The sequence below is a fragment of the Pseudomonas sp. UV AK001 genome, from assembly GCF_046097675.1.
Taxonomy (GTDB): domain Bacteria; phylum Pseudomonadota; class Gammaproteobacteria; order Pseudomonadales; family Pseudomonadaceae; genus Aquipseudomonas; species Aquipseudomonas kribbensis.
The window spans coordinates 1-55,590 of the sequence record NZ_JBJUVZ010000010.1 but is presented as its reverse complement, the minus strand read 5'-3'; the positions used below and the strand labels follow the sequence as shown (position 1 = coordinate 55,590).

At 60.5% G+C, this 55,590-nt stretch carries 51 protein-coding genes and 4 tRNA genes (1 of these 55 only partly in view); 25 read left to right on the top strand and 30 right to left on the bottom strand.

From position 1 onward, the window contains the following. From clpB to ACKLNA_RS23755, 6 genes are all read left to right on the top strand, one after another. A protein-coding gene (gene clpB, locus ACKLNA_RS23780; RefSeq protein WP_114885605.1) for an ATP-dependent chaperone ClpB crosses the window boundary here: on the top strand, window positions 1–2,444 show its 3' portion. It extends 121 nt beyond the left edge of the window; only the last 2,444 of its 2,565 coding nucleotides appear in the window; the start codon falls outside the window, past its left edge; it ends in the stop codon at window positions 2,442–2,444. A 298-nt stretch (window positions 2,445–2,742) separates the two neighbouring features. After that, window positions 2,743–2,818 (top strand) — tRNA-Asn (locus ACKLNA_RS23775). Between the two features lie 9 nt (window positions 2,819–2,827). Continuing rightward, a tRNA-Pro gene (locus ACKLNA_RS23770) sits at window positions 2,828–2,904 on the top strand. Between the two features lie 5 nt (window positions 2,905–2,909). Next, window positions 2,910–2,985: transfer RNA gene (locus ACKLNA_RS23765), tRNA-Lys, on the top strand. Between the two features lie 97 nt (window positions 2,986–3,082). Further along, window positions 3,083–3,159: transfer RNA gene (locus tag ACKLNA_RS23760), tRNA-Pro, on the top strand. 148 nt (window positions 3,160–3,307) lie between these two features. Then, complete coding sequence (locus ACKLNA_RS23755; protein ID WP_408987279.1) at window positions 3,308–4,933, top strand: methyl-accepting chemotaxis protein; 1,626 nt, start codon at window positions 3,308–3,310, stop codon at window positions 4,931–4,933. Between the two features lie 77 nt (window positions 4,934–5,010). Here ACKLNA_RS23755 and ACKLNA_RS23750 read toward each other — a convergent pair whose 3' ends face one another. The 4 genes from ACKLNA_RS23750 to ACKLNA_RS23735 all read right to left on the bottom strand — a co-directional run bounded on the left by ACKLNA_RS23750 (window position 5,011) and on the right by ACKLNA_RS23735 (window position 7,940). Continuing rightward, entirely contained in the window at window positions 5,011–5,418 is a 408-nt protein-coding gene (locus ACKLNA_RS23750) for an EF-hand domain-containing protein (RefSeq protein WP_265813209.1), read from the bottom strand. A gap of 212 nt (window positions 5,419–5,630) precedes the next feature. Next, window positions 5,631–6,929: an NAD(P)/FAD-dependent oxidoreductase gene (locus ACKLNA_RS23745; protein WP_064599500.1), complete on the bottom strand. Its 1,299-nt coding sequence runs from the start codon at window positions 6,927–6,929 to the stop codon at window positions 5,631–5,633. Between the two features lie 66 nt (window positions 6,930–6,995). Then, window positions 6,996–7,169, bottom strand: a complete 174-nt coding sequence (locus ACKLNA_RS23740; RefSeq protein ID WP_065261571.1) for a DUF3094 domain-containing protein — start codon at window positions 7,167–7,169, stop codon at window positions 6,996–6,998. Window positions 7,170–7,313: 144 nt separating this feature from the next. After that, window positions 7,314–7,940, bottom strand: a complete 627-nt coding sequence (locus ACKLNA_RS23735) for a DUF1780 domain-containing protein (protein ID WP_065261573.1) — start codon at window positions 7,938–7,940, stop codon at window positions 7,314–7,316. A 133-nt stretch (window positions 7,941–8,073) separates the two neighbouring features. On the opposite strand from ACKLNA_RS23735, the gene ACKLNA_RS23730 reads away from it, so the two are divergent. Continuing rightward, window positions 8,074–8,763 (top strand): energy-coupling factor ABC transporter permease, encoded by a 690-nt coding sequence (locus ACKLNA_RS23730; protein WP_408987278.1) that lies wholly within the window; start codon window positions 8,074–8,076, stop codon window positions 8,761–8,763. A 65-nt stretch (window positions 8,764–8,828) separates the two neighbouring features. Next, entirely contained in the window at window positions 8,829–9,044 is a 216-nt protein-coding gene (locus ACKLNA_RS23725) for a hypothetical protein (RefSeq protein WP_208939726.1), read from the top strand. 6 nt (window positions 9,045–9,050) lie between these two features. Here ACKLNA_RS23725 and yacG read toward each other — a convergent pair whose 3' ends face one another. Genes yacG through pilB form a run of 5 tightly spaced genes read right to left on the bottom strand, consistent with a single transcriptional unit; the run spans window position 9,051 to window position 13,662 of the window. Beyond that, window positions 9,051–9,251 (bottom strand): DNA gyrase inhibitor YacG, encoded by a 201-nt coding sequence (gene yacG / locus ACKLNA_RS23720; RefSeq protein WP_408987277.1) that lies wholly within the window; start codon window positions 9,249–9,251, stop codon window positions 9,051–9,053. Beyond that, the gene (gene coaE / locus ACKLNA_RS23715) at window positions 9,248–9,871 is read right to left on the bottom strand and encodes a dephospho-CoA kinase (protein ID WP_102621090.1); all 624 of its coding nucleotides are present in this window, start codon (window positions 9,869–9,871) and stop codon (window positions 9,248–9,250) included. Before coaE ends, yacG begins: the two co-directional genes overlap by 4 nt. Next, entirely contained in the window at window positions 9,868–10,740 is an 873-nt protein-coding gene (locus ACKLNA_RS23710) for a prepilin peptidase (protein WP_408987276.1), read from the bottom strand. The genes coaE and ACKLNA_RS23710 overlap by 4 nt, the downstream gene beginning before the upstream one ends. A 1-nt stretch (window position 10,741) precedes the next feature. After that, window positions 10,742–11,959, bottom strand: a complete 1,218-nt coding sequence (locus ACKLNA_RS23705) for a type II secretion system F family protein (protein ID WP_408987275.1) — start codon at window positions 11,957–11,959, stop codon at window positions 10,742–10,744. Window positions 11,960–11,961: 2 nt separating this feature from the next. After that, window positions 11,962–13,662, bottom strand: a complete 1,701-nt coding sequence (pilB, locus tag ACKLNA_RS23700) for a type IV-A pilus assembly ATPase PilB (RefSeq protein ID WP_408987274.1) — start codon at window positions 13,660–13,662, stop codon at window positions 11,962–11,964. Between the two features lie 226 nt (window positions 13,663–13,888). Between pilB and ACKLNA_RS23695 the strand changes: the two genes are divergently transcribed. Beyond that, entirely contained in the window at window positions 13,889–14,332 is a 444-nt protein-coding gene (locus ACKLNA_RS23695) for a pilin (protein ID WP_408987273.1), read from the top strand. A gap of 298 nt (window positions 14,333–14,630) precedes the next feature. After that, complete coding sequence (locus ACKLNA_RS23690; protein WP_065261581.1) at window positions 14,631–14,987, top strand: BON domain-containing protein; 357 nt, start codon at window positions 14,631–14,633, stop codon at window positions 14,985–14,987. Between the two features lie 168 nt (window positions 14,988–15,155). Here the strand turns inward: ACKLNA_RS23690 and ACKLNA_RS23685 are convergent, their stop codons facing one another. From ACKLNA_RS23685 to dksA, 15 genes are all read right to left on the bottom strand, one after another. After that, entirely contained in the window at window positions 15,156–15,452 is a 297-nt protein-coding gene (locus ACKLNA_RS23685) for a DUF2845 domain-containing protein (protein ID WP_408987272.1), read from the bottom strand. Then, the gene (locus ACKLNA_RS23680; protein ID WP_408987271.1) at window positions 15,452–18,403 is read right to left on the bottom strand and encodes a DUF748 domain-containing protein; all 2,952 of its coding nucleotides are present in this window, start codon (window positions 18,401–18,403) and stop codon (window positions 15,452–15,454) included. The genes ACKLNA_RS23685 and ACKLNA_RS23680 overlap by 1 nt, the downstream gene beginning before the upstream one ends. Before the next feature lie 129 nt (window positions 18,404–18,532). Continuing rightward, a complete protein-coding gene (locus ACKLNA_RS23675; RefSeq protein WP_408987270.1) occupies window positions 18,533–19,549 on the bottom strand; it encodes a class I SAM-dependent rRNA methyltransferase in 1,017 nt (338 codons plus the stop codon). Window positions 19,550–19,603: 54 nt separating this feature from the next. Further along, window positions 19,604–20,473: an oxygenase MpaB family protein gene (locus ACKLNA_RS23670; protein ID WP_408987269.1), complete on the bottom strand. Its 870-nt coding sequence runs from the start codon at window positions 20,471–20,473 to the stop codon at window positions 19,604–19,606. A 50-nt stretch (window positions 20,474–20,523) separates the two neighbouring features. Continuing rightward, window positions 20,524–22,461 (bottom strand): acetate--CoA ligase, encoded by a 1,938-nt coding sequence (gene acs / locus ACKLNA_RS23665; RefSeq protein WP_408987268.1) that lies wholly within the window; start codon window positions 22,459–22,461, stop codon window positions 20,524–20,526. A 192-nt stretch (window positions 22,462–22,653) separates the two neighbouring features. Further along, window positions 22,654–24,318 carry a glucose-6-phosphate isomerase gene (pgi, locus tag ACKLNA_RS23660; protein WP_085712156.1) on the bottom strand — a complete coding sequence of 555 codons (1,665 nt, stop codon included), beginning with the start codon at window positions 24,316–24,318 and terminating at the stop codon, window positions 22,654–22,656. A gap of 358 nt (window positions 24,319–24,676) precedes the next feature. Then, the gene (gene panC, locus ACKLNA_RS23655) at window positions 24,677–25,537 is read right to left on the bottom strand and encodes a pantoate--beta-alanine ligase (protein ID WP_408987267.1); all 861 of its coding nucleotides are present in this window, start codon (window positions 25,535–25,537) and stop codon (window positions 24,677–24,679) included. Further along, the gene (panB, locus tag ACKLNA_RS23650; RefSeq protein ID WP_408987266.1) at window positions 25,534–26,334 is read right to left on the bottom strand and encodes a 3-methyl-2-oxobutanoate hydroxymethyltransferase; all 801 of its coding nucleotides are present in this window, start codon (window positions 26,332–26,334) and stop codon (window positions 25,534–25,536) included. Before panB ends, panC begins: the two co-directional genes overlap by 4 nt. Window positions 26,335–26,654: 320 nt before the next feature. Beyond that, a complete protein-coding gene (gene folK / locus ACKLNA_RS23645) occupies window positions 26,655–27,140 on the bottom strand; it encodes a 2-amino-4-hydroxy-6-hydroxymethyldihydropteridine diphosphokinase (RefSeq protein WP_248743742.1) in 486 nt (161 codons plus the stop codon). A 3-nt stretch (window positions 27,141–27,143) separates the two neighbouring features. Beyond that, on the bottom strand, window positions 27,144–28,544 hold the full coding sequence (locus tag ACKLNA_RS23640; protein ID WP_085712152.1) for a polynucleotide adenylyltransferase PcnB: 1,401 nt from the start codon (window positions 28,542–28,544) through the stop codon (window positions 27,144–27,146). Between the two features lie 734 nt (window positions 28,545–29,278). Beyond that, on the bottom strand, window positions 29,279–30,715 hold the full coding sequence (locus tag ACKLNA_RS23635) for a sigma-54 dependent transcriptional regulator (RefSeq protein WP_248740427.1): 1,437 nt from the start codon (window positions 30,713–30,715) through the stop codon (window positions 29,279–29,281). Between the two features lie 22 nt (window positions 30,716–30,737). Continuing rightward, on the bottom strand, window positions 30,738–33,692 hold the full coding sequence (locus ACKLNA_RS23630) for a sensor histidine kinase (RefSeq protein ID WP_248740426.1): 2,955 nt from the start codon (window positions 33,690–33,692) through the stop codon (window positions 30,738–30,740). Further along, window positions 33,676–33,852, bottom strand: a complete 177-nt coding sequence (locus ACKLNA_RS23625) for a hypothetical protein (RefSeq protein ID WP_003176118.1) — start codon at window positions 33,850–33,852, stop codon at window positions 33,676–33,678. The genes ACKLNA_RS23630 and ACKLNA_RS23625 overlap by 17 nt, the downstream gene beginning before the upstream one ends. Window positions 33,853–33,929: 77 nt before the next feature. Continuing rightward, window positions 33,930–34,826 (bottom strand): tRNA glutamyl-Q(34) synthetase GluQRS, encoded by an 897-nt coding sequence (gene gluQRS, locus ACKLNA_RS23620; protein ID WP_408987265.1) that lies wholly within the window; start codon window positions 34,824–34,826, stop codon window positions 33,930–33,932. Window positions 34,827–34,909: 83 nt separating this feature from the next. Continuing rightward, entirely contained in the window at window positions 34,910–35,353 is a 444-nt protein-coding gene (gene dksA / locus ACKLNA_RS23615) for an RNA polymerase-binding protein DksA (RefSeq protein ID WP_085712147.1), read from the bottom strand. 333 nt (window positions 35,354–35,686) lie between these two features. On the opposite strand from dksA, the gene ACKLNA_RS23610 reads away from it, so the two are divergent. Continuing rightward, on the top strand, window positions 35,687–36,859 hold the full coding sequence (locus ACKLNA_RS23610) for a pyridoxal phosphate-dependent aminotransferase (RefSeq protein WP_408987264.1): 1,173 nt from the start codon (window positions 35,687–35,689) through the stop codon (window positions 36,857–36,859). Next, a complete protein-coding gene (sfsA, locus tag ACKLNA_RS23605) occupies window positions 36,859–37,572 on the top strand; it encodes a DNA/RNA nuclease SfsA (protein ID WP_408987263.1) in 714 nt (237 codons plus the stop codon). Before ACKLNA_RS23610 ends, sfsA begins: the two co-directional genes overlap by 1 nt. On the opposite strand, the gene ACKLNA_RS23600 is transcribed toward sfsA, so the two are convergent. Continuing rightward, window positions 37,569–37,886, bottom strand: a complete 318-nt coding sequence (locus ACKLNA_RS23600; RefSeq protein ID WP_408987262.1) for a Rieske (2Fe-2S) protein — start codon at window positions 37,884–37,886, stop codon at window positions 37,569–37,571. The two genes, sfsA and ACKLNA_RS23600, sit on opposite strands and share 4 nt — an antisense overlap. Window positions 37,887–38,049: 163 nt before the next feature. Between ACKLNA_RS23600 and ACKLNA_RS23595 the strand changes: the two genes are divergently transcribed. Genes ACKLNA_RS23595 through ACKLNA_RS23580 form a run of 4 tightly spaced genes read left to right on the top strand, consistent with a single transcriptional unit; the run spans window position 38,050 to window position 41,593 of the window. Then, window positions 38,050–38,922, top strand: a complete 873-nt coding sequence (locus ACKLNA_RS23595; protein ID WP_408987261.1) for a hemin ABC transporter substrate-binding protein — start codon at window positions 38,050–38,052, stop codon at window positions 38,920–38,922. A 50-nt stretch (window positions 38,923–38,972) separates the two neighbouring features. Beyond that, window positions 38,973–39,956, top strand: coding sequence for an iron ABC transporter permease (locus tag ACKLNA_RS23590; RefSeq protein ID WP_170931651.1), 984 nt, complete (start codon window positions 38,973–38,975; stop codon window positions 39,954–39,956). Beyond that, window positions 39,956–40,723, top strand: a complete 768-nt coding sequence (locus ACKLNA_RS23585; RefSeq protein WP_408987260.1) for a heme ABC transporter ATP-binding protein — start codon at window positions 39,956–39,958, stop codon at window positions 40,721–40,723. Before ACKLNA_RS23590 ends, ACKLNA_RS23585 begins: the two co-directional genes overlap by 1 nt. A 21-nt stretch (window positions 40,724–40,744) precedes the next feature. Then, a complete protein-coding gene (locus tag ACKLNA_RS23580; protein ID WP_408987259.1) occupies window positions 40,745–41,593 on the top strand; it encodes a ChaN family lipoprotein in 849 nt (282 codons plus the stop codon). A gap of 226 nt (window positions 41,594–41,819) precedes the next feature. Here the strand turns inward: ACKLNA_RS23580 and ACKLNA_RS23575 are convergent, their stop codons facing one another. The 4 genes from ACKLNA_RS23575 to ACKLNA_RS23560 all read right to left on the bottom strand — a co-directional run bounded on the left by ACKLNA_RS23575 (window position 41,820) and on the right by ACKLNA_RS23560 (window position 45,110). Then, window positions 41,820–42,611 carry a Crp/Fnr family transcriptional regulator gene (locus ACKLNA_RS23575; protein ID WP_408987258.1) on the bottom strand — a complete coding sequence of 264 codons (792 nt, stop codon included), beginning with the start codon at window positions 42,609–42,611 and terminating at the stop codon, window positions 41,820–41,822. Between the two features lie 15 nt (window positions 42,612–42,626). Further along, window positions 42,627–42,899, bottom strand: a complete 273-nt coding sequence (locus tag ACKLNA_RS23570) for a TfoX/Sxy family protein (RefSeq protein ID WP_003228231.1) — start codon at window positions 42,897–42,899, stop codon at window positions 42,627–42,629. Window positions 42,900–43,117: 218 nt separating this feature from the next. Next, window positions 43,118–43,462, bottom strand: a complete 345-nt coding sequence (locus ACKLNA_RS23565) for a pentapeptide repeat-containing protein (protein ID WP_085712138.1) — start codon at window positions 43,460–43,462, stop codon at window positions 43,118–43,120. A 91-nt stretch (window positions 43,463–43,553) separates the two neighbouring features. After that, window positions 43,554–45,110, bottom strand: coding sequence for an AAA family ATPase (locus ACKLNA_RS23560; RefSeq protein ID WP_408987257.1), 1,557 nt, complete (start codon window positions 45,108–45,110; stop codon window positions 43,554–43,556). Window positions 45,111–45,227: 117 nt separating this feature from the next. Here ACKLNA_RS23560 and mrcB point away from each other — a divergent pair, with 117 nt between their 5' ends. Genes mrcB through ACKLNA_RS23545 form a run of 3 tightly spaced genes read left to right on the top strand, consistent with a single transcriptional unit; the run spans window position 45,228 to window position 48,659 of the window. After that, the gene (gene mrcB / locus ACKLNA_RS23555; RefSeq protein ID WP_248743751.1) at window positions 45,228–47,552 is read left to right on the top strand and encodes a penicillin-binding protein 1B; all 2,325 of its coding nucleotides are present in this window, start codon (window positions 45,228–45,230) and stop codon (window positions 47,550–47,552) included. Window positions 47,553–47,568: 16 nt separating this feature from the next. After that, on the top strand, window positions 47,569–48,324 hold the full coding sequence (locus ACKLNA_RS23550) for a tetratricopeptide repeat protein (protein WP_408987256.1): 756 nt from the start codon (window positions 47,569–47,571) through the stop codon (window positions 48,322–48,324). Further along, window positions 48,324–48,659, top strand: coding sequence for a YqcC family protein (locus ACKLNA_RS23545; RefSeq protein ID WP_114885549.1), 336 nt, complete (start codon window positions 48,324–48,326; stop codon window positions 48,657–48,659). The genes ACKLNA_RS23550 and ACKLNA_RS23545 overlap by 1 nt, the downstream gene beginning before the upstream one ends. Window positions 48,660–48,677: 18 nt before the next feature. Here the strand turns inward: ACKLNA_RS23545 and ACKLNA_RS23540 are convergent, their stop codons facing one another. Beyond that, a complete protein-coding gene (locus ACKLNA_RS23540) occupies window positions 48,678–49,094 on the bottom strand; it encodes a DUF4124 domain-containing protein (protein WP_408987255.1) in 417 nt (138 codons plus the stop codon). Window positions 49,095–49,494: 400 nt separating this feature from the next. Between ACKLNA_RS23540 and ACKLNA_RS23535 the strand changes: the two genes are divergently transcribed. From ACKLNA_RS23535 to msrQ, 6 genes are all read left to right on the top strand, one after another. Then, the gene (locus tag ACKLNA_RS23535; protein WP_134828122.1) at window positions 49,495–51,219 is read left to right on the top strand and encodes an acetolactate synthase 3 large subunit; all 1,725 of its coding nucleotides are present in this window, start codon (window positions 49,495–49,497) and stop codon (window positions 51,217–51,219) included. Between the two features lie 2 nt (window positions 51,220–51,221). After that, the gene (gene ilvN, locus ACKLNA_RS23530) at window positions 51,222–51,713 is read left to right on the top strand and encodes an acetolactate synthase small subunit (protein ID WP_003205610.1); all 492 of its coding nucleotides are present in this window, start codon (window positions 51,222–51,224) and stop codon (window positions 51,711–51,713) included. Between the two features lie 48 nt (window positions 51,714–51,761). After that, the gene (gene ilvC, locus ACKLNA_RS23525; protein ID WP_007959661.1) at window positions 51,762–52,778 is read left to right on the top strand and encodes a ketol-acid reductoisomerase; all 1,017 of its coding nucleotides are present in this window, start codon (window positions 51,762–51,764) and stop codon (window positions 52,776–52,778) included. Window positions 52,779–52,925: 147 nt separating this feature from the next. Then, the gene (gene pssA / locus ACKLNA_RS23520) at window positions 52,926–53,783 is read left to right on the top strand and encodes a CDP-diacylglycerol--serine O-phosphatidyltransferase (protein WP_085712132.1); all 858 of its coding nucleotides are present in this window, start codon (window positions 52,926–52,928) and stop codon (window positions 53,781–53,783) included. A 63-nt stretch (window positions 53,784–53,846) separates the two neighbouring features. Continuing rightward, the gene (gene msrP, locus ACKLNA_RS23515; protein ID WP_408987254.1) at window positions 53,847–54,860 is read left to right on the top strand and encodes a protein-methionine-sulfoxide reductase catalytic subunit MsrP; all 1,014 of its coding nucleotides are present in this window, start codon (window positions 53,847–53,849) and stop codon (window positions 54,858–54,860) included. Then, on the top strand, window positions 54,860–55,483 hold the full coding sequence (gene msrQ / locus ACKLNA_RS23510; RefSeq protein ID WP_408987253.1) for a protein-methionine-sulfoxide reductase heme-binding subunit MsrQ: 624 nt from the start codon (window positions 54,860–54,862) through the stop codon (window positions 55,481–55,483). Before msrP ends, msrQ begins: the two co-directional genes overlap by 1 nt. Window positions 55,484–55,590 lie beyond the last annotated feature (107 nt).

The window sequence follows — 55,590 nt, the reverse complement described above, 5'->3', positions numbered from 1 at the left end:
AGCAGGGTGGTTCGATCAAACCCCTGTTGATGCAGGTGGGCTTCGACGTCAACAGCCTGCGCAAAGAGCTGACCAAAGAGCTCGATCAATTACCGAAAATCCAGAACCCGACCGGCGACGTCAACATGTCGCAGGATCTGGCGCGTCTGCTCAACCAGGCCGACCGTCTGGCCCAGCAGAAGGGCGACCAGTTCATTTCCAGCGAGCTGGTACTGCTCGCGGCGATGGACGAGAACAGCAAGCTTGGCAAGTTGCTGCTCGGCCAGGGCGTGAGCAAGAAGGCGCTGGAAAACGCCATCAACAACCTGCGCGGCGGCGAGGCCGTCAACGACGCCAACCACGAAGAGTCGCGTCAGGCGCTGGATAAATACACCGTCGACCTGACCAAGCGCGCCGAAGACGGCAAGCTCGACCCGGTGATCGGCCGTGACGATGAAATCCGTCGCACCATTCAGGTCCTGCAGCGCCGGACCAAGAACAACCCGGTGCTGATCGGCGAGCCTGGCGTGGGTAAAACCGCGATTGCCGAAGGTCTGGCCCAGCGCATCATCAACGGCGAAGTGCCGGATGGCCTGCGTGGCAAGCGTCTGCTGTCCCTCGATATGGGTGCGCTGATTGCCGGTGCCAAGTATCGCGGCGAGTTCGAAGAACGCCTGAAAGCGCTGCTCAACGAGCTGTCGAAGCAGGAAGGGCAGATCATTCTGTTCATCGACGAACTGCACACCATGGTCGGCGCCGGCAAGGGCGAAGGCTCGATGGACGCCGGCAACATGCTCAAACCGGCCCTGGCCCGTGGCGAGCTGCATTGCGTCGGTGCGACCACGCTCAACGAGTACCGCCAATATATAGAGAAGGATGCGGCCCTCGAGCGGCGCTTCCAGAAGGTGTTGGTGGACGAGCCGAGCGAAGAAGACACCATCGCGATCCTGCGTGGCCTCAAGGAGCGTTACGAGGTTCACCACAAAGTGGCGATCACCGACGGCGCGATCATCGCGGCGGCCAAGCTCAGCCATCGCTATATCACTGACCGGCAGTTGCCGGACAAGGCGATCGACCTGATCGACGAAGCCGCCAGCCGCATCCGCATGGAGATCGACTCCAAGCCGGAAGTGCTGGATCGTCTGGAGCGGCGCCTGATTCAGTTGAAGGTGGAATCCCAGGCACTGAAGAAAGAAAGCGACGACGCGGCGAAGAAACGCCTGGAGAAACTCCAGGAGGAAATCGACCGCCACGAGCGTGAGTACTCGGATCTGGAAGAAATCTGGAACTCGGAAAAAGCCGAGGTGCAGGGTTCTGCACAGATTCAACAGAAGATCGAACAGTCCCGTCAGGAACTGGAAGCCGCGCGCCGCAAAGGCGACCTGAACCGCATGGCCGAGTTGCAGTACGGGGTGATCCCGGATCTGGAACGCAGCCTGCAAATGGTCGACCAGCACGGCAAGAGCGAGAACCAGTTGCTGCGCAGCAAGGTGACCGAAGAGGAAATCGCCGAAGTCGTTTCGAAGTGGACCGGCATTCCCGTGTCGAAAATGCTCGAAGGCGAGCGCGACAAGCTGATGAAGATGGAAAGCCTGTTGCACCAGCGTGTGATCGGCCAGGACGAAGCGGTGGTGGCGGTAGCCAACGCGGTGCGGCGTTCCCGTGCCGGGTTGTCCGATCCAAACCGCCCGAGCGGCTCGTTCATGTTCCTCGGCCCGACCGGTGTCGGTAAAACCGAGCTGTGCAAGGCACTGGCCGAATTCCTCTTTGACACTGAAGAGGCGATGGTGCGGATCGACATGTCCGAGTTCATGGAGAAACACTCCGTGGCGCGGTTGATCGGTGCACCACCAGGCTATGTCGGTTATGAAGAGGGCGGTTATCTGACCGAAGCGGTACGGCGCAAGCCTTACTCGGTGATCCTGCTGGACGAAGTCGAGAAGGCCCACCCGGACGTGTTCAACATCCTGCTGCAAGTGCTGGAGGATGGTCGTCTGACCGACAGCCACGGTCGTACGGTGGATTTCCGCAACACCGTGATCGTCATGACCTCCAACCTCGGTTCGATGCAGATCCAGGAACTGGTGGGTGACCGTGAAGCGCAACGGGCAGCGGTGATGGATGCGATTTCCACCCACTTCCGTCCGGAGTTCATCAACCGGGTCGACGAAGTGGTGATCTTCGAGCCTCTGGCGCGGGATCAGATCGCGGGCATTACCGAGATCCAGCTGGGTCGTCTGCGCAGTCGTCTGGCCGAGCGCGAGCTGAAGCTGGAACTGAGTCCGGAGGCGATGGACAAGCTGATTGCCGTCGGTTACGACCCGGTCTACGGTGCACGGCCGCTGAAACGGGCGATCCAGCGCTGGATCGAGAACCCGTTGGCGCAGTTGATCCTGTCGGGACGCTTCCTGCCGGGCGAGACTGCGACCGGCGTCGTGGAGAACGACGAGATCACGTTCAACTGACAGCTTTGGTTGGTGAAGTAAGCAAGGCCTCGCAATGCGAGGCCTTTTTTTTCGTTAGGCTGTTGAACTCAAAGGAAAAGGCTTGTAAAGTGCGCCCCGCAGTCAGTCACCAACACGGTTTCAGCTCACTGGGCAGAAATCTGAAATAAGTTGCAAATCATTAACTTGAAAGCAATTTAGGGGGTTGACAGAGGTGTTCTAGGTTGTAGAATAGCGCGCCTCAGACACACGAACGCAGCGATGCGAAAACGATGTCGAGAAGCTGCAAGTTTCACCGTAGTAAATTGAAATATGTAGTTCCGTGATAGCTCAGTCGGTAGAGCAAATGACTGTTAATCATTGGGTCCCAGGTTCGAGTCCTGGTCACGGAGCCAATTTCAAGCCGGGGTATAGCGCAGTCCGGTAGCGCGCCTGCTTTGGGAGCAGGATGTCAGGAGTTCGAATCCCCTTACCCCGACCATTTTTGGGTCGTTAGCTCAGTTGGTAGAGCAGTTGGCTTTTAACCAATTGGTCGTAGGTTCGAATCCCACACGACCCACCATTTTTGAAACCAGTTAACGCTGGGATCGAATCTTAAGATCAGAGGCCAAAAGCGCTGATCGAAGAAGGCGATCTTTGAAAGGTCGCCTTTTTTTTACCGGGGTATAGCGCAGTCCGGTAGCGCGCCTGCTTTGGGAGCAGGATGTCAGGAGTTCGAATCCCCTTACCCCGACCATATTAAAAATCCTCGTATCGAAAGATACGGGGATTTTTTTTGCCCTTCGCTCAAGTCATCGTACAACTTGCCGATAGCCCGCTAACGAAAGGGGCCTGCCATCGATCGCCCCTTGAATCCGGCCAATACAAGAAAAAGGGCGTTCGTCATGTTGCTTCGTCAGTTGAATATTGCTCCCCGTGCCGCCCTGGGCTTTGCCCTGATCGCGGTGCTGGTGGCGTTGCTTGGCGTGTTTGCCCTGGGGCAGATGTCGAGCATCCGCGAGAGCGAGGTCGCGGTGGAGAACCAGTGGCTGCCGAGCATTCGTGGCGGCGACGAGATTCGCGAGATCATGCTGCGCATCCGCACCATTTCTCTGCGCATGGCGCTGGATCCTGATCCGAACAACGTTGCGACTTACCGCAGCCAGATGGACACCCGCGACAAAGAGCTGAGCGAGAAGATCGCCGCTTACGACCGACTGGTGACCACTCCGGAAGGCCAGCAGTTGTACGATCAGTTCAAGAAAACCTTCGCGGCCTACCGCGCCGGCATCGCGCAATCTTTCGTCCTTGCCCAGCAAGGCAAGCGCGACGAGCTGACCAAACTGCTGCTGGTCGACATGAAAACCGTGGTCGATGGCTCCGGCAAGCAACTCAATGACCTGGCGGATCTGTTCGCCAAGCAGGTCGCGGCAGAAAGCAGTAACTCCGCCGCCCATTACGAAACCTCGCGCACCATCGTCAGCCTGTTCATCGCACTGGCGGCATTGGCGACCGTAGCCCTGGCGATGTTGCTCACCCGCAGTATCGTTCGCCCGTTGAGCACCGCTGTCAGCGCCGCAGAAAGTGTTGCGAAAGGGGATTTGACCCGACCGATCGAGACCCAGGGCAACGACGAAGTCAGCCGTTTGCTCAAGGCGCTGGCGACAATGCAACAGAACCTGCGCGAAACCCTGCAAGGCATCAACGGTTCTGCCACGCAACTGGCGACCGCCGCCGACGAGCTCAATGCGGTCACGCTCGACAGCACCCAGGGTCTGCAACAGCAGAACAACGAAATCGAACAGGCCGCCACCGCCGTCAACGAGATGACCACGGCGGTCGAGGAAGTCGCACGCAACGCGGTGTCGACCTCCGACGCGACGCGCCAGTCCAGCGAGTCGGCGCATCTGGGGCAAGAACGGGTTAGTGAAACCGCCAGCGCCATCAACGCCCTGGCCAGTGAGGTCCAGCACACCGGAGAGCTTGTGCAATCACTGGCCAACCAGTCCCAAGACATCGGCAAAGTGCTGGACGTGATCCGCGCGATTGCCGAACAGACCAACTTGCTGGCGCTCAATGCCGCCATCGAAGCGGCGCGGGCCGGGGAGAGTGGTCGCGGGTTTGCCGTGGTCGCCGACGAAGTCCGGGCGCTGGCTTATCGCACGCAGCAATCGACCCAGGAAATCGAGCAGATGGTGCAGGGCATGCGCAACGGTTCGAGCCTGGCGCTGGAGTCGATGCAGGCCAGTGCTTCGCGTGCGACCACCACGCTGGTGCTGGCCGAGCGGGCCGGCGAGGCGCTGCAAACCATCACCGCGTCGGTGCATGAGATTCATGAACGCAATCTGGTGATCGCCAGCGCCGCCGAAGAGCAGGCGCAAGTGGCGCGGGAAGTGGATCGTAATCTGGTGAACATTCGCGACCTGTCGGTACGTTCGGCGGCCGGCGCCGACCAGACCAGCGCTTCCAGCCATGAGCTGTCGAAACTCGCCAACGCATTGCAGAGCATGGTGCGGCGCTTCCAGCTGTAATTTCTCAGGCCGCAAAAAAAAGCCGCGCTTCTCCTCAGAGAATGCGCGGCTTTGTTTTTGCCGGGACGGACTGAATATCAGGCACCGTCACGCTCTTTCAGGTGTTCGAACAAGCCTTTGGGCATTTTCTTGCCGTTGGCTTCGTAGTTGGCTTTGACGTTGTCGTAAGCCTCTTGCTCGTCGATGAAACCATCGTGGTTGGTGTCGATCTTGTCGAAGTCTGAGTGCGGCGCGACCTTCAGGAATTCGGCGCGGGAGACTTTGCCATCACCATCGGTGTCGGTTTTGGCCATCGACGCATCGCCGCATTTGCCTTCACCGCATTTGCCTTCCGGGGTTTTCACCGAGGTCTCGGCCGAGGCAACCATGTAGCCCTGGGCCAGCGGTTGTGCGGCGAACACCGAGCCGGACAGCATCAGGCCGCCGGCCAGTACGGCACCGACCAGGCCAAGGGAGGTTTTGCCAGTTTTCGAAGTGCGGGTCATTTCATTCTCCTTCGGTTGCACTGCGCAACCACACGTTAAGGGCGATCAATCCGGAGCAGGTGCGCTCGGGTGTGGCCATTAAGCGGTGGCGGTGTATCGCGTCTGTGTCGAGGAGCGGGGCGTTTGTAAGCGAAGATGGGGAAAGCGGGGGCAGATACAGTAGAAGACAAAACGCCGTGGGGGCGAGCCAGCCTGCCCCCACGGTTTTTACATCAGTGCAGCTTCAGGCGCGGCTCGGTGCCGCGTCCGATCTTGCTGCCCAGCATCAGCATGGCGGTGCGGAACGGGCCGTACAGCGCCATCTGGTGCATGCGGTACAACGAAACGTAGAACATCCGCGCCAGCCAGCCTTCGAGCATCACGCTGCCGGTCAGATTGCCCATCAAGTTACCCACAGCCGAAAAACGCGACAGCGAAATCAGCGAGCCGTAGTCGGTGTACTTGTACTCCGGCAGGGTCTTGCCTTCGATCCGCAGTTTCAGCGACTTGGCCAGCAGCGACGCCTGCTGGTGCGCAGCCTGGGCCCGTGGCGGCACGTTGCGATCCGAACCCGGTTGCGGGCAGGCGGCGCAATCTCCGAAGGCGAAAATGTTTTCGTCGCGGGTGGTCTGCAGCGTCGGCAGCACTTGCAGCTGGTTGATGCGGTTGGTTTCCAGGCCATCGATGTCCTTGAGGAAACCCGGTGCGCGGATCCCGGCGGCCCAGACTTTCAGGCTGGCCTTGATCTCGTTGCCATCGGCGGTGATCAGGCTGTCGGCAGTGACCTGGCTGACCGAGGCGTTGGTCATCACGTTGACCCCGAGTTTCTCCAGGGTCTTGTGCACCGGCCCGCTGATGCGTTCCGGCAGCGCCGGCAGCACCCGTGGCCCGGCTTCGATCAGGGTGATGTGCATGTTTTCCGGTTTGATCCGGTCCAGACCATAGGCCGCCAGTTCATGGGCGGCGTTGTGCAGCTCGGCCGCCAGTTCAACGCCAGTGGCGCCGGCGCCGACGATGGCCACGCTGATCTGCTGAACCACATCGGTTTGCCCGGCGTGAGCACGCAAGTAGTGATTGAGCAATTGCTGATGGAAACGCTCGGCCTGTTTGCGGGTGTCGAGGAACAGGCAGTGCTGTGCTGCGCCCTGGGTGCCGAAGTCGTTGGTGGTGCTGCCGACCGCGATCACCAGCGAGTCGTAGGGCACTTCCCGTGCTGGCACCAGCTCCACGCCGTTTTCGTCGTAGGTGGCGGCGAGCTGGATCTTCTTCTGCTCACGGTCGAGCCCGCTCATGCGCCCCAGCTGGAACTCGAAGTGGTTCCATTTGGCCTGGGCGACATAGTTGAGTTCGTCTTCGGAAGAGTTCAGCGATCCGGCGGCCACTTCGTGCAACAGCGGTTTCCAGATGTGCGTAAGGTTCGCGTCGACCAGCATGATGCTGGCGGTGCCGCGCTTGCCCAGAGTCTTACCCAGACGGGTAGCCAGCTCCAGACCGCCGGCGCCGCCGCCGACAATGACAATACGATGGGACATGGTGATAGCTCGCAAGGTTTTTAAAGGAAATCGTTGTCGTCGTAACCCAAGCGAGCGCGATGCAGCTCATAGCGTCAGGTAACTGATAAATCGGCTCAACAGGCCCAGACCGATGGTCGCTGCCAGTACCACCACCAGGAGCATCCACGGCCGGAATGGCCGGCGCTCGACACGGTGCTGGGACAACTGCAGGTACTCTTCGACATGCTTCTGGTCTTCAGGGTTCAGGCGGCTGGTCATATGAGGCCTCGTCAGGGATAGACGTTGCTGAATGCGCAGACGTTACAGCGGTTTGTCTGCGAGCGTTGAACGGCGCATGTCATCCGGGCGAATAATTGCGCTTTTGTAACATCCGGCCAGTGTTTGCGCCATCCTGCTTAGGGCTTACAGGCTGATCCCGACATCGAACAGAATGCTGCGGCCCAGGTTGCTGCGCAGGAAATCCGGTGCATCGGGGTGGGCGAACAGCACTCGGGCGAACGTCGGCCCGACCAGTGACAGCGAACGCCAGCCCTGACGCAAATATTCGGTGGGCGGTGGAAAGTGGCTGTTGAGGTCGAGCACCTCTCGCTTGAGGCTGGCGAAGGCGATGATGTCCAGCTCGCCCAGGTCCATGCCGCGTTCCTTGTAGTTGTGTGCTTTCTTGCGCAGGGTCGGCGCCAGCCTCAGCAGAAATTCGTTGGCCGGAATCCGCCGTGGCTTGGCCTCGCGGCGTACCAGTTGGCTCAGGGAAAACGCACTGCGTCGACGTTGCAGCTCGTCGCGCCATTCATCGTTGAGCCGGCGGCCTTCGTCGAGGACGAAAAACACCTCGAAGTTGGCATCGCGAAACAATACGTCCGGCGGCTCACCGGCCGGGGCGAATTCGTCGGCGCGATAGGGGATATTCAAGCCTTGCAGCAGGCGCTGGCAGACCCAACGCTCACGCTCCCATTTGCGGGCATTGGACAGGAACGCGTTGGCCTGCTCGGCCGCGATGGTCAGCAGGCGTAAATAATCTGAGTCATCCATAGGCCCAAGCTTAGCGTTCAATTGCGACAAGCAGAAAGCTTTGCATCGGCAGATTCACACGGGTGGCGGTGTAGACTTCGACACAGGAGCGCCAATCAAGGGAGTCTGCGGTGCGAATGAAGGTGATGGAATCATGATCGGTGCAGAACTGCTGTCATCGACGAGTCTGACCCTCGGCTGGCTGATTTACCTGCCGGTGCTGCTCTGGGCGATCTGCCGGGCGCCGTGGGTTGAATTGTTCAGCGACAGCCGTCGTCAGCACTTGCTGTTCGGCACTGTGTTCGCACTGTTTCTGTTGTGGATGGTGCGCAGGGACTTCGACACGGGCGTGTCGTATCACTTCATCGGCATGACTGCCGTGACCTTGCTGCTCGACTGGCCGTTGGCGATTGTCGGCGGACTGGTGGCGCAGATCGGGCTGGTTCTGCTGGGACGCCAGGATCTGGCAGCGGTCGGGGTCAACGGCGCGTTGTTGATCCTGCTGCCGGTGCTGATCACCGAGGGGGTGGCGATCCTGGTCGAGCGAGCGCAACCGCGTAATCCGTTTGTGTATATCTTCTGCTCGGGTTTCTTCGCGGCGGCCTTGTCGGCGCTGTCATGTCTGATTCTGAGCCTGACCTTGCTCTGGTACGACGGCCTGTTCGCCATGCCCGAATGGCTGGAAGATTTCATCGGTTACCTGTGGCTGCTGATTTTTCCGGAAGCGTTCATCAACGGCATGGTGATCAGCGCGCTGGTGGTGTTCTGCCCGGAATGGCTGGAGACCTTCAACCGCACCCGCTACCTTTCGGCGCCCTGGAATGACGACGATCCCAAGTCTTGATCCACATCAAATCCACACCGCGTGCGGCATTTCATGCTCGGCCAAATCCCTTCAGGAGCAGCGGCATGAGCGTTTACGAGTGGGCGAGGCAGGAAACCCGGCAGAGTCTGGAGATGGCGCAGGAGGTGGGATTCGATCCGGGTCTGAGCCTGCGGGCCTTGCTCAGTGCGGTGGTGCAGCAGAGCAAGGCGGTGCGCAACGCCGAAGACCTGGCCGACGAGTTGCGCTTTCTGGCGGAAAACCTCGACGACGAGCAGGACTACGGCTTCATGCGGCCCTGAGCGGGATCAGTGGAGCGGGTCGAAGTCACCGGAAAACAGTTCGTCCTCGGCATCAGGGGGCACCGGGATCTTGTGTTCTTCCGACGCCCAGGCGCCGAGGTCGATCAGTTTGCAGCGGTCCGAGCAGAACGGCCGGAATTCGTTTGCGGGGGTGAATTCCACCGGGGCGCCGCAGGTCGGGCATTCAACGGTTGGGATCGGGCTCATGACTGGCCTCCGGATAAAGTCAGGTAAAAGTGATGCAGGCGCTCGACTTCGCTGTGCAGCCAGGCGAGGTCGCGGTCGTTGACCACCACATCGTCGGCACGGCTCACGCGGTCTTCGCGGCTGGATTGGGCCTTGAGGATCGCCTGGACCTGCTGTTCGCTGGTCTGGTCACGCTGCAGGGTACGTTCGATCTGCAGTTGCTGCGGCGCATCGATCACCAGGATTCGCTGGGTCATCGCGTACTGTCCGGACTCGATCAACAACGGTGAAACCAGAATCGCATAAGGCGATTTTGCCAGCGCCAGGTGATGGGCGATTTCCTCGGCGATCAGCGGATGCAGCAGCGCTTCGAGCCAGCGGCGTTGCTCCGGCACTTCGAAGATCAGCTTGCGTAGCGCCGCGCGATCCAGCGTGCCGTCGGCCTGCAGGACATCGGGACCGAAGTGCTCGGCAATTTTCGCCAGCGCCGGGCGTCCCGGCTCAACCACCCAGCGCGCTGCATGATCGGCGTCCACCACATGGATGCCGAGGTCGATGAAGTGCTGGGCGGCCGCGCTTTTGCCGCTGCCGATGCCGCCGGTCAGGCCGAGAATCCAGGGTTTTTCCACAGGGGTATTCATTTCAAACCGACAAACTGCCAATAGAAGTCGGTTATTTGACCACCCCAGAGCAAGGCAATCCAGCCGGCAATTGCCAGATAGGGCCCGAAGGGGATCGGCGTCGAGGTTTTCCGGTCGCGCAGCTTGAGCAGAATCACCCCGAGCACGGCGCCCACCAGCGAAGATAACAGGATGGTCAGCGGCAGAATCTGCCAGCCGCCCCAGGCCCCCAGCAGCGCCAGCAGCTTGAAATCGCCGTGGCCGATGCCGTCCTTGCCGGTGAGCAGCTTGAACAGCCAGAACACCGACCACAGTGCCATGTAACCGGCCACCGCGCCCCACATCGCATCGTGCAGTGAAACGAACTGCCCGAAGCTGTTGACGATCAAGCCCAGCCACAGCAGCGGCAGCACCAGCACGTCGGGCAACAGCTGATGTTCGGTGTCGATCAGGCTCATCGCCAGCAAGCCCCAGGTCAGCACGATCAACAGGCATGCCGGCCAGCCGAAGCCCAGGTGCCAGGCGATGAACGCCGAGAGCAGGCCGCAGGCCAGTTCGGTCAACGGATAACGCTTGCTGATCGGCGCCGCGCAGGACGAGCAGCGGCCGCGCAAAAACAGGTAACTTAGCAGCGGGATGTTTTCCCACGCACGAATGCGGTGGGCGCAATGCGGGCACTGCGAATGCGGCAGCATCAGGTTGTAGACCGGCAGCGGCGTTTCGACGGGCAGCCCGAGCACGTCGTGGGCCTGCTGGCGCCATTCGCGCTCGAGCATCTTCGGCAGACGCCAGATCACCACATTGAGGAAGCTGCCGACCACCAGCCCGAGTATCAGAGCGGTAAAGACAAAGGCCAGCGGATAGAGGGCGAAGAGTTCGTCGATGGGCATGTCAGATCGCTGAGCCGAGTTGGAAGATCGGCAGGTACATGGCCACGACCAGCCCGCCGACGATCACCCCGAGTACCACCATGACGAAAGGCTCCATCAGGCTGGTGAGGTTGTCGACCATGTTATCCACTTCTTCCTCGTAGAACCCGGCCACCTTGTCGAGCATGTCGTCCAGGGCGCCGGATTCTTCGCCGATGGCGGTCATCTGGACGGCCATGTTCGGAAAGATTCCGCTGGTGCGCATCGAGAAATTAAGCTGCATACCGGTGGCCACGTCCTGGCGAATGCGCAGCACCGCGCGCTTGAACACCACGTTGCCGGTGGCTCCGGCGACCGAGTCCAGCGCTTCGACCAGCGGCACGCCGGCGGCAAATGTGGTCGACAGAGTCCGGGCAAAACGGGCAACGGCGGACTTGTACATCATGGTGCCCACCAGCGGCAGTTTCAGCAGCCAGGCATCTCGGCGGTCACGCAGGGCCTGTGATTTCTTCAGGGCGTGTCGGGTGCCGAAAATCGCCACGATCAGCACACCCAGAATCGCCCACCACCATTGCTGCATGAACTCCGACAGGCCGATGACCATCAAGGTAAACGCCGGCAGTTCGGCACCGAAACCGGAAAACACCGACTGGAACTGCGGCACCACTTTCACCAGCAGAATGCCGGTGACGACCGCCGCCACCAGAATCACGGCGGTGGGGTAGGTCATGGCTTTCTTGATCTTGGCCTTGAGGCTTTCGCTCTTCTCCTTGTAGGTCGCCACGCGTTCGAGCAGGGTGTCGAGGGCACCGGACTGCTCGCCGGCATCGACCAGGTTGCAGTACAACTCGTCGAAGTATTGCGGCTTCTTGCGCAGGGCTGCGGCGAAGCTGTTACCGGCGGCGACTTCCTGTTTCACCTCGTCCACCAGTTTGCGCATCGCTGGGTTTTCAAAGCCTTCGCCGATGATGTCGAACGACTGCAACAGCGGTACGCCAGCCTTCATCATGGTCGCCATCTGCCGGGTGAACAGGGCGATGTCCAGCGGCTTGATGCGCTTGCCGAAGTTCAGCAACGACGCGGACTTCTTGCGCACCTTGCCGGGGTTGATGCCCTGCTTGCGCAACTGGGCCTTGATCAACGCGGGGTTTTGCCCGCTCAGTTCGCCGCTGATCCGGCTGCCTTTCTTGTCGGTGCCTTCCCAGGCGTAGACGCTGATTTTCGCTGCCTTGACGGCCATGTTCAGTCCTTGGTGACCCGGTTGATTTCTTCAAGGCTGGTGATGCCTTGCATGGCCTTGATCAGTCCCGAAGTGCGCAGGTCGTTGAAGCCGTCCAGGCGCATCTGGCTGTCGATTTCCAGTGAGTTGCCCTCGGCCATGATCAGCCGCTGCAGTTCGGGCGTGTTCCTGACCACTTCATAGATGCCGGTGCGGCCCTTGTAGCCGCCGTTGCATTGATCGCAACCGACGGGCTCATAGATCGTGAAACTGCCGATGCGTTCCTCGGGGAAGCCTTCCTTGAGCAGGGTTTCGCGGGGAATCTCGATGGGCTTCTTGCAGTGGCTGCAGAGCTTTCGCGCCAGACGCTGGGCGATGATCAGGCTGACCGACGTGGCGATGTTGAAGCCGGGGATGCCCATGTTGTGCAAACGGGTCAGCGTTTCTGCGGCGCTGTTGGTGTGCAGCGTGGACAGTACAAGGTGACCGGTCTGTGCAGCCTTGATCGCAATCTCCGCCGTCTCCAGATCGCGGATCTCGCCGACCATGATCACGTCCGGGTCCTGACGCAGGAACGAGCGCAGGGCCTGGGCGAAATCCAGCCCCTGCTTCGGATTGACGTTGACCTGGTTGATGCCTTCCATGTTGATCTCCACCGGGTCTTCGGCGGTGGAGATGTTGATGTCGACGGTATTGAGGATGTTCAGCCCGGTGTACAGCGAAACGGTCTTGCCGGAACCGGTGGGGCCGGTGACCAGAATCATGCCTTGCGGCTGCTTCAGGGCGGCCAGGTACAGCTCTTTCTGCTCCAGCTCGTAGCCGAGGGCGTCGATGCCGATCTGCGCGCTGGACGGGTCGAGGATCCGGATCACCACTTTTTCGCCCCACAGGGTCGGCAGGGTGTTGACCCGGAAGTCGATCGACTTGGTTTTCGACAGGCGCATCTTCAGGCGTCCGTCCTGAGGTTTTCGGCGCTCCGAGATGTCGAGGCTGGCCATGACCTTCAGCCGGGCGGCGATGCGTCCGGCCAGTTGAATCGGCGGTTTGGCCACTTCACGCAGGATGCCGTCGGTACGCACCCGCACCCGGTAGTTTTTCTCGTAAGGCTCGAAGTGCAGGTCGGAAGAGCCGCTTTTGATCGCATCCAGCAGCATCTTGTGGACGAAGCGCACCACCGGCGCGTCGTCGGCGTCCATTCCACCGATGGCGTCCTGTTTGCTGTCATCGACGGATTCAACGTCCAGCCCGTCGAGGTCGACATCGGCCATGTCTTCCAGGCCGGAGGCGTGGGTGTCGAAGAATTTCTCGATGGCGTCGGTGAGCTTGTCGTCCTCCACCAGGATGGCTTCGGTGGTCAGCCCGGTGCTGAACTGAATGTCGTTGATCGCCTGGTGATTGCTCGGGTCGGAGATCCCCACGAACAGTTTGTTGCCGCGTCGCCACAGGGGCAGGGCATGGTGCTGGCGAACCAGTTTTTCGCTGACCAGGCCCTTGGGCTGGGTTTCCTTGTCCAGGCAGTTGAGGTCGAGGAACGCCATGCCGAAGTGCTCCGAGGCGATTTCGGCAACCTGTGCGCTCTTTACCAGTTTGTTCTGTACCAGATAGCTGACCAGCGACAGGCGATTGCGCTGGGCTTGCTGCCAGGCTTGTTGGGCGCTTTTTTCCGTGAGCAGTTCGGCCTGTACCAATTGCTTGGCCAGACCGCTCAGAGCGATGTCATTCATGGGAATCCCGGATGCAGACAGTTCATGACTTATAGCCTAGTCAAGTGACAGCGCCAAACCGCCTCGGTGCAGGTGACAAAAAGTGTCAGATAGTGCGGTTACAGGTTGTAGGAAACACCGCGACAGCGTGATCGCGCCCAGCCTGCGCGGGTGCGGGCGCCTTGGCACGGGCTGTGCTGAGTCCTGTTCAGATCATGAGATTCCGACTCATGCATGGAGCGTGTCTATGAAGAAACAACAAGGTTTCACTCTGATCGAGCTGCTGATCGTCGTGGCGATCATCGGTATCCTGGCCACCATTGCGCTGCCGCAATACACGAAATATCAGGCACGGTCCAAGGTGACGGCGGGGCTGGCGGAAATCAGCGCGCTGAAAGTGCCGTTCGAGGACACCATCAATCAAGGTACCGATCCAACACTGACGAACGTCACGGGTAGCGCGACTTACGTAACAACCAACTGCGGCACAGTGACCGCATCCGGCACCGCGTCTTCGGGCGCAGGCACGATCGTCTGCACCATCGCGAATGCGCCGGCGCCTGTCTTGGGCAAAACCATCACGCTGACCCGCACCGGCGGGGCGACCGGCAACACTGCCGGCGTCTGGAGCTGCGCTTCGACCGTCAACGCCGACTACGCCCCTAAAGGTTGCCCAGGCAGCGGTACTTGATCGGCTCTGCAGCCCACTGAAATGCCCCGCCTCGCGGGGCATTTTCTTTTGCGCAGTGCTTCACAAAAAGCTTCAGTCTTTTCAGCGTGTTAGGAACTTTCCCAAAAGCCGCAACTTGCATGTAGATAATTCGGGGGTCATGCAATTTGCATGATTCCGAGAATTTTCAATTTTATTAACTTATTGATTTATAAGGATTTATTGTATTTTTAAAAGTTGGCACAGCGTTCGCAATATCTCCGGTAACCCTGCTGACAAGACACGCAGCAGACTTTCCAGAAAAACAGGAGTTACTCGTATGAAGAAGTTCGCTATCACTGCCGCTGCTGCTACCGCGCTGACCCTGACCATGGCCACCGGCGCATTCGCACAATCCACCCAGGCGACCCAGGCTCCAATGACTCTGGCTGCCGGTGAAATGACCAAGGCGAAAGAAGCCACTTCCGACACCTGGATCACCACCAAAGTCAAAAGCGACTTGGTGACCGAAAAAGGCATTCCAGGCACTGACATCAAAGTAGAAACCAACAAAGGCGTCGTGTCTCTGTCCTCCACTGTTGCAGTGACAGAAGCACAGAAAAAGATGGCCGTAGACATCACCAAGAAAATCAAAGGCGTCAAAGCGGTCTCCGCTGACGGCCTGAAAGCCGAGTAAGGCAAGACTTCTCGCCTGGACCGGGAGAAGACGCGACAGGCGGGCCGAGCAATACGTCTGCCGCCCTTTAGAGTTCATGCGAACGGCCACACGGAATGTGGCCATTACAGGCCCCGGCATTCATGTCGGGGCCTGTTCTATTTCAGGGACTGGAAAAGTGCAGAGAAGTCAGTCGCCGCGCTTGCTGTTGATCTGCCGCAGGCGATTGCCTTCGAAGCGCAAGTATTGATACATGCCGTTGCTCGGGCCGTAGGTCCATTCCTCGACCTGAAACTCTTCACGACGATTGGCGCTGCGCTTGTAGCCCAGCACGTCGCGGCTGACCGGTTCACCGCATTTCTGCAGCACCTCGCTGGCGCGATCACCGAGGCTGACCAACTGGCTGCCACAGCGCAGGGTATCGGATGCCGAAGCCTGGCTGGAGACGAGCGCCAGCGCCATTGCGGCCAGCCACTGACTGTTCATCATTCGGCGTCCAGATGCATTTGTGTCACCACGCGGCCGTCGCTTTCCGCTTCACCAAGATTGGCGTCGATGAAGTACACGCGGTCGTCGGCCAGTTGGCCCTTGTCCACCAGGTAATCCTTGATGCTGCTGGCACGGTCCTGACCGAGCTGGCGCAGCAGCACATCGCTGGTGCTCCAGAACTTGATCACGTCGGCGCGCATTTTCGCCGTGCGTTCCTCTTTGCCCAGATCTTTCCATTCAGCTGGTGGCTGGGTTTTCAGACGGGTGCGGTAGATACCTTCGAGCAGCGGACCTTTTTCATTGTCCGGTACCTGGATCAGCGAGGCCTGGGCCGGCACCTTGTCGCCACGGCGCTGGAGCATCTTGTAGTAGTTGTACTGGTATTCGCGTTCAAGACGCTGCTCGGCAAGCAACGGGCCGTCGCTGCTTTGTGCAGCAGTGCCTTCGATTTCCAGACGCAGGGCCGGACGCTCCTTCAGGGCCTGGGACAATTTGACCAGCGCCGCTTCGGCATCCTTGTTCAGTTCGCTGGAGCCCGGCGCGAAGGACACAGTGCCCAGATCTTCCGAGCCGCCACCACTGACCAGACCGCCAATCAGCTTGAACGGTGCGGCGGCGGCTTTGACGATCAGGTTGCGCAGGGTCTGCCAGACAATCGGCATCACGCTGAATTGCGGGTTGTTGAGGTCGCCGGTGACCGGCAGCTCAATGGAAATCTTGCCGTCCACGTCCTTGAGCAGCGCAATCGCCAGTTTCAGCGGCAGGCTCACGGCATCCGGGCTGTCGACTTTCTCGCCAAGTTGCAGTTGCTCGACCACCACTTTGTTCTCGGCCTTGAGCTGGCCCTTGGTGATCAGGTAGTGCAGGTCGAGATTGAGCCGGCCCTTGCGGATCCGGTAACCGGCGAACTTGCCGGAGTAGGGGGTCAGGGTGGTCAGTTCGACCCGTTTGAAACTGGTGGCGATGTCGAGGCTGGCCATCGGGTCGAACGGGTTGACCGCGCCTTTGATGGTCACCGGCGCATAACGATCGACCTTGCCCTTGACGTCGACGCTGGCCGGTTTCGCCTGACGACTGTCGATGGTGCCGATCTGGCCGTTGAGCTGCTGGATCGCCGTGGCGAAATTCGGCGTCAGGCTGAAGTCGGCGAAGTTGGCCGAGCCGTCATTGATCACGATGCCGCCGATGTGAATGCCCAACGGTTTCGAGTTACTGGCTGGTTTGGCCGCTGCGGTTTTCGCCCCGGAGTCGGCAGGTTGCGGGATCAGCAGGTCGTCGATGTTGGTGGTGCGGTCATCGTTGATCATGAAGCGCGCATAGGGCTGGAACAGGTTGATCCTGTCGATCGACAGGCTGTCACCGTGCTGATAATTCAGGCCTTCGACCACCACTTGCTGCCACTTGAGGACGTCGCGGGTCTTCAGGGTGTCGAGGGTGTGCAACTGATCGACCTGAGCGCGACCGGTGACGCTGAGTGCCAGCGGCTCGGTACTTTTCAGGTTCACTTTCAGGTCGCTGCCGAGCATGCCGCTGCGCAGTTCCAGACGAATGAACGGGTTGATGTAGGACTGGGCGACGCGCAGGTCGATGTCCTGGGTTTTCACGTTGAGCTGGGCGGTGACCGGCGCCAGGTTGACCACGCCGTCGGCGTTGATCTTGCCTTGCTTGCCCAGGCCTGCGTCGAGTTTGACGTTGAAGGGCGAGCCGTTGAGGCTGTCGAAATTCTGCAGATCGACATTAAGTGGCGTGACATCCAGCGTGACCTCAGGCTTCGCCGAGCGGTCGGCCAGGTGCACTTTGTAGTCACGCAGTTGCACGTCCTTGAGCAGCACTTGCCATGGCTTGCCCGGCGCGGTCGGTTCCGTTTTCGGCGAGTCGGCGGCGGCCGGAGTGCTTTTCGGTTCAGCCGCTGCTTTGGCGGCAGGTTTGGACGGCTGGCTGGCGAACAGTTTTTGCCAGTCCAGTTGCCCGTCCGCTTCGAGGGCGGCCCAGGTTTCGAGCTTCTGGCTGCGGACCTTGCCGACCACCACTTGCTGCTTGGCCAGGTCCACGGTGGTTTCGCTGACGTCGAGGCGGTCGAGTTTCGCCAGCGGACGTCCGTCCGGTGCCTTGATCGCAAACGGCGCAACACTGACCGAGACGTTGCTCAACAGCAGTTCGGTTTCCTTGGACAGGTTGAGTTTGTAGTCGGTACTGAGGCTGACCACGCCGTTTTCCAGCACCAGCGGCACCGCGTCGCGCACGTAGGGCCAGAACGCTTTCATCTGGCCGTCGGTGACTTTGAGCGTGCCTTCGGAGGCAATCGGGATCAGGCTGAAATTGCCTTTCCAGTCGATCTGCCCACCGGCCGGGCCGATGGCGACCAGAGTCATGTCGGCGTTGTCTTCAGGCAGGGTGCTTAGGTTGTTCAGTTCGAAATCGAGTTTGTCGTAGAGGAATTCGATCGGCTCGCTCGGGCGTGCATCCTCGAAATGCACGTTGCCGCCAGCCAGTTTGATCCGGTCGATACGCAGCGGAAACGGCTTGGCATTCGGATCGGCCGGCGTCGGTTCGCTGGCCGGCAGTTTGAACAGACCGAGCAGATTGAGTTTGCCGTCCTTGGCGAACAGGATTTCGGTCTTGGGTTTGTCCAGTTCGATGTCGGACAGGTGCAGGGCTTTTGTCCACAGGCTGTCGAGTTGCAGGTTGGCGTACAGGCGTTCGAAACCGACCTGTTCCTTGCCCGGCTCGCCGATGACCAGGCCCCACAGTGTGACTTCGAGGCTGAACGGATTGAGTTCGATACGCTGGATGTGCGCAGGCACCGTGGCGTAGTTGGCCAGTTGCTGGTTGGCCACGCGGAGCGCGATGCCCGGCAGAATCAGAAACCCCAGCAGGCTGTAGAGGGCCAGAGCAGTCAACAGGGCGCCAATCGCGCGAATCAATCCTTTGGGCATGTGCGGCTTCATCTGTCTGAATCGGAGTGCCTTGGAGTATGGCACGCGATTCCGGTTCCGAAGTACATCGCACGAGACAGGATTGTTCAGATTTGTCTGCAATGTCTGTAGGAGCAGCCTTCGACAGCTTCTGCAGATGGGTCAGAGCTGGAGGATCAGGGTCTTCAGCGGCGGTTGCCCGTCCAGTGAAGGGAAATCCCGGCCCGGGGTCATCACACTCCACTCGCGCACCGGACGCCCGGCTTTCTCGGCGCAACGCAGCACCTGTTCGCGCCAGTCGTCCATGCTGACTTTTGCCAGGTTGTTGCAGCAGATCAGCACGCCGTTTTCAGCGGTGGTCAGCAGGGCTGGCTTGAGCAGGCTCTGATAATCGCGCAGCAGGTCGACGGTGCCGAATGCACTTTTGGCCCACGCCGGTGGGTCGAGCAATACCAGATCATATTGGCGCTGTTCGAGACGTTGATAGCTCGGCAGTTTCTGCCCGCGACGCTGACTGATCGGCAGGCCGGCCAGCTGGCGAATCGCCGGGAAGTAGTCTGACTGAATGAATTCCATGGTCGGCAGCTGCGGATTGAGCAAACCGTTCTCGCGTCCGACCGCCAGATTGCCTTCGGCGAAGTCCAGGTTGCACACCTCGCGTGCACCGCCGGCAGCCGCGCTGAGGCCGACGCCGCAGGTGTAGGCGAACAGGTTGAGCACGCTTTTGCCCTTGGCGTGATCCTTGACCCAGCCGCGGGTGTTGCGCAGGTCGAGGAACAGCAGCGGATCCTGGCCGGCGTGGCGTCCGCGGACGCGGTAGTTCAGGCCCCACTCGTGGCCGACCAGATCGACCAGTGCTGCATCTTCGGCGCGGTAGACGCTGTCTTCACGATCAATCCGCGAGTTGCCACGTGAGCGGTCGTTGTAGACCAGCAGGGTTTGCAAGCCCAGCGTTTCGTTCACCGTGGCGTGCAGTTGCAGCAGGTCGGCGAGTTCCAGCGTCTGGTGGAAGCTCTGCACCATCAGCTGCGGGCCGTAGCGGTCGACGGTCAGGCCGCCGGCGCCTTCCTGGCTGCCGTGGAACAGGCGATAGCAGTCGGTGCCCTGGCGGTGCAGCTCGGCGAGCAGATCCTGGCGTTGATCGAGGGCGGCGCGCAGCGCCTGATTCAGGGAAGACATGCTTGCGCCTTGCTGGAGGGAATCGGGGCGCGGGAGTTTAGCAGCTACTGAGCTTCATCTCAGCCCCATCCGCCGTTGGGCCCGTTGCACGGAACCATTGCGCATCGCCCAGCGCAGCATCGGTGCGCTGCGCTTGACGCTGGCGCGGATCAGCTGACGTTGCAGCGGATTCTGCCGGGCATCCAGCATGTCGCTGGCCCAGTCCGGCAGCAGGTCGATGCCGGCCTTCATCATCAGGTCGCCAAACGGCCGCGCCAGCACGCTGGGCGCCGGGGCATCGAGCAACAGGCGCAGGACTTCGCGGCTACGATCGTCGCACACCAGCTGCGGGCGCATGCGATGCAGGTAATCGGCCACGGCCTGGCGCGATTTCGGCACATCGCGGGCACCCAGGCGTTCAGCGACCACGGCGATTTCCGCGTAGTAACGGTCCTGATCCTGCGGTGACAATTGCGGGTTGCGGTAACGCAAATGGGCGGCGAGAAAGTTGCTGACCTCGGCCACGTGCACCCAGGTCAGCAGGTCCGGATCACTGGCCGCATAGGCTCGGCCATCCGGCGCGGTGCCGACGACTTGCAGGTGAATGGTGCGGACTTTCTCGATCAGCCATTCGGCGTCCCGTTTGGAGCCGAACGTAGTGCCGGAGACGAACTGGCTGGTACGACGCAAGCGGCCGAGCATGTCCTGGCGAAAGTTCGAGTGATCCCAGACGCCGGCCAGCGCCAGTGGGTGCAGGGCTTGCAGCAACAAGGCGCTGATGCCGCCGATCAACATGCTGCTGAAGTCGCCGTGCACTTGCCAACTGATCGAGTCCGGGCCGAACAGGCCGGGATCGCCCTTGGGGTTTTCCAGATCGAGCTGGCCGAGGGACAGACCGGTCAGGCTCATGAGCTGGTTTTCGATACGGCTGCGGATGAATTCCATGGCAACTCAGTGGTGAAGGGCGGCGCGGCCGGTTGACCGCGCCTGTGATTCTACTGGTTAAGGCGCTTGTCGATCAGCCCCTGCACCACGCTCGGGTCGGCCAGGGTCGAGGTATCGCCAAGGCTGTCGAGCTCGTTGCAGGCGATCTTGCGCAGGATCCGCCGCATGATCTTGCCCGAGCGGGTTTTCGGCAGGGCCGGGGCCCACTGGATCAGGTCCGGTTTGGCAAAGCTGCCGATTTCCTTGCTGACGTGGGCCAGCAATTCCTTCTTCAGCTCATCGTTGGGTTCGGCGCCGTTCATGGGCGTGACGAAGGCGTAGATGCCCTGGCCTTTGACGTCGTGGGGGTAACCGACCACGGCGGCTTCGGCGATGCTGTCGTGCAGCACCAGCGCGCTTTCGACTTCTGCGGTGCCGATGCGGTGGCCGGAGACATTGATCACGTCATCAATGCGACCGGTGATCCAGTAATCGCCATCCTCGTCGCGACGGGCGCCGTCGCCGGTGAAGTAGTAACCGGGGTAGGGCTTGAAGTAGGTGTCGACCATGCGCTGCGGATCACCGTAGACGCTGCGGATCTGCGCCGGCCAGCTCGACTTGATCGCCAGCACGCCGCTGCCGGCGCCCTTGATTTCCTTGCCGTGCTCGTCGAGCAGTACCGGTTGCACGCCGAACATCGGCTGGGTGGCGCAGCCCGGTTTGATCCGCTGGGCGCTGACCAGCGGGCTGAGCATGATGCCGCCGGTCTCGGTCTGCCACCAGGTATCGACAATCGGGCAGCGCTGTTCGCCGACCACGTTGAAATACCATTCCCACGCTTCCGGGTTGATCGGCTCACCGACGCTGCCGAGCAATCTGAGGCTCTCGCGGGATGTTTCCTGCAAGGGGCCGGCACCTTCACGCATCAGTGCGCGCAGTGCGGTCGGCGCGGTGTAGAAGATGTTGACCTTGTGTTTGTCGATCACCTGCCAGAACCGCGAAGTGCTCGGGTAGCTCGGCACGCCTTCGAAGATCAGGGTGGTCGCGCCGTTGGCCAGCGGGCCGTAGACGATGTAGCTGTGGCCGGTGACCCAGCCGACGTCGGCGGTGCACCAGAACACTTCGCCGTCGCGGTAGTCGAGGACGTACTTGAAGGTCATCGCCGCTTGCAGCAGATAACCGCCGGTGGTGTGCAGCACGCCTTTGGGTTTGCCGGTGCTGCCGGAGGTGTAGAGGATGAACAGCGGGTCTTCGGCGTCCATCGGTTCCGGCGGGCAATCGTCGCTGACATCGCGCACGGCCTGGTGATACCAGAGGTCACGGCCTTCGGCCCAGTCGACTTTGGTCTGAGTGCGCTCGACCACCACGACGGTGCTGACATTCGGGCAACTCTGCAGGGCCTTGTCGACGTTCTGTTTCAGCGGCACGAACTTGCCACTGCGCACGCCTTCGTCGGCGGTGATCACGGTGCGGCAGTCGGCATCGAGAATGCGGTCGCGCAAGGAGTCCGGGGAGAATCCGCCAAACACCACCGAGTGAATCGCGCCGATCCGCGCGCAGGCGAGCATGGCGTAGGCCGCTTCGGGGATCATCGGCATGTAGATGCACACCCGGTCGCCTTTTTTCACGCCGCGGCTTTTCAGCACGTTGGCCAGGCGGCAGACGTGGTGATGGAGTTTGTTGTAGGTGATTTGCGTGGATTCGGCGGGATCGTCGCCTTCCCAGACAATCGCGGTCTGGTCGCCGCGTTTTTCCAGGTGGCGATCGATGCAGTTGTAGCTGACATTCAGTTTCGCCCCGGCGAACCAGGAAGCCTCGCCGGTCTTCAGGTCATAGCGCTGGACGGTCTGCCACGGCGTGCTCCAGTCGAGGAAGCGGGTGGCCTGTTCGGCCCAGAAGGTGCTGGGGTGTTCAATGGATTCGCGGTACAGGCGATGGTAGTCGTCCTGACTCAACTGGGCTGCCCGGCGGACGGCATCGGCTTTGGGGAACGTGCTGATATCGAACATGACGGTTCCTTATTCTTGTTGTGCGACAAGGATAAAGATGCGCCGAGAGGTCAACAGGTTCAAGTCACGTGCAAAACAACTGTGGGAGCGAGCTTGCTCGCGATAGCGGAGTTTCAGTCAACGTCGATGTTGAATGAATAACCGAAATCACGAGCAAGCTCGCTCCCACAGGGTTACAGCAACGCGATCAAATCAGCCGCGGTGACGGCCGCGGAAATAGTTGATCAGGCCTTGAGTAGACGCATCTTCGGCCGCGGTTTCCTCGCTGCCGACCAGGCGGTTGTAGACGCCCTTGCCCAGTTCCTTGCCCAGTTCCACGCCCCACTGGTCGAAGGCGTTGATGCCCCAGACCACGCTCTGCACGAAGACTTTGTGTTCGTACATCGCCACCAGTGCGCCGAGACGACGCGGGCTGATGCGCTCGACCACCAGGGTGTTGCTCGGACGGTTGCCCGGGATCACCTTGTGCGGTGCGAGTTTCTGCACCTGTTCTTCGCTCATGCCCTTGTCGCGCAGTTCGGCTTCGGCTTCCGGCAGGGTCTTGCCGAGCATCAGTGCCTGGCTCTGGGACAGGCAGTTGGCGTACAGCCACTGATGGTGGTCGGACACCGGGTTGAAGCTGACGATCGGCACGATGAAGTCGGCCGGAATCAGTTGGGTGCCCTGGTGCAGCAACTGGTGGTAAGCGTGCTGGCCGTTGCAGCCGACGCCGCCCCAGATTACCGGGCCGGTATCGGTCGACACCGGAGTGCCGTCCTGACGCACGCTCTTGCCGTTGGATTCCATGTCCAGCTGCTGCAAGTGCTTGGTGATGTTACGCAGGTAGTGGTCGTACGGCAGGATCGCGTGGCTTTGCGCGCCCCAGAAGTTGCCGTACCACACGCCGAGCAGGGCCAGCAGCACCGGCATGTTCTGTTCGAACGGCGCGCTCTGGAAGTGCTGGTCCATGGTGTAGGCACCGGACAGCAGTTCCTTGAAGTTGGACATGCCGATGGCCAGGGCAATCGGCAGACCGATGGCCGACCACAGCGAATAACGACCGCCGACCCAGTCCCACATCGGGAAGATGTTCTCTTCGCGGATACCGAAGGCCACGGCCGCCGCGTTGTTGCTCGATACGGCGATGAAGTGACGATACAGTTCGGCTTCCGAACCACCCTGGGCCAGATACCAGGCACGGGCGGCCTGGGCGTTTTTCAGGGTTTCGAGGGTGTTGAACGATTTCGACGAAACGATGAACAGCGTGGTCTCGGCGCGCAGCTTTTGCGTCAGCTCGTGGAATTCGCTGCCGTCGATGTTCGCCAGGTAATGGCAGCGCACGCCTTTCTGGGCGTAGGACAGCAGGGCTTCGGAGACCAGCTCCGGGCCGAGGAACGAACCACCGATACCGATGTTGACCACGTCAGTGATCGGCTTTTCGGTGTAACCGCGCCACAGGCCGTCATGGATCTTGCCGACCAGATCGGTGATCTGGTTCAACACCTTGTGTACTTCAGGCATCACGTTGACGCCATTGACCGACAGCTTGTCGCCCACCGGGCGACGCAGGGCGGTGTGCAGCGCCGGGCGGCCTTCGGAGGAGTTGACGATTTCGCCGTCGAACAGCGCCTTGATCGCGCCCTTGAGATCGACTTCGTTGGCCAGACCCACCAACAGGTTGCGGGTCTCGGCGTTGATCAGATTCTTCGAATAATCGAGAAACAGTCCGCAACTGCTGAGGGTGAATTGAGTGAAGCGCTGCGGATCGGCGTTGAAGGCTTCGCGCATGCTGAAATCCTGCATGGCTTGGCGGTGGTCTTTCAACGCCTGCCAGGCAGGCAGAGCGGTAACGTCATGAGGAGTGCGGTAGTACGCCATCGCTGCGGTTTTCCTTTTTACTTGAACGGCCTTTTGAACACTGAAAAGACCTCCCCGCCATGTTTGGGCGAGGGGGCAACTGCGTCGACACGATTACTTTGGCGCAGGGCGAATACAGTAAACCCAGCGCCGCGATCTGTCTTGGCTTCTTCTGACCTGTTACCTGTACTTTTTTAACATCGATAACAGGAACGGTCGACAGACGGCGACAACGCGAGGATGTCCCTGCTGATCGCGCGGGTTGGACGGCGGGCAGTTTGCCCGATGGGCAGGTGGGCAGCAATACGATCCGGGAGGGGGGGATTTAACACGAATGTGGGAGCGAACGGCTCGCTCCCACATTCTCCTGTTGCTGTGTTCAGGCGGGGGTATCGAGGTTCAGGTGCAGGTTGTCGATCAACCGGGTGGTGCCGAGGAACGCTGCAACCAGAATCACCAGATCACGATCTTCCGCCGTGGCCGGACGCAGGGTCAGGGCGTGGCGGATTTCCAGGTAATCCGGGCGCAGGCCGGCGGCTTCCAGCTGTTGCCGCTGTGCCTGGATCAAGGCCGGGAAGTCGCGCTCGCCCTGCTTGATCGACTCGGCAATGCTGCTCAGGGCGCGGTAAACGACGGGCGCCACGGCGCGTTGTTCCTCGCTGAGGAAACCGTTGCGCGAGGACAGCGCAAGGCCATCGGCAGCACGTACGGTCGGCTCGCCGATGATCTGGATCGGCATGTTCAGGTCATGCACCAGCGCACGGATCACGGCCAGTTGCTGGTAGTCCTTCTGACCGAAGATCGCGAGATCCGGCTGGACCATGTTGAACAGCTTGCTGACCACGGTCGCCACGCCTTCGAAGTGTCCTGGACGGCTGGCGCCGCACAGGCCTTCGGAAAGCTGCGGCACGCTGACCCGGGTCTGCCCGGCCATGCCGTCGGGGTACATTTCTTCGACGGTCGGGGCGAACAACAGGGAGCAACCGGCTTCCAGCAGTTTTTCCTGATCCGCCGCCAGGGTGCGCGGGTATTTGTCGAGGTCTTCGCCGGCGCCGAACTGCAGCGGGTTGACGAAAATGCTCGCGACCACGAAGTCCACTCGCTGCTTGGCTTTAGTGATCAACGCGATGTGGCCGCTGTGCAGGTTGCCCATGGTCGGCACGAAGCCGATGCGCTTGCCTTCACCGCGGGCGCGCGCCACGGCAGCGCGGAGTTCACGTACGGTTTTGACGGTGTTCATGCAGAGAATCCGTGTTCGATTCCAGGGAAGGTGGCGGCTTTGACTTCGTTCACATAAGCCTTCAGTGCGGACTGGATGCTGTCCTGGCCCTGCATGAAGTTCTTGACGAATTTCGGTACGCGGCCGCTGATCGACAGGCCGAGCATGTCGTGCAGCACCAGGACCTGACCGTCAGTGTCGGCACCGGCGCCGATGCCGATCACCGGGATTTTCACCGCCTGGCTGATTTCGGCCGCCAGTTCGCTCGGCACGCATTCCAGCAGGAGCATGGCCGCGCCGGCCTGCTCCAGAGAGATCGCGTCGGCGCGCATCTGGCGCGCCTGGTTTTCGTTGCGACCCTGCACTTTATAGCCGCCGAGAATGTTCACGGCTTGCGGGGTCAGGCCCATGTGGGCGCAGACCGGCACACCGCGTTCGGCCAGAAGACGGATCGACTCCGCCAGCCACAGCGCACCTTCGACCTTGACCATGTGCGCGCCGGCCTGCATCAGCATGGCGCTGTTGGTCATGGTTTGTTCGAGGGTGGCGTTGGCCATGAACGGCAGGTCGGCCAGGATCAGGGCGTCGGTGTTGCCGCGCTTGACGCAGGCGGTGTGGTAGGCCATTTCCGCAATGGTCACCGGCAGGGTGCTGTCGTGACCTTGCAGGACCATGCCGAGGGAGTCGCCCACCAGCAGCACTTCGACACCGGCCTCGTTGCAGGCGTGCGCGAAGGTCGCGTCATAGCAGGTCAGCATGGTGATCTTTTCACCTTTCTGCTTGAGGCTCTGGAGCGTGGTCAGGGTGATGGCTGGCATGTAAGAAATCCTCGTTCAGGCGCTTTGGAAACTACTGCGAGTAACGCGCGTGATTCGTCATCTATTCAGGCGCACGCTCTTTTGTCGTGCTTATAAGGCCTGGATTGCGCCCTTGTATGCCGGGTTGGCGGCAGCGGGACGCCTATAGTCGTGATGAGGCCTCAGGAAGTCAATTGCATGTGTTACCGCATTGTTACGACGGGAGTGTTACCGGCGTTACTGATGCGATTCAGCGGGCCGGCGGGCCGGATTTGCGGAGTTTTTGTCCTACAAGAACGCAAAATACGGGAGCCGGTTTGCTCCCGCATCGGCGATTTGGATCAGGCGTGGGAGAGGCGTTCGAGGCCGACGAACGGGCAGGCTGCGAGCAGATCGGCAAGGGTGCGGCCGTCGGCCAGGCGCAGATCTTCGGGGGCCAGTTCGGCCAGGGGATAAAGTACGAACGCGCGTTCCTGCATGTGGTAATGCGGGACTTTGAGGCGCGGTTCATCGATCAGACGGTCACCGAACAGCAGGATGTCGAGGTCCAGCGTGCGCGGGCCCCAGCGTTCCAGGCGCTCGCGGCCCTGGCCGTTTTCGATGGCTTGCAGGGCATCGAGCAGTTCCAGCGGGGCAAGCGTGCTGTCGAGTGCCGCGACCGCGTTGGTGTAACGCGGCTGACCCGGCAGCAGCGAGTCGCTCTGGTAAAAGGCAGACACACCGACCAGTGCTGTACTCGGCAGCTGCGCCAATGAGTCGACCGCGCTGCGCAGTTGTTCGGCCGGGTCAGCCAGATTGCTGCCCATGCCGATGTAGATGCGTTCCATGCCTTATTCGCCCGTAGCGCTCGGTGCGCCGGCGCGTTTGCGCTTGGAACCGCTGCTGCGGCGACGCTTGCGCGGAGCACCGCTGGCGCCGTCTTCCTTGCCGCTGAGGTCGCGGATCATGTCGCGGCGCTCGCTGTCGTTGGCGTCCTGATAGTCGGTCCACCATTCGCCCAGGCCATCGGTCTGCTCGCCGGCGCTTTCACGCAGCAGCAGGAAGTCGTAGCCGGCGCGGAAGCGCGGATTGTCCAGCAACAGGTCGGCGCGTTTGCCGCTGCGGCGTGGCAGACGTTCCTGCATGTCCCAGATCTCGCGGATCGGCATGGTGAAGCGTTTTGGAATCGCAATGCGCTGGCACTGTTCGGCGATCAGCTCGTGGGCGGCTTCCTGCATCGCCGGAATCGGCGGCATGCCACGTTCCTGCAGACGCAACACGCGAGCCGGCAAGGCTGGCCACAACAGGGCGGCAAACAGGAACGCCGGGGTCACCGGTTTGTTCTGCTTGATCCGCAGATCGGTGTTGGTCAGTGCTTCGCTGATCAGCGTGTGGGTGTATTCCGGGTTGTATTCCAGCGCATCGGCGCTGGCCGGGAACAACGGCGCGAACAGTTGCAGGTCGACCAGCATCTCGAAGGTGATGGCGCCATGGCCGGAGAGGAACAGCTTGAGCACTTCCTCGAACAGGCGGGCCGACGGGATCTCGCGCAGCATCGGGGCCAGGTCGCGGATCGGCTGGACGGTGTGCTTTTCGATGCCGAAGTTGAGCTTGGCGGCGAAACGCACGGCCCGCAGCATCCGTACCGGGTCTTCCTGGTAGCGCTGTTTCGGGTCGCCGATCAGGCGGATCAGATGGTTGCGGATGTCGTGTACGCCGTTGGCGTAATCGAGGATGCGCTCGCTGACCGGATCGTAATACAGGGCGTTGATGGTGAAGTCGCGACGTTGCGCGTCCTCTTCCAGGGTGCCGTAGACGTTGTCGCGCAGAATGCGCCCGCTCTCGTTGCGCGAGGATTGGTTGCTGTCTTCGTCGTCTTCGTTTTGCGGGTGGTTGGCGCGGAAGGTCGCGACCTCGATGATTTCGCGACCGAAATGGATGTGTACCAGCTTGAAGCGGCGGCCGATGATCCGCGCATTGCGGAATTCGGCGCGAACCTGCTCGGGGGTGGCGCTGGTGGCGACGTCGAAGTCTTTGGGCGTGATGCCCAGCAGCATGTCTCGCACGCAGCCGCCAACCAGGTAGGCCTGGTAGCCGGCGCCCTGCAGACGTTCGACGATGTTGACCGCGTATCGGCTGAATTGCGCCTTTTGCAGCGAATGTTGGCCGCTGTTGAGGACTTCAGGCGTGCTACGGATGTGTTGCGTACGACGCAGGGGAGTTCGGAATGACTGGAACAGCTTCTTCAGCATGGGATGCACTGTTTGAAGGAATGTTCGGCCATACCAGAGAATGACCGCATGATGGGCGGGGATTCTAGCATTTAGTCGAGGGATGGTGTAGGACGCTGCCGATTTGCGCTGCAGGCCGCAGGCTAGAGGGGTGAAGATGCGTCAGGAGGGGAGATTTTCCCGGGAGGGAGAAACTACAAGGGGAGCCGAAGCTCCCCAAGAAGTAGTTGCGTGCTCTTTTTATTATTGATTCGGGCTTCTTGTTTTTGTTGAGTGCCCTCGCCATGAAGTTTTTCCTTCATGACCCTCCCAATCGGGAGCCAAGAGCAAACGGATTGCTTTGGTCGCTGAATTGCAGTGATCTCTCGATCCAACCAGTACAGGCTCTGTCTTAGGACAGTTTTTGTTGTTCTCGGCCTGGTCGTGGGGCAAGCCCCAAATACAACGCCTCTCCAAAAGAATCAGTTAGCTGCGCCTCTCGCCGTCTTGTTTTTATTGTGCGTGAGTCGATTCGTCTTATTTTTATTGTCTTGTGCATTGCTTGTTATTGTTCTTGTACCAAACATATAGCAGGGGGCGTGCCAACTTTTGCGAACCCCAATAAAACAAGGGGTTAGGTCGATATAACCGTTTTCTCGGGGCGAAAAAAAGCCGGGGTTTCGTTACCGATAACCCCGGCTTCTGTTACGTGAAAAGACTGAGGTAACAGTTTTTTCACACATTCAACGGTTACCCGCACACTCGACAGGTAACGTTCAGCTCTCGCTGGCAACCCCGGTCTTGCGCCGTGGAATGCCCAGGCGCTGACGGCGTTCCCACAGGCATTTGCGGCTGACGCCCAGTTTGCGCGCCAGTTCGGTCTCGGTCATGTGGTCCTGGTGCTCAAGCACGAAATGCTGGAAGTAGTCTTCCAGCGACAGGTCTTCGGTCGGCTCGTGGCTGCTGTTGCTGGCGTTACCGGCCGGTTGTGCCGGCAGACCGATGAACTCGTCGTCCTCCAGATCCCCCAGCTCGATGTCGATGCCCAGCAGGTCGGCAGAAATTTCCGGGCTCTCGCTCAGAATCACGGCGCGCTCGACGGCGTTTTCCAGCTCCCGCACGTTGCCCGGCCAGGAATAGTGCCGGATCGCCTGTTCGGCATCGGCGGCAAATTTCAGGTCGGTGCGGTTGATGCGCGCGCTCTGGCGAGCGAGGAACGCATTGGCGATTTCGTTGACGTCGGCGCCACGCTCGCGCAGGGCCGGCAGTTTCAGCGCGATCACATGGAGGCGGTAATACAAGTCTTCGCGGAACTGGCCGATTTTCGCCAGGCTCTTGAGGTCACGGTGGGTCGCGGCGATCAGTCGTACATCGACCTTCTGCGACTGCACCGAGCCGACCCGGCGAATCTCGCCTTCCTGCAATACACGCAGCAGGCGAGCCTGTGCTTCCAGTGGCAATTCGCCGATTTCGTCGAGGAACAGCGTGCCGCCGTCCGCCGCTTCCACCAGGCCGGCGCGACCGGCGCTGGCACCGGTGAATGCACCTTTCTCGTGACCGAACAGTTCGGACTCGATCAGGCTTTCCGGAATGGCGGCGCAGTTCACCGAAATCATCGGTGCCTTGGCACGTTTCGACAGATTGTGCAGGGCCCGGGCCACCAGTTCTTTACCGGTGCCGGATTCGCCCTGGATCAGGACATTGGAATCGGTCGGGGCGACTTTACGGATCTTGCCGTAAAGGTCCTGCATCGGTGGGCAGGAGCCGATGATGCCGATCTCGCCGTTGCTGTTGTCTGTGGCGGATTTGCCGTTGCCGTTGGCAGTTTTGCCGGCAACGACTTCACCGGCAGCCGGCGCTGACTGGCGATCACGCAGGATCCGCGCGACGGCCTGAAGCATTTCATCGTGGTCGAAAGGCTTGGCGATGTAATCCACCGCGCCCATCTTCATCGAGTCGACCGCCGAACGCAGGCTGGCGTAGCTGGTCATGATCAGCACCGGCGTGCCCTGGCCGAGCTTGATCAGCTCGGTGCCCGGAGCACCCGGCAGACGCAGGTCGCTGACGATCAGATCGAATGTGGGAATACTGAAGCGTTCTTGTGCTTCCTGCACTGAACCGGCTTCGCTGACCTGGTACTGGTTGCGTTCCAGCAGGCGGCGCAAGGCGGAGCGGATAATGGTTTCGTCTTCGACGATCAAAATGTGCGGCATTGATTCGATACTCTCGACGGTCTCAGTTCACAGCGGACGTCGCTTCGACATGACGCGGCAATGTCACCCGAATACGGGTGCCGCGCTGGCTCTGAACATCAGCCGGGCTGTCGATGGTGATTTGTCCATAATGCTCTTCAACGATGGAATAGACCAGTGCAAGGCCCAGACCGGTGCCTTCGCCAGGATCCTTGGTGGTAAAGAAAGGTTCGAACAAGCGGTCCATGATGCTCGACGGAATGCCGCTGCCTTCGTCCTCCACGATCAGATCGACCGTGTGTTCGCCGGCTTCGCTCTTGACCCGCACCGCACTACCGGCAGGCGAGGCGTCACGGGCGTTGGAGAGCAGATTGATCAGCACCTGGGCGAGCCGCTGCGGGTCGCCTTCGACCCAGTGATCGGGGTCGCACAGGTTGTAGAACTGGACTTCGAAATTGCGCCGGTTCAGGGCCAGCAGACCAATGGCATCCTGAGCCACCTCCGCCAGACAGACGGGCTCGTCACTGTGTTGATGGCTGCCGGCGTGGGCGAAACTCATCAGCGACTGGACGATGCGTGACACGCGTTTGGTCTGCTCGAGGATCTGGCCGCTGATTTCCGTCAGTTCGCCGTCTTCTTCGCGTTCTTCCCGAAGGTTTTGCGCAAGGCAGGCAATGCCGGTGATCGGGTTGCCGATTTCATGGGCCACGCCAGCTGCGAGTCGGCCGATGCTGGCCAGGCGCTCGGAGTGCACCAGTTTGTCTTCGAGCATTTGGGTTTCGGTCAGGTCTTCCACCAGCAATACAAGGCCGCTGTTGCCTGGCGCGAGAGGCTCGTCGATGGCCGCTTTGTGCAGGTTCAGCCAGCGGGTCTGGCCGTCGAGGGCCAGGTGCTGTTTGTGCAAATGTTCGTCGGGCAAGTTGATGAAGCCTTGCAGCAATTCTTTCCACGGATTGGCGATGGTGCTCAGGCGCGATCCTACCACCCGTTGCGCGGCGATCCCGGTCAGCTCTTCCATGGCCTTGTTCCACATCAGGATCTCCTGATCCTTGGCCAGCGAGCAGACGCCCATCGGCAGTTCCTGCAGGGTCTGGCGGTGGTAGCGGCGCAGGGCGTCGAGTTCGGCAGCCAGACCGGTGAGGCGCGAGTGATAGTCCTCGAGGCGGCTTTCGATGAAGTGGATGTCTTCGGTGACGTAGTTTTCGCCGCCGGCCTTGTACGGCAGGAAGGTTTCCACCATGTCCTGGGCGACGCTCGGGCCCATCAGACCGGACAGGTTGGCTTCGATCCGGTCGCGCAGTCGACGCAGGGCGTAAGGGCGGCGTTCATCGAACGGCAGATAGAGGTCGCGCAGAGCCTGCTCGACTTCCTTTTGCGCAGCCTTGGCGCCCAGCGGCTTGGCCAGTTGTGTGGCGAATTCCTGCGGCGAGGCGGCGTGCAGTTCCCGGCGTTGCGGGCGACGCACGTTATCCACAGCGCAGGCTTCGGCGGCGCTGGCCTCTTCCGGGCTGGCATTGGTGAACAGCGAAATCAAAGTGAACATCAGGACGTTGGCCGCCAGCGACGCAATAGCCGCCATGTGCCAACTGGTGTCGTCCAGCACGTAGATCATGTTCAGCAGCGGGATATAGAAACCCTGCAGATTGCCGACCAGCGGCAGCAGCATGGTCACCACCCATACCAGAATCCCCGCCAGCAGCCCGGCGATGAAGCCACGGCGGTTGGCGGTCGGCCAGTACAGTACCGACAGCACGCCAGGCAGGAATTGCAGGGTCGCGACGAAGGCGACGATGCCGAGGTTGGCCAGATCCTGTTCAGCGCCGAGCATCAGGTAGAAGCAGAAACCGGCCATGATGATCGCAACGATCAGCGCCCGGCGGGTCCATTTCAGCCAGCGGTAGATGTTGCCTTCGGCCGGTGGCTGGTAGAGCGGCAGCACCAGATGGTTCAGGGCCATGCCCGACAACGCCAGCGTGGTGACGATGATCAGGCCGCTGGCCGCCGAAAGGCCGCCGACATACGCCAGCAACGCCAGCGACTTGCTGTTGGCGGCAATGCCGATACCGAGGGTGAAGTATTCCGGATTGGTGGTGGCGCCGAGTTTCAGGCCGGCCCAGAGAATCAGCGGCACCGCCAGGCTCATCAGTAGCAGGAACAGCGGCAGGCCCCAGCTCGCACTCACTAGTGAACGCGGGTTGAGGTTTTCAGTGAAGGTCATGTGATACATGTGCGGCATCACGATCGCCGAGGCGAAAAACACCAGCAGCAACGTGCGCCACGGGCCCTCCTGCAGCGGCGTGTGCAGGGCGGCGAGGGCGGTCTGGTTCTGCAACAGCCACAGTTCAAGTTGTTGCGGGCCGTCGAACACACCGTACAGGGCATAGAGGCCGACGCCGCCGAGAGCGGCCAGTTTGATCACCGATTCGAAGGCAATCGCGAACACCAGACCTTCATGCTTTTCACGGGTGGCGATATGGCGCGAGCCGAAGAAGATGGTGAACAGGATGATCAGCGCGCAGAACGCCAGGGCCACGCGATTCTGCACCGGTTCGCCGGTGAGGATGCCGATGGAATCGGCCACGGCCTGGATCTGCAGGGCCAGCAACGGCAGTACGCCGATCAGCATGAAAATCGTGGTCAGCGCACCGGCCCAGGTGCTGCGGAAGCGGAAGGCGAACAAGTCTGCCAGCGACGACAGTTGATAGGTACGGGTGATCTTCAGGATCGGATACAGCAGCACCGGCGCCAGCAGAAACGCACCGGACACCCCGAGATAACTGGACAGAAAGCCGTAGCCGTACTGATAGGCCAGACCAACCGTTCCGTAGAACGCCCACGCACTGGCGTAAACCCCCAGCGACAGGGTGTAGGTCAGCGGGTGGCGAATGATCGCCCGCGGGATCATGCCCCGTTCACTGATCCATGCCACGCCGAACAACGCGGCCAGGTAGGCGGCGCTGATCAGCAGCATCTGGGTCAGGCTAAAGCTCATCGGCATCTTTTTGGCTCTGCAGGATGAAGGTCACGACAATCAGGATCAGCCAGAGCAGATAAGGGCGATACCAGGCGCCCGTAGCGTCGATCCACCAATCCATGATGGCGGGAGAAAACAGGTAGATCCCCACGACCAGAAGCAGGACCAAGCGATAGATGTACATCCCGGCCTCTCTTTTTTATGCGCGTGCCCGAAAACGTGCGGCGATGGTAACGGATGGGCGCGCCACTGCAAGTGTCGTCACAGCAGTTGCGCTTCGGGCAGGGTCAGTGTGCGCGGGATTTTCGTCGCATCCCAGTGGGCGCTGCCCCATTTCAGCAGCTCCTGCGGCGAGGCGTGGGCCAGCTCAGGTCCCGGCTCCTGCCCCAGCGCACGCAAGGCTCTCAGCAACAATGGCGTGGCCTGATCGGCCTCCAGCGGTGGCGAGCGGTAGGACTTGCCGAGCTTGTTGCCGTCCGGCTGGGTAATCAGCGGCAGGTGCAGGTAGCGCGGCTGGCGCAGGCCCAGCAGTTCTTGCAGATAGAGCTGGCGCGGCGTCGAGTCGAGCAGATCGGCGCCGCGCACGATGTCGGTGATGCACTGCCAGGCATCGTCCAGCACCACCGCCAGTTGATAAGCGTAGAGGCCGTCGCGGCGGCGGATCACGAAATCACCCACGTCGCGGCCCAGGTGCTGGCGGTATTCGCCCTGCACCCGGTCGATGAAGTGATATTCCAGCTCCGGCACACGCAGGCGGATCGCGGCGTCTTCCTGGCCATGGCCGGCATTGCGGCACAGTCCCGGATAAATGCCGTGGTACGGCTCCAGTTGTTTGCGCGAGCAGGTGCAGGCGTAGGCCAGACCGTAATTGAACAGGCTGTCGAGCACTTGCGCGTAGGCTTCATGCCGCTCGCTCTGGCGGACCATTTCGCCATCCCATTCGAAGCCATAGCTTTCCAGGGCCTTGAGAATCGCGGCTTGCGCCCCCGGCTCTTCCCGGGGCGGATCGAGATCTTCCATGCGCACCAGCCAGCGGCCGTTCACCGAGCGGGCATCCAGGTAAGAAGCCAGCGCAGCCACCAGTGAGCCGAAGTGCAGATGTCCACTGGGAGTCGGGGCGAAGCGGCCGATGTAGGCGGGGGAGGTGTTGGCAGTCATGAGGGCGATGTTACTTGAAGAGTAAAAAACGGCAGAAACAAAAACGGAGCGTTCGCACGCTCCGTTTCTCGTTCAGGTCGGGATTACTTGCCGACCTGCTTTTCCTTGATTTCCGCAAGGTTCTTGCAGTCGACGCACATGTCGGCGGTCGGGCGGGCCTCGAGGCGCTTGACGCCGATCTCGATGCCGCAGGAATCACACCAGCCGTACTCTTCGTCTTCGATCAACTGCAGCGTCTTGTCGATCTTCTTGATCAGTTTGCGCTCGCGGTCGCGGGCACGCAGCTCAAGGGCGAATTCTTCTTCCTGGCTGGCACGGTCGGCCGGATCAGGGAAGTTGGCTGCTTCGTCTTTCATGTGATCAACAGTGCGGTCGACTTCCTGCATCAAGTCCAGTTTCCACTTGGTCAGGATCTTGGTGAAGTGCGCGCGCATGGGCTTGCCCATGTACTCTTCGCCTTCGGCCGGAACGTAAGGTTCGAAACCGCTGATCGCCTGTTGCTGCTGTTGCTTTGCTTGGGTGGGCATGAAATGGACCGCCTCTACTCTTGTAATCCATTGCGCAGGATTGCTCCATCACCGACACCTGCCGGCCCTGCGGCTGCAAGCGGGCGAACTTACCAGATCAATTCGGCCCGCGCTACTCCCGGATGTCGAGCCCGCGGCCGGTGGTGCCTGCAAATGTTTGCCAAGCCATGTCTGGTGGTGCTGGAGACCTGACAATCACTGATTTTAGTCAATCCTGGAGCGTACGTTTGCCTTGTTACAGTCCAGCGTTCTTGAGGCTGTGACCGCTGCGGGTTCTCGCTCGTTCCGGCAGATGGGTAGAATCGTTTCTTTTCACTCGTTGAAGGAAGGCCAATGGCTCAGCCCTACAGTGCGCGCAGTCGTGCGATCGAACCGTTCCATGTGATGGCGTTGCTGGCGCGGGCCAATGAATTGCAGGCCGCCGGTCACGACGTGATCCACCTGGAAATCGGCGAACCGGACTTCACGACCGCCGAGCCGATCATCCGCGCCGGCCAGGCTGCGCTGACGGCGGGGAAAACCCGTTACACCGCCGCCCGGGGCATTCCCGAGCTGCGGGAGGCGATTTCCGGCTTCTACCAGACCCGTTATGGTCTGAATATCGATCCGCGGCGGATTCTGATTACCCCGGGCGGCTCCGGGGCGCTGCTGCTGGCCAGCGCGTTGCTGGTGGACCCGGGTAAACACTGGCTGCTGGCCGACCCCGGCTATCCGTGCAACCGGCACTTTCTGCGACTGGTCGAGGGAGCGGCGCAGCTCGTTCCTGTCGGGCCGGATGTGCGCTATCAACTGACGCCTGATCTGGTGGAGCGCCACTGGGATCACGACAGTGTCGGTGCGCTGGTCGCTTCACCGGCCAACCCGACCGGCACGATTCTGACCCGCGATGAGCTGGCGGGGTTATCCACAGCCATCAAGGCGCGGCACGGGCATCTGGTGGTGGACGAGATCTACCACGGCCTGACTTACGGCACCGATGCCGCCAGCGTGCTGGAAGTCGACGACAGCGCGTTTGTCCTCAACAGTTTCTCCAAATATTTCGGCATGACCGGTTGGCGCCTCGGCTGGCTGGTGGCGCCGGATGCGGCGGTCAGCGAGCTGGAAAAGCTCGCGCAGAACCTCTACATCAGCGCACCGAGCATGGCCCAGCATGCGGCGCTGGCCTGTTTCGAGCCGGACACTATCGCGATCCTCGAGGAGCGCCGCGCCGAATTCGGCCGTCGCCGTGATTTCCTGCTGCCAGCACTGCGGGAGCTGGGCTTCAATATCGCCGTAGAGCCGGAAGGGGCGTTCTACTTGTATGCCGATATCAGCCGGTTCGGCGGTGATGCCTTCGCGTTCTGCCGTCACTTCCTCGAAACAGAACACGTAGCGTTTACCCCGGGGCTGGATTTCGGTCGCTATCAGGCCAGTCACCATGTGCGCTTCGCCTACACGCAAAACCTCCCTCGCCTACAGGAAGCGGTAGAGCGGATCGCCCGTGGCTTGAAGAGCTGGCAAGGCTGATGCGCTTTTTTCCTCCTCTTGAAGAAGGCCGGTTGATCCGCCGTTACAAGCGCTTTCTCGCTGACATCGAAACCGTTGGCGGCGAGTTACTGACGATTCATTGCCCGAACACTGGCTCGATGCTCAATTGTCAGGTTGAAGGCGGCCAGGTCTGGTTCAGCCGCTCCAACGACCCCAAGCGCAAGCTGCCGGGTACCTGGGAAATCGGCGAAACCCCGCAGGGGCGGTTGTTCTGCGTGAACACCGGGCGCGCCAATGCGCTGGTCGAAGAAGCCTTGCAAGCCGGTGTCATCAGCGAGTTGAACGGTTTTACCGCGCTGAAACGCGAAGTAGCCTACGGACAGGAAAAAAGCCGCATCGACTTTCGCCTCGAATACCCGACAGGGCCGGCGTACGTGGAAGTGAAGAGCGTCACGCTGGGCTTTGACGGTACGGCGGTGGCGGCCTTTCCCGATGCGGTGACTGAGCGGGGCGCCAAGCATTTGCGTGAGCTGGCGCATTTGGCGCGCGACGGGATTCGGGCGGTGCAGTTGTACTGCGTGAATCTGACCGGTATCGAAGCAGTACGCCCGGCCGTGGAAATCGACGCTGCCTACGCCGCTGCCTTGCGTGAGGCGGTGGCGTCCGGCGTCGAGGTGTTGGCTTATGGCGTGCGGTTGAGCCATGAGGAAATGTTGATCGATCGCCGACTGGATGTATTGCTCGACGGTTAAACGTCGACCCACAGCCCTTGGGCATCTTCACGGCAATCGATGGCCATCAGCGATTGCCCGGCGCAAGGGCCCGCCACGCATTCACCGTCTTCGATCAAAAACAGTGCGCCGTGAGTAGCGCACTGAATCAGACTGTTGCTCGGGTCGAGAAACTGGTCGGGTTGCCATTCCAGCCCCACGCCTCGGTGCGGGCAACGGTTGAGGTAGACGTACGCCTTGCCGGCCCGGCGCACGGCGAACAGTTTGTTGCCGTCGATCTCGAACCCGCGGCTGGTGGCTTCGAGCAAATCGGCGCCCGTGCACAGAAACTTCATGGCTATCCTCAAGTGTCAGCTCGTGTCCGGATATGTCCGAGCTTGACGTTTAAATGCAAACAATTATCAAATGGCCGCCTTCGTCCGCCGCGCGGTGGCCGCTGCCGAGGATACTTGGCCTGCCGCCCCGATGCCCGGGAAAATCCTATAAAGGAAGCTGTCTATGCGCCTGAGTACCCGCGTTGCCGTGCTGTGTGTCGGACTTTTGGTCAGCCACCAGGCTGCAGCGGCCCAATTGCCGCAACGCTGGGTCAGTGCCGGTGGTGCATTGTCGGAATGGGTGAGTGCGTTGGGCGGCGAGGCGAAACTGGTGGGCGTAGACACTACCAGCCAGCATCCCGAGGCCCTCAAGTCGCTGCCGAGCATCGGTTATCAGCGCAGTCTGTCGGCGGAAGGCATCCTCAGCCTGCGACCGGACATCCTGATCGGCACCGAAGAAATGGGTCCGCCACCGGTGATCTCACAGGTTCGCAGTGCCAAGGTGCAGGTGGAGTTGTTCTCCGCTCAGCCAGACCTGCCGACGCTGGAAAAGAACGTCACCCATCTGGGCCGGTTGCTGGGCGCCGAGTCTCAGGCGACTCAGTTGCTGCAAAGTTATCAACAACAACTCGACGCACAGAAGGCACGCGTGGTGGCGGTGCAGTCGAAACAGAAAGCACCAGGTGTGCTGTTGCTGCTCGGACATGCCGGCGGCAAACCATTGATTGCCGGCAAGGACACCGCTGCCGACTGGATGCTGCGACAGGCGGGCGGACACAACCTGGCCACTCACACCGGCTACAAGCCGTTTTCCGTGGAGTCCCTGGCCGGGCTCGATCCTGAGGTGCTGGTGTTTGCTGACCGCGCACTGACCGGCGAGGCGGCGAAAGCGGCATTGTTCAAGGAAAACCCGATCCTCAATTCCAGCCGTGCGGCCAAGTCCGGCCGCGTGCTGGAGCTGGACCCGACGCTGCTGGTCGGCGGGCTCGGGCCGCGTTTGCCTGCTGCGTTGAAAACCCTGTCTGACGGTTTCTACCCGATCCAGAGCGGCCAATGACCACGCTGGTCAAACCCCGTGGCTTGTTCATCGGCCTGATTCTGCTGTGTCTGTTGGCGATCTGGTTGTCGCTGGCATTGGGGCCGGTCAGCCTGCCGCTGTTCGATACCTTGCGCGCGGCATTGCGCATGATCGGCGTGCCGCTGGCGCCGGACGGGCTGGAGCAGGCTGAGCTGATTCTCGGGCAGATTCGCCTGCCGCGGACCTTGCTCGGGCTGGCGGTCGGCGGCGTGCTGGCATTATCCGGTGTGGCGATGCAGGGCCTGTTTCGCAACCCGTTGGCCGATCCCGGGTTGGTTGGCGTATCCAGTGGCGCTGCTTTAGGCGCGGCGGTGGCGATTGTCGGTGGTTCGTTCTTCGGTGGTCTGCCGGAGTGGTTCGGCCCCTATCTGCTGTCTGTGTGTGCGTTTCTCGGCGGTCTTGGGGTGACGGCGCTGGTCTATCGGCTCGGCCGTCGCAACGGGCAGACCAATGTCGCGACCATGTTGCTGGCAGGTATCGCTCTTACTGCCCTCGCCAGTTCGGCAGTGGGGCTTTTTACCTATCTGGCAGACGATGCCACCCTGCGAACCCTGACTTTCTGGAACCTCGGCAGCCTCAACGGTGCGAGTTATGCGCGGTTGTGGCCGCTGCTGATCATCAGCGCCGGCGTTGCGTTGTGGCTACCGCGCCGGGCGAAGGCTTTGAATGCGTTGTTGCTTGGGGAGTCGGAAGCCGGGCATTTGGGGATCGATGTCGAGCGGCTCAAGCGTGAACTGGTGTTCTGCACGGCGCTGGGCGTCGGTGCCGCGGTGGCGGCGGCGGGGATGATCGGCTTTGTCGGGCTGGTGGTGCCGCATCTGGTGCGTTTGCTCGCCGGGCCGGATCATCGGGTGTTGTTGCCCGCGTCTGTGCTGGCTGGGGCCAGTCTGCTGTTGCTGGCGGATCTGGTAGCGCGGCTGGCACTGGCGCCGGCAGAGTTGCCAATCGGTATCGTCACCGCATTCATCGGCGCGCCGTTCTTCCTTTATCTGCTGCTGCGAGGACGTGCCTGATGCTGCGTGCCCACAATCTGCACATCCGTCGTGGCCGCAAGACGGTACTGGCGGACGTCAGTCTGCAATTGGAGCCGGGTGAGGTGCTCGGCGTGCTCGGTCCCAACGGTGCCGGCAAGAGCACGTTGCTCGGGGCGTTGTGCGGTGAACTGAGTGCCAGCGAAGGCAGTGTTCTTCTCGACGGTGAAAACATTGGCCATTGGAGTGGCACCCAGCGTGCGCAGCGGCTGGCGGTATTGCCCCAGGTATCGACGCTGGATTTCGCCTTTCGCGTCGAGGAAGTGGTCGGGATGGGGCGTTTGCCTTATCAGACCGGCAGAGTGCGCGACGACGAGATTGTTGCCGCCGCGTTATCGGCTGCGGATGCTGGTCATCTGAGTGGACGCAGTTATCTGGCGTTGTCCGGCGGCGAGCGCCAGCGGGTGCACCTGGCCCGAGTGCTGGCGCAGTTGTGGCCGGGGCACGCCGGGCAGACCTTGTTGCTGGATGAGCCGACTTCGATGCTCGATCCGCTGCATCAACACACTACGCTGCAAGCCGTGCGCGAATTTGCCGATCGCGGCGCTGCTGTGATGGTGATCCTGCATGATCTGAACCTGGCGGCGCGCTATTGTGATCGCATCTTGCTGCTTGAGGGTGGACGTCCTGTGGCACTGGACACGCCTCAGCAAGTGTTGCGCCCTGACTCGCTCAAGGCTGTTTTCGGTCTGGAGGTGTTGGTGCAGCCGCACCCGGAGCGCGGGCATCCGCTGATCATCGCCCGCTGATTTCGTCATCGAGGTGAAAGCATGCGTGGGATTTTGCTGTTTGCGGTGTTGTTGCTGGGCGGTTGCCAGCATGTCGCTCCGCCACCGGTCACTGGCGAGATTCGCGACCTGCGCAGCGGAACACTGATTACCCCGCAAGAATTGCTGACGCGTCTGGGTGAGCCGGCGCGGGTGATCGTCGGCGAGCAGCACGACAATGCCGATCACCATGCCGTGCAATTGTGGCTGCTGCAGAGTCTGGGCGAAAAGCGCCCACAGGGTAGCCTCTTGCTGGAAATGCTGACCCCCGATCAACAATCGCGTGTTGATGGTGTGCGGAGTGCACCAAAGCCTCCCGCTGATCTTCCGGTCGAGCTGGCGTGGCAGGAGGGTTGGGACTGGAATCTCTACGGGCCGATTGTCCGGTTTGCTTTCACGCAACCGTATCCGCTGCTGGCGGCCAATCTCGATAACAGTGAAATTCGTGCGTTCTATCGCCAGCCTCCGGTTCTGCAAGGGCAACGCAGTAACGCCGAGTCGGTGAAAAACGAATTGGCCGGGCAGATCAGTGATTCGCACTGTGGCTTGCTGCCTCAGTCGCAGATGCCGGCGATGTTGGCGGTGCAGCAGCAACGGGATCGGCGGATGGCGACAGGATTGTTTGCGGCGCCTGCGCCGGCGTTGTTGTTCGCTGGTGCGTTCCATGCGCGCAAGGATGTGGGTGTGCCGCTGCATGTGCTGGATCTGGGGGCGCCCGAAGCACCGGTGGTGCTTATGCTGGCGGAGCAGGGCAGCGAGGTCACGACGGCCATGGCCGATTATGTCTGGTTCACACCGTCCACGCCGAAACCGGATTATTGCGCCGAGATGCGCAAACAGTTCGGCCAATGACTTTCCTGCGGGCAAAAAAAGACCCGGAAAAACCGGGTCAAATAACCGTGATTAGCCTGATGAGGAGATAATCTGAGAGTCCGAACCAAGGGCTTTTCAGAATATCGACTGATCTCGCGACCAGTTGTGATAATCATAGCGATTCTCATTAACAAGTCAACGAGTGTTTTTCCATTTCTTCGGTTTTGTTTGGGGAAGGGCTGAAAAGCCCCGAAAACACTTCGCTTCAGCTTGGACGTTCAATTGCCGTGAGCTGCTTGTTGAGCTGGTCGATGCGCCGCGCCATGCTTTCGATCAGGCTGTGAGCAATTTTCGGATTGCTGCGGGTCATGCTCAGAAACTGATCGCCGGGAATCAGCATCACGGTGCTTGGTTCGCAGGTAACGACAGTTGCGTTGCGGGGTTCACCGGTGAATATCGCCATGGCGCCGAAAATTTCGTCCCTGGGCACTTCGCCAACCTTGTGTCCGTCGACGAAGGCTTGCGCGTGCCCCTCGATGATCACGAACACGTGATCGGCGGGATCGCCTTCGCGGATCAACACTTCTCCGGCTTCTACCCGTTTAAAGCCATTGGTGCTGCGAAACTCCCGTGGCTTCAGTTCGCCAATCGCATGGGCCAGCAGTGCCATTTGGCCCAACAGATAGTGCAGAAACTGCTCCGAGCGCGCGGGTTCTGAATACACATGCTGGAACAAATCACGTCGACGGAAGGGCAGTAAGCTCAATGGGCCGTCGGAGCAAAGAATGCAATCTGCCCAGTCAGGACCTTGCTGCAGGCCAGCCAGATCACCTTCTTGCCAATAGAACAGCGTCCGGCCACCGAAGCGGCCATTGATGACGCCCTCCGTCAGTAGAAACAGTTGATCGCCCGGCAACCGTGCCATCAGATCATCCGTGGTTTCCAGCTCCAGCACGGGCCCGCACGGTGCAAGGTCTTGCAGAAATTGACCGGGCAGGTTCTGCAAACGGTTGATCATTGATTCGGCCGGCGCCGATTGTTCCCCGAGCAGATACATGAACGTGGGTGCCCGTCAGTTCTTGTGGCGAGAGGAAATGGCTTCGAGCTGTTTGTTCAGAGCGTCCTTGCGTTCGGCGGGAATGTCGTTCCAGTGCACATCCATCAACGCCCCTTCGATCGCATACAGCAACACCTTCGACGCCCGGAATCCGCGCGTGCGCACGGCCCGATAGGCATCCACGGCGCCCAGGCGACGCAGATCCGAGGCGCTGTGGATGCCCACGGCATGCAGCCATTGCGCCGACGTCTTGCCAAGATTCTTCAGGTGTTGCAGTTCATCATTCATCAAGCCTCCTTGCGACGGCCGAATGGTGCGTGGGCGATCTTCTCAGGAGTGTAGCCATCAGTAGGAAAAGCGTGGTTGTTTGGTCGGATTCGACGCAAAAGCTTCTAAGAAAGGTCAGGTTTCACTGAGGAATCAGGATGGGGAGGGCGCGGGAAAGCACGAATAGCACGCTGTCCAGCGCAAAGCGGGGGCGCTGGACGGGTCAGCCTTTTGGTGGCTCAGCGGGTGCGATAGCGCAGGCGGGTGCCGAAATTCATCGACATCAGAATTTCGTCTGCACTCAGCTCCGGCGGGAAGTAAGCACCGGAAATCTGCGCGTGGGCCAGGCTCGCGCCTTCCAGGGATGCATTGCGAAAGTCGATACCGCGCAAATCAGCGGAACGGAAGTAGGCGTCCCGGAAATCCACGCCATCGGCGTTCAATTCACGCAGGTCGAGGCCACGGAAGTCACCGCCGACCATGTCGATCGGGCCGTCTTTCGGGCGTTCTTTGTTGAAACCGGTTATGTCGTCTTTGTGCAGCAAGGCATAAAGCGGGGTATCGAGAAGTTTCGGCTGGCTCATGTCAGATCACCTGTTGGTTTTATGACGCCAGTATAGTGCCACTATTTGACGGCCGTGAAGCGAGCGAGGGCTTCACGGCCGAAATAGTTTCTTACAGACCTGGCAGGCGCTGGCGGATTTGCGCCACGACGGTGTCCAGGGTGCCGGATTCGTTGGTCTGCACGCGTTTGCTGCGCAGGATTTCGTCCGGGGTCAGCGCTTCACGATTGGCCTGCTGGGCTTCGATCACGGCCAGTGTGGCGTCGGACGGATCCTTCTTGTCTGCCTGACGAATCGCCAGCCAGCTCTCGATCACGGCTTGTGGCGCGTTGCAGTCGAGGATCAGGAACGGCGTGCCGGTGGCCTCGGCAACCTCGGCTGCACTGTCACGCTGTTCGCGCTTGAGGTAAGTGGCATCGATCACCACCGGGAAGCCGGCGTGCAGGATCACTTCGGCGATTTCATGCAGGCGAGCATAGGTCGCGGTGCTGGCGTCGGCGCTGTAAATCCCGGCCTGAACATCATTGGCGACGGTTTGTTCGCCGAACAGACGTTTGCGCTCGACATCGGAACGCAGGCGAATTGCGCCCAGCGCCTCGACCAGACGCATGGCCACGTGGCTTTTGCCTACAGCAGATACGCCATGGGTGATCGCCATGAAACGCGAAGGAATGGTGCTGTAGCTTTCCGCCAGGTTGGCGTAGTTGCGGTACTGGCGCAGGGTGGTGGCGCGCTGCACCGGCGTCGCGTCGGCAGGCATGCTGAACAGCGCAACTTTTGCGCGGACCAGTGCACGGTAAGCCTTGTAGAAGTTCAACACTTCCAGACCCTGATAATCGCCGGTCAGCTCCAGGTACTGGCTGATGAAACGACGGGCCAGGGATTTCAGGCCGCGGTCTTCCAGGTCCATTGCCAGGAAGCCGGTGTCGGCCCAGACGTCGGTGAAGCGGAACGGCTCGTTGAATTCGATGCAGTCGAAGATCACCACTTTGCCATCGATCAGCGTGGCGTTGCCCAGGTGAATGTCACCGTGGCATTCGCGGGTGAAGCCTTCGGCCTTGCGCTGGGCGAACAGCGGCTTCAAACGTTCGAAGCTGCTTTCGGCCCAGGCTTGCAGGGCATCCAGTTGCAGCAGGTCGGCTTTGTCGCTGAGGAACGGCAGGATCTGCTCGAAGTTCTGACGAACCGGCGCCATCACGCTTTCCGGAGTACCAGCATCGTGCTCGGCCGGGACTTTCGGCGCGTTGAGGTGGAAACGGGCAATCTGCTCGGCCATTTCGTCGATGTGCGTGGTGGTCAGCTCGCCGTTGGCCTGCAGGGTGCTCAGCAGACCGGTCTGTGGGAACTGGCGCATTTTCAGCACGTATTCGATGGCCGGGCCTTCGCCACCCAGTTGCGGGGCTTCGACAGTGCCGGTGACTGGAATCACTTCCAGATACAAATCTTCGGTCAGGCGCTGGTTGAGGCGCAGCTCCTCGCCACAGAAGTGCTCGCGGGATTCGAGGCTGGTGAAGTCGAGAAAGCCGAAGTTCACCGGTTTCTTCACTTTATAAGCGTAAGGACCAGTGAGCAGGACCCACGAGATATGGGTTTCGATGACCTGAAACCCTTCGACAGGGTGCGCAAACAGGGCAGGGTTTTGCAGGGCGGCGATCAGGGACTGGCTCACAGGCGATCCTTCAGAGACTGGGGAAATTCGAGGCCGCCATTATGGCCGCTCGCCAGCCCGACGCAAACCTCGGAGCGCTCCTGTTGAGTATGAATAAAGTGCGTATAATCCGCCGCCATGACTCGTACTCGATCCCCCCGCACTCCTAAAAAACCACCTTCCCGGGGCCTGCGCCCATGGTTGGGCTGGGCCCTGAAACTCAGTCTGGTCGGCCTTGTGGTGCTGGCCGGCTTCGCCGTTTACCTCGATGCCGTGGTGCAGGAGAAGTTCTCCGGCAAGCGCTGGACCATCCCGGCCAAGGTATACGCGCGGCCGCTCGAGCTGTTCGTCGGACAAAAGCTGAGCAAGGACGATTTCCTCACCGAACTCGATGCCCTGGGCTATCGCCGCGAAGCCGTGAGCAACGGCCCCGGCGCTGCTGCCGTCAACGGCAATACTGTCGATCTGAACACCCGTGGTTTCCAGTTCTATGAAGGCCTGGAAAAACCGCAGCCGGTGCGCGTGCGCTTCTCCGGTGACTACGTGGCCGAACTCTCGGCGACGAACGGTTCGAAGCTGTCGGTGGTGCGTCTGGAGCCGCTGCTGATCGGCGGGATCTACCCGAAAAACCTTGAAGACCGGATTCTGATCAAGCTCGATCAGGTTCCGCCGTACCTGCTGGAAACCCTGGTCGCCGTGGAAGACCGGGATTACTACAGTCACTGGGGCGTGTCGCCGAAGTCGATTGCCCGGGCCATCTGGGTCAACACGTCCGGCGGCAAGATGACCCAGGGCGGCAGTACGCTGACCCAGCAACTGGTCAAGAACTTCTACCTCACCAACGAACGCAGCCTGACCCGCAAGCTCACCGAAGCGATGATGGCGATGCTGCTTGAGCTGCATTACGACAAGAAGGAAATTCTTGAGGCTTATCTCAACGAAGTCTTCGTTGGTCAGGATGGCCAGCGTGCGGTGCACGGTTTCGGTCTGGCCAGCCAGTTCTTCTTCGGCCAGCCATTGTCCGAGCTGAAACTGCATCAGGTCGCGCTGCTGGTCGGCATGGTCAAGGGCCCTTCCTATTACAACCCGCGCCGCAACCCGGAGCGGGCGCTGGAGCGACGTAACCTGGTGCTCGACGTGCTTGAGCAGCAGGGTGTCGCTTCCGCCGAACAGGTCGAGGCCGCGAAGAAAATGCCGCTGGGCGTGACCTCGCGCGGCAAGCTGGCCGACAGCTCGTTCCCGGGCTTCATCGATCTGGTCAAACGCCAGTTGCGTGAAGACTACCGCGACGAAGACTTGACCGAGGAAGGTCTGCGGATCTTCACCAGTTTCGACCCGATCCTGCAGATGAAAGCCGAAGCTTCGGTCAATGACACCTTCAAGCGTCTGTCGGGCCGCAAGGGCGCCGACGATGTGGAAGCCGCAATGGTCGTGACCAATCCGGAAACCGGCGAAGTCCAGGCAATGATCGGCAGCCGTCAGGCCAGTTACGCCGGGTTCAACCGGGCACTGGATGCGGTGAGACCGATCGGCTCGCTGGTCAAACCTGCGGTTTATCTGACCGCACTGGAAAAGCCGAGCCAGTACACGCTCACCAGTTGGCTGTCGGATGATCCGCTTTCCATCAAGGGCGCGGACGGTCAGGTCTGGAAGCCGCAGAACTACGACCGTCGTTCCCACGGTACGGTGTTCCTCTATCAGGGGCTGGCGCACTCCTACAACCTCTCGACCTCGCGTCTCGGCCTGGCGGTGGGTGTTCCGAATGTCCTCAAGACCATCGGGCGCCTGGGTGTAACCCGTGAGTTCCCGGCGTTCCCGTCGATGTTGCTGGGGGCCGGTGGCATGACGCCGATCGAAGTGGCGACCATGTACCAGACCCTCGCCAACGGTGGATTCAATACGCCGATGCGCGGGATTCGCAGCGTGCTGACCGCCGAGGGCGAGCCGCTCAAGCGTTATCCGTTCCAGATCGAACAGCGGTTCGATCCTGCCTCGATCTACCTGATCCAGAACGCCATGCAGCGCGTCATGCGTGAAGGTACCGGCAGCTCGGTTTACAACGTATTGCCCAAGACCCTGACACTGGCCGGCAAGACCGGTACCAGTAACGATTCACGCGATAGCTGGTTCGCCGGTTTCAGCCAGGATCTGCTGGCGGTGGTCTGGCTCGGACGCGACGATAACGGCAAGACGCCGTTCACCGGTGCCACCGGTGCATTGCAGGTCTGGACCAGTTTCATGCGCAAGGCCGACCCGCTGCCACTGGACATGCCACAGCCGGACAACGTGGTGCAGGCGTGGGTCGATTCGCGCACTGGCCAAGGCTCCGATGCCAACTGTCCGGGCGCCGTGCAGATGCCGTATATTCGCGGCAGCGAACCGCCACCCGGCGCCTCCTGCGCGGGCGAAAGCCCGGCCTCGAGCGAGTCGGTGATGGATTGGGTCAAGGGCTGGATGAATTAAGCGAAGAGGGTTTCAAGTGAACAAGTGGTTGATTCCAGCGGTGACCGCCGTGGCTTTGCTCAGCGGCTGCTCCACCGTACAGCGTGGTTCGATTCCGGTTGTGGATTCCGGCACTACCGTGTCCAACAGCGAGCGTCTTTCGGCCAATGGCGGCTTTCGCAAGACGACGGTGAAACGACCTGTGCAGGGTCAGGCGCAATCGCAGGCCATCCCGCAAGGCGATACCGGTGTAGTGGTCATGGTTCCTGGCGGCGCTGCGGCTTCGACACCGATCAGCAGCTCGCCGATCGTGCCGGGCCCGGCGTCCGGCGGTATCACCGCAGGGCCGTACAACCCTTCGCCGGTTGAATCGGCACCGATCAGCTCCGGCAGCTACAGCATGCCTTCGACGCCAAGCGGCATTCCTTCGGCCAGCAGCAGCGGCGGCGGTCTGTCTGCCGACGAGCAACTGGATGGGCCGGTGCTCGCCTTGCTGAGCACGGCGCAGCAACAGCAGGCCGGTGGCGACCTGAACGGCGCGTCCTCCAGCCTTGAGCGCGCCCAACGCGTAGCTCCGCGTGAGCCGCAAGTGCTTTACCGCCTGGCACAAGTGCGCATGGCCCAGGGCGACGCCCCGCAAGCCGAGCAAACCGCCCGCCGCGCGTTGACCATGGCCAACGGTCGTCCGGACTTGCAGGCCAGCCTGTGGGAACTGATCGCTCAGGCGCGTGAGAAACAAGGTGATTCCGCCGGCGCCGCCCTGGCCCGTCAGAAGGCCAAGGTTTCGCTGTGATGGACGCTCGCTTTTCGAAAGTCGCCGATCAACTGTTGTTGATCGAGCGCGAACTGCGTGCCCAGGGCTGGTGGGATGATGTCCAGCCTTCGGTCGAAGCCTTGAGCAGTGTCGAGCCTTTTTCGGTCGACACCCTCGATTTCGAACAGTGGCTGCAATGGATCTTCCTGCCGCGGATGAAGATGATCCTCGAACAGAACCTGCCATTGCCCAATGCTTCGGGCATTCAGGAAATGGCTGAAATGGTCTTCGCCCAGCGCAATCTGCAGGGCAAGGACCGGCAGTTGCAGGTGTTGCTCAAAGAGTTCGACCTGCTGATCACTGCTTCGCGCTGAACGGCCGACTGCCAGTGATCACTGGCAGTTTTCGGCGATCTGTTTCTGCGTCTCTGCGATACGCTCCTGACGTTGCGTATCGCTCAGACGACGCAACTCCCCCTCGGTCTCTTCCCTCAGGCGCGGATTGTTCTGCAACTGCGCCAGGTTCGTGCGCGCCTGTTCGCAAAAGGTCTTGAGCTGAGCCTGTTGCCCGGCGACCTGTTTTCTGACCTTGTCGTCGATGGCTTTCTGATCGCCCAGCGCGCCGCTGCCGGGCATTGCAGTCGGGCGCGGAGAGGGCGAGGTCGGCGTTTGCAGGGTGGTCGCCGATTGTCCCTGCGGCGGCTGCGCATCGAAGTGCGTAACACCTTGGGCATCGACCCATTTGTAGATCTGACCGGCCATGCACCAGGGGCTGAGGCCGATCAGCAGTATGACGAGGAGCGTTCGCATGCTGATTCCTTGGCAAAATTGCGCAATTGACGCTAACAGAGTAGCGCTTTTCAGGTTTTTTCTTGCGTTCTCATGTGCTTACCCACAATTAAGCACATTGACGGCTTGACTTGGAGAGGGCGAAACAGAAGAATCCAAAGTCCGCTGTACAGGGACTGCCAGAAGCAGACCCTCTCGGCAGATCATGAGGCGCATATCCGCGTCGACCTGTTACACCCGCAACGCGTTACCTCGCGCTGGGTGGGAAAGGCCCGCAACACTTGGGACGATCCCAATACTTGCTCAGTCAGTGCTGACGTAGTCGGCGACCACCGTCGCTCATGCTCTGCCGAGAAGTAAACCTATTAAGACCCGTTCGCCTTTTTGTGGACGGTATTCTGGCGTTTTAGAGGTGAACAACGTGGAGCTTTTATCTGGCGGTGAGATGCTCGTCCGCTTCTTGCGTGACGAAGGCGTCAAATATATCTACGGGTACCCGGGTGGTGCTCTCCTTCATGTTTACGATGCCCTGTTCAAAGAACCGGAAGTGACCCACATCCTGGTTCGTCACGAACAAGCGGCTACCCATATGGCTGACGGCTACGCCCGTGCCACCGGTAAAGCCGGCGTGGTATTGGTGACTTCCGGTCCAGGCGCCACAAACGCCATCACCGGTATTGCCACTGCCTATATGGACTCGATTCCAATGGTGATCATTTCCGGTCAGGTGCCAAGCACCATGGTCGGCACCGATGCGTTCCAGGAAACCGACATGATCGGTATCTCCCGGCCGATCGTGAAGCACAGCTTCATGATCAAGCACGCTTCGGAAATCCCGGAAGTCATGAAGAAAGCCTTCTACCTGGCGCAATCCGGTCGTCCGGGCCCGGTCGTGGTCGATATCCCGAAAGACATGACCAACCCGGCCGAGAAGTTCGAATACATCTTCCCGAAGAAAGCCAAACTGCGTTCCTACAGCCCGGCCGTTCGCGGTCACTCCGGGCAAATCCGCAAGGCGGCAGAAATGCTCCTGGCGGCCAAGCGTCCCGTGCTGTACTCCGGCGGTGGCGTGATTCTGGGCAACGGCTCCGCGCCGCTGACCGAACTGGCGCAAATGCTCAATCTGCCGGTCACCAATACCTTGATGGGCCTGGGTGGCTACCCTGGCACTGACCGTCAGTTCATCGGCATGCTCGGCATGCACGGCAGCTACACCGCCAACCTGGCGATGCACCATGCCGACGTGATCCTGGCAGTCGGTGCGCGTTTCGACGATCGCGTGATCAACGGCGCGCCGAAGTTCTGCCCGAACGCCAAGATCATCCACATCGACATCGACCCGGCTTCGATTTCCAAGACCATCAAGGCTGACGTGCCAATCGTTGGCCCGGTGGAGAGCGTCCTGACCGAAATGGTCGCGATCCTCAAGGAAATCGGCGAAACCCCGAACAAGGAAGCGGTCGCCAGCTGGTGGAAGCAAGTCGACGAGTGGCGCGGTGATCGCGGCCTGTTCCCTTACGACAAGGGTGACGGCAGCAAGATCAAGCCACAGACCGTGATCGAAACCCTGTGCGAAGTGACCAAAGGTGATGCCTTTGTGACCTCCGACGTGGGCCAGCACCAGATGTTTGCTGCGCAGTACTACAAGTTCAACAAGCCGAACCGCTGGATCAACTCCGGTGGCCTGGGCACGATGGGCTTCGGTCTGCCGGCTGCGATGGGCATTGCCTTGAGCTTCCCTGAGTCTGACGTTGCGTGCGTCACCGGTGAAGGCAGTATCCAGATGAACATTCAGGAACTGTCGACCTGCCTGCAATACGGTTTGCCGGTGAAGATCGTGATCCTGAACAACGGTGTTCTGGGCATGGTGCGTCAGTGGCAGGACATGAGCTACGGCAGCCGTCACTCGCATTCGTACATGGAATCGCTGCCTGATTTCGTCAAGCTGGCCGAGGCCTATGGCCACGTCGGCGTGCGCATCACCGAATCGAAAGATTTGAAGTCGAAGATGGAAGAAGCGTTCGCCCTGAAGGATCGCCTGGTCGTGATCGATATTTCGGTCGACACCAGCGAGCACGTCTACCCGATGCAGATCAAAGACGGCTCGATGCGCGATATGTGGCTGAGCAAGACGGAGCGTACCTAATCATGCGGCACATTATTTCCTTGCTTCTGGAAAACGAACCCGGTGCTTTGTCTCGCGTAGTCGGCCTGTTCTCGCAGCGCAACTACAACATCGAAAGCCTGACCGTGGCGCCAACCGAAGACCCGACCCTGTCGCGTCTGACGCTGACCACTGTCGGCCACGATGAAATCATCGAGCAGATCACCAAAAACCTTAACAAGCTGATCGAAGTGGTCAAGCTGGTGGACCTGTCGGAAAGTGCTCACATCGAGCGCGAACTGATGCTGGTCAAGGTCAAGGCCACTGGCGCCCAGCGCGCCGAGATCAAACGCACCACCGATATCTACCGTGGACAGATCGTCGACGTCAGCGCCAGCGTGTATACCGTTCAACTGACCGGTACCAGCGACAAGCTCGACAGCTTCATTCAGTCCATCGGCACCGCATCGATTCTGGAAACCGTCCGCAGCGGCGTTACCGGTATTGCCCGCGGCGACAAAGTACTCAGCATCTAAACCAAATTAGCGATTGGCCTGAACGGCCTGGATATAAAGGGGAAATTCATGAAAGTTTTCTACGATAAAGACTGCGACCTGTCGATCATCCAGGGCAAGAAAGTTGCCATCATCGGTTACGGCTCCCAAGGCCACGCACAAGCGTGCAACCTGAAAGACTCCGGTGTCGACGTTACTGTCGGTCTGCGTAAAGGTTCGGCCACCGTTGCCAAGGCAGAAGCCCACGGCCTGAAAGTGACCGACGTGGCTGCCGCTGTTGCCGGCGCCGACCTGGTCATGATCCTGACCCCGGACGAGTTCCAGTCCCAGCTGTACAAGAACGAAATCGAGCCGAACATCAAGAAAGGCGCCACCCTGGCCTTCTCCCACGGCTTCGCGATCCACTACAACCAGGTTGTTCCGCGTGCCGACCTCGACGTGATCATGATCGCGCCGAAAGCACCGGGCCACACCGTTCGTTCCGAGTTCGTGAAAGGCGGCGGTATCCCTGACCTGATCGCGATCTACCAGGACGCCTCGGGCAACGCCAAGAACGTTGCGCTGTCCTACGCCGCCGGCGTGGGTGGCGGTCGTACCGGCATCATCGAAACCACCTTCAAGGACGAGACCGAAACCGACCTGTTCGGCGAGCAGGCCGTTCTGTGCGGCGGTACCGTTGAACTGGTAAAAGCCGGTTTCGAAACCCTGGTTGAAGCTGGCTACGCGCCGGAAATGGCCTACTTCGAGTGCCTGCACGAACTGAAACTGATCGTTGACCTCATGTACGAAGGCGGTATCGCCAACATGAACTACTCGATCTCCAACAACGCTGAATACGGCGAGTACGTGACCGGTCCGGAAGTGATCAACGCCGAGTCCCGTCAGGCCATGCGCAACGCCCTGAAACGTATTCAGGACGGCGAATACGCCAAAATGTTCATCAGCGAAGGCGCAACCGGCTACCCTTCGATGACCGCCAAGCGTCGTAACAACGCCGCTCACGGTATCGAAATCATCGGCGAGCAACTGCGCTCCATGATGCCGTGGATCGGTGCCAACAAGATCGTCGACAAAGCCAAAAACTAAGTCTTCGACCCTTGTAAGAAAAAACGCGGCCTCGGCCGCGTTTTTTCGTATGGGCGGGCGGTTCTGGTATAAAGCTGCATCGTTTGTGGCCGAACCGTCGTCCCAGACACCTGTCGAAAATGTCCAATCCGTTGCAAGGTAATGTCCATGAGCGAACGTCCCGAAGAGCCGAACCAGGCTTCAGACGCCGAAAGCCTGCTGCCCATCGATGAACATGTCGAAGAAGGGCATGACGCAGAAGGTCGTAAAGTCCGGCATCGTGGTATCTATCTGCTGCCGAACCTGTTCACCACTGCGAACCTGTTCGCAGGGTTCTATTCCATCATCAATTCGATGAGTGCCCAGGCCGCCTTGAGCGCCGGGGATTCGGCGAATGCGAGCAAGTATTTCGCTTTCGCGGCCATCGCGATCTTCGTCGCCATGGTGCTCGATGGTCTCGACGGCCGCGTGGCACGCATGACCAACACGCAAAGTGCATTCGGTGCCGAGTACGACTCGCTGTCGGACATGGTTGCCTTTGGCGTCGCGCCGGCATTGCTGGCATTCGGCTGGGCCCTGGGTGACATGGGCAAGGTCGGCTGGATGGTCGCCTTCATCTATGTGGCGGGTGCGGCGTTGCGTCTGGCGCGCTTTAACACTCAGGTCGGCACTGCTGACAAGCGCTACTTCATCGGCCTGGCCAGCCCGGCAGCTGCCGGTGTGGTGGCGGGGATTGTCTGGGCATTCAGCGACTACGGAATCCAGGGTTCGAAGATGTCGTTCCTGGTTGCATTGATGGTAGCGGCTGCCGGCATGCTGATGGTCAGCAACATCAAATACAACAGCTTCAAGGAGCTGGATCTGAAAGGGCGCGTGCCATTTGTTGCGATTCTGGCGGTGGTGCTGGTGTTCGCCGTGGTGTTCAGTGATCCTCCGCGTATCCTGCTGTTGGTGTTCCTTGCCTATGCGGCTTCGGGCCCGGTGCAATACCTTTTGCATCTTCGTCGCCACAAAAACGTCGAGTGATGTAATTTCCCTCATACTCCGCAGTCTATGGGTGCATCTGTCCTCCAAAACTGCGGAGTTGTCATGCTGATCAAAATCCCCAAAGCGTCCGACTGCCACGAGTCGGACGTCACACCTGAATCCATTTATCTCTCGCGCCGACAATTGCTCGGTGCTGCGGCGGCCGGTCTGGCTGTGAGCAGTCTGCCGCGTTGGGCCAGTGCCGAAGAGGCCGCCCGTTATGCCGATGTCGAGTCCGGTAATGCGCCCGCCTGGTTTGCCGAGAAGCAGCCTTCCATTAAATGGGGGGCCGTAAACGTCAAGGATGAGGTGGTCACTCCTTATAAGGACGCGACCCACTACAACAACTTCTATGAGTTCGGTACCGACAAGGGTGATCCGGCGGCGAATGCCGGATCGCTGAAGACCGAACCGTGGAGTGTGGTGGTGGACGGGGAGGTGGGTAAACCGGGGCGCTATGCTCTGGAAGACTTCATGAAACCTTACCAGTTGGAGGAGCGCATCTATCGCCTGCGTTGTGTCGAGGCGTGGTCGATGGTGATTCCCTGGATCGGCTTTCCCATTTCGGCGCTGCTCAAGCAGGTAGAGCCAACGTCCAACGCCAAATACATCCGTTTTGAAACCTTGCAGGATCCCAAGAGCATGCCGGGACAGCGCTCGGGATTTGCCCTGATCGACTGGCCTTATGTAGAAGGGTTGCGTCTGGATGAGGCGATGAATCCGTTGGCGATCCTGGCTGTGGGCATGTACGGCCGGGAATTGCCAAATCAGAACGGCGCGCCGTTGCGTCTGGTGGTGCCATGGAAGTATGGCTTCAAGAGTGTCAAATCCATCGTGCGTATCAGTCTGGTCAGTGAACAGCCGAAGACGACCTGGCAGAGCATTGCGGCGGATGAATACGGTTTCTATGCAAACGTGAACCCGACGGTTGATCACCCTCGCTGGACCCAGGCCCGGGAGCGACGCCTTCCCAATAGTCTGTTCAAGCCGAATGTGCGTGATACGCAGATGTTCAACGGCTACTCGGATGAAGTCGCTTCTTTATATACAGGGCTCGATCTGCGGAAGAATTACTGATGCGATATCCATTCTGGCGCATAGGCGTATTCATTGCGGCAGCGATCTGGCCGTTGTGGTGGTTCTATCAGGCCTTTGAGGATCTGCTCGGACCGGATCCCGGAAAAGTGCTGGTCGATCGGCTTGGGCTTGGGACACTGGTGTTGCTGTTGATCACGCTGAGCATGACGCCGTTGCAGAAACTGACGGGGTGGGCAGGGTGGGTCGCTGTTCGCCGGCAGTTGGGGCTCTGGTGTTTTGCGTATGTGGTTTTGCATTTGTGCAGCTATATGGCATTCATCCTGGGTTTCGACTGGTCGCAACTGGGCGTTGAGTTGCGCAAGCGTCCGTACATTATTGTCGGCACGCTGGGGTTTCTGGGGTTGCTGGCATTGGCGGTGACGTCCAATCGTTATAGCCAGCGTCGTTTGGGTGGGCGCTGGAAGAAGTTGCATCGCCTGGCGTACCTGATTCTCGGGCTTGGATTGCTGCATATGCTGTGGATTGTGCGGGCAGACCTTAAGGAGTGGGCGATCTATGCCTTTATAGGTGTAGCGCTTTTAATACTGCGTGTGCCTTTGGTGGCTCGTCGTATCCCGCGTTTGCTGGGTAAACGACAGGTTCTGCAAGAAAAACGAAATTAAGGGTTGACGGCAGATTTTGAGTCTCTATAATTCGCCCCACTTCCGGCGCGGTCGAAACGGAAAACTCCTTGAGATTCAATGAGTTATGTAAGTTTCGAGAGCGGATG

Bases quoted from the DNA above. Each gene is read 5' to 3' on its own strand.
- ACKLNA_RS23755 (WP_408987279.1), top strand. From the start codon at position 3,308: ATGTTGCTTCGTCAGTTGAATATTGCTCCCCGTGCCGCCCTGGGCTTT.
- ACKLNA_RS23750 (WP_265813209.1), bottom strand. From the start codon at position 5,418: ATGACCCGCACTTCGAAAACTGGCAAAACCTCCCTTGGCCTGGTCGGT.
- ACKLNA_RS23745 (WP_064599500.1), bottom strand. From the start codon at position 6,929: ATGTCCCATCGTATTGTCATTGTCGGCGGCGGCGCCGGCGGTCTGGAG.
- ACKLNA_RS23740 (WP_065261571.1), bottom strand. From the start codon at position 7,169: ATGACCAGCCGCCTGAACCCTGAAGACCAGAAGCATGTCGAAGAGTAC.
- ACKLNA_RS23735 (WP_065261573.1), bottom strand. From the start codon at position 7,940: ATGGATGACTCAGATTATTTACGCCTGCTGACCATCGCGGCCGAGCAG.
- ACKLNA_RS23730 (WP_408987278.1), top strand. From the start codon at position 8,074: ATGATCGGTGCAGAACTGCTGTCATCGACGAGTCTGACCCTCGGCTGG.
- ACKLNA_RS23725 (WP_208939726.1), top strand. From the start codon at position 8,829: ATGAGCGTTTACGAGTGGGCGAGGCAGGAAACCCGGCAGAGTCTGGAG.
- yacG (WP_408987277.1), bottom strand. From the start codon at position 9,251: ATGAGCCCGATCCCAACCGTTGAATGCCCGACCTGCGGCGCCCCGGTG.
- coaE (WP_102621090.1), bottom strand. From the start codon at position 9,871: ATGAATACCCCTGTGGAAAAACCCTGGATTCTCGGCCTGACCGGCGGC.
- ACKLNA_RS23710 (WP_408987276.1), bottom strand. From the start codon at position 10,740: ATGCCCATCGACGAACTCTTCGCCCTCTATCCGCTGGCCTTTGTCTTT.
- ACKLNA_RS23705 (WP_408987275.1), bottom strand. From the start codon at position 11,959: ATGGCCGTCAAGGCAGCGAAAATCAGCGTCTACGCCTGGGAAGGCACC.
- pilB (WP_408987274.1), bottom strand. From the start codon at position 13,662: ATGAATGACATCGCTCTGAGCGGTCTGGCCAAGCAATTGGTACAGGCC.
- ACKLNA_RS23695 (WP_408987273.1), top strand. From the start codon at position 13,889: ATGAAGAAACAACAAGGTTTCACTCTGATCGAGCTGCTGATCGTCGTG.
- ACKLNA_RS23690 (WP_065261581.1), top strand. From the start codon at position 14,631: ATGAAGAAGTTCGCTATCACTGCCGCTGCTGCTACCGCGCTGACCCTG.
- ACKLNA_RS23685 (WP_408987272.1), bottom strand. From the start codon at position 15,452: ATGAACAGTCAGTGGCTGGCCGCAATGGCGCTGGCGCTCGTCTCCAGC.
- ACKLNA_RS23680 (WP_408987271.1), bottom strand. From the start codon at position 18,403: ATGAAGCCGCACATGCCCAAAGGATTGATTCGCGCGATTGGCGCCCTG.
- ACKLNA_RS23675 (WP_408987270.1), bottom strand. From the start codon at position 19,549: ATGTCTTCCCTGAATCAGGCGCTGCGCGCCGCCCTCGATCAACGCCAG.
- ACKLNA_RS23670 (WP_408987269.1), bottom strand. From the start codon at position 20,473: ATGGAATTCATCCGCAGCCGTATCGAAAACCAGCTCATGAGCCTGACC.
- acs (WP_408987268.1), bottom strand. From the start codon at position 22,461: ATGTTCGATATCAGCACGTTCCCCAAAGCCGATGCCGTCCGCCGGGCA.
- pgi (WP_085712156.1), bottom strand. From the start codon at position 24,318: ATGGCGTACTACCGCACTCCTCATGACGTTACCGCTCTGCCTGCCTGG.
- panC (WP_408987267.1), bottom strand. From the start codon at position 25,537: ATGAACACCGTCAAAACCGTACGTGAACTCCGCGCTGCCGTGGCGCGC.
- panB (WP_408987266.1), bottom strand. From the start codon at position 26,334: ATGCCAGCCATCACCCTGACCACGCTCCAGAGCCTCAAGCAGAAAGGT.
- folK (WP_248743742.1), bottom strand. From the start codon at position 27,140: ATGGAACGCATCTACATCGGCATGGGCAGCAATCTGGCTGACCCGGCC.
- ACKLNA_RS23640 (WP_085712152.1), bottom strand. From the start codon at position 28,544: ATGCTGAAGAAGCTGTTCCAGTCATTCCGAACTCCCCTGCGTCGTACG.
- ACKLNA_RS23635 (WP_248740427.1), bottom strand. From the start codon at position 30,715: ATGCCGCACATTTTGATCGTCGAAGACGAAACCATTATCCGCTCCGCC.
- ACKLNA_RS23630 (WP_248740426.1), bottom strand. From the start codon at position 33,692: ATGCCGATGAGCTTTAGCCTGACCCAGATGCTGCTGATCAGCGCCGCC.
- ACKLNA_RS23625 (WP_003176118.1), bottom strand. From the start codon at position 33,852: ATGTACATCTATCGCTTGGTCCTGCTTCTGGTCGTGGGGATCTACCTG.
- gluQRS (WP_408987265.1), bottom strand. From the start codon at position 34,826: ATGACTGCCAACACCTCCCCCGCCTACATCGGCCGCTTCGCCCCGACT.
- dksA (WP_085712147.1), bottom strand. From the start codon at position 35,353: ATGCCCACCCAAGCAAAGCAACAGCAGCAACAGGCGATCAGCGGTTTC.
- ACKLNA_RS23610 (WP_408987264.1), top strand. From the start codon at position 35,687: ATGGCTCAGCCCTACAGTGCGCGCAGTCGTGCGATCGAACCGTTCCAT.
- sfsA (WP_408987263.1), top strand. From the start codon at position 36,859: ATGCGCTTTTTTCCTCCTCTTGAAGAAGGCCGGTTGATCCGCCGTTAC.
- ACKLNA_RS23600 (WP_408987262.1), bottom strand. From the start codon at position 37,886: ATGAAGTTTCTGTGCACGGGCGCCGATTTGCTCGAAGCCACCAGCCGC.
- ACKLNA_RS23595 (WP_408987261.1), top strand. From the start codon at position 38,050: ATGCGCCTGAGTACCCGCGTTGCCGTGCTGTGTGTCGGACTTTTGGTC.
- ACKLNA_RS23585 (WP_408987260.1), top strand. From the start codon at position 39,956: ATGCTGCGTGCCCACAATCTGCACATCCGTCGTGGCCGCAAGACGGTA.
- ACKLNA_RS23580 (WP_408987259.1), top strand. From the start codon at position 40,745: ATGCGTGGGATTTTGCTGTTTGCGGTGTTGTTGCTGGGCGGTTGCCAG.
- ACKLNA_RS23575 (WP_408987258.1), bottom strand. From the start codon at position 42,611: ATGTATCTGCTCGGGGAACAATCGGCGCCGGCCGAATCAATGATCAAC.
- ACKLNA_RS23570 (WP_003228231.1), bottom strand. From the start codon at position 42,899: ATGAATGATGAACTGCAACACCTGAAGAATCTTGGCAAGACGTCGGCG.
- ACKLNA_RS23565 (WP_085712138.1), bottom strand. From the start codon at position 43,462: ATGAGCCAGCCGAAACTTCTCGATACCCCGCTTTATGCCTTGCTGCAC.
- mrcB (WP_248743751.1), top strand. From the start codon at position 45,228: ATGACTCGTACTCGATCCCCCCGCACTCCTAAAAAACCACCTTCCCGG.
- ACKLNA_RS23545 (WP_114885549.1), top strand. From the start codon at position 48,324: ATGGACGCTCGCTTTTCGAAAGTCGCCGATCAACTGTTGTTGATCGAG.
- ACKLNA_RS23540 (WP_408987255.1), bottom strand. From the start codon at position 49,094: ATGCGAACGCTCCTCGTCATACTGCTGATCGGCCTCAGCCCCTGGTGC.
- ilvN (WP_003205610.1), top strand. From the start codon at position 51,222: ATGCGGCACATTATTTCCTTGCTTCTGGAAAACGAACCCGGTGCTTTG.
- ilvC (WP_007959661.1), top strand. From the start codon at position 51,762: ATGAAAGTTTTCTACGATAAAGACTGCGACCTGTCGATCATCCAGGGC.
- pssA (WP_085712132.1), top strand. From the start codon at position 52,926: ATGAGCGAACGTCCCGAAGAGCCGAACCAGGCTTCAGACGCCGAAAGC.
- msrP (WP_408987254.1), top strand. From the start codon at position 53,847: ATGCTGATCAAAATCCCCAAAGCGTCCGACTGCCACGAGTCGGACGTC.
- msrQ (WP_408987253.1), top strand. From the start codon at position 54,860: ATGCGATATCCATTCTGGCGCATAGGCGTATTCATTGCGGCAGCGATC.